This is a genomic window from Flavobacterium algoritolerans (assembly GCF_030010385.1).
In the GTDB taxonomy this organism is placed as follows: Bacteria; Bacteroidota; Bacteroidia; order Flavobacteriales; family Flavobacteriaceae; genus Flavobacterium; species Flavobacterium algoritolerans.
In genome coordinates, this window is record NZ_JASCRZ010000001.1 from 807,400 (window position 1) to 865,070 (window position 57,671).

Consider the following 57,671-nt stretch of genomic DNA (forward strand, 5'->3'; position numbering starts at 1 on the left):
CCTGTTAAATCTACTGAAAAAGAATTTGTTAAAACTGTATTAGTTTTTTCAGGTGTAGTAAAAGATGTTAATATCATTACTAAAGAGAATAATCCGATTGTTAAGATTGCTTTTTTCATAATTTGGGTTTTTATGTTGTTGTTTTATTTTGTCTTACTTTTGGAACCACATTTACATGGGATTCTTTTGTAAAATTACAGAGACAACTTCAAAAATTCCTACAAAAAAAGGCGTTTATGGTAGAATGTAGCCATTTGATAGTGAATGACCATCAAATTAAAGTGGATGACTGTTTTTTAAATTTCTAGATAATTTCCATTGGAAAAATCAGAAATAATTAGGTCGATATTTACTTTATATGATTTGGAGAAAGGAAGTTTTACAGCACTATTCTTAATATAACACACTGAATTCCCACTATGAATCCTAGAAATATAATTACGATTGACTATATAACTGTTATGAATTCTAATAAAAGGAAACGATAAGACGCCTTCAAAATGCTTCAATGTTTTGAAAGCAGTTATCATCTCACCATTATTTAGATATATATCCGTAGAATTATTATCGGCTTGAAAATAGCAAATATCTTTAGCATCAATATACTTGTAATCACCATAGGATTTGATACACAGAATTAGAGGCTGATCTTGATTTTGGATTTCTTGTCTAACTAAAACTGTCGGTTCTTTATCAGCAACTGATGACTGTTCTAAAAAAAATTCTTTAGGGGCAATTGATTTGTTTAATTTTAAAACCGATTTTACAACATCTATTCGTGCCAATGGTTTTATTAAATAATCAAAAACCTCATACTTTATAGCATCAAAAGCTAAATCTTTCCTAGCCGTAGTGATGATAATTTTAGGAATTACTTTCAAATATCTGTATAACTCATTAATTAGAGTCAACGACAAATTACTGGCCGGATTAACTGGGTCGATTTCCAAAAAAATTATTTGTGGAGTATGTTCTAATATTAGATTTAAACCCTCTTCATAATTATTAGCCGATGCTACAAAATCGAGTTCTGAAAAACTATCAGCTATGGCTTTAGTTTTCAAAACACTTTCTTGATCGTCGTCAATAATAATGTACAAATAATTCATCAATGGTTTTTCCTGAAATTGTTAGGCATTACATTAAGTCTTCAAAGTAAAACATACTTCAAATTATTAAGCGACTATGGTAGTTTTGGGAAACTAATTAAACAAAAAATGCTTATTTAACATTCTAAAAATAAGCATTTAACCTTTTTTTTATATGTGTTGTTAATATGTTCTTAACAAATGTTGACATGTTAAGATGAAGTACAAATAAATCCGATAAAGAGCGTTGTTTTTATTCTCAAACCAGTTAAAAATTAAAATCATCTAGTAAACCACACCAAAAACACCTCGTTACTATCATAAAAAAATCTCATAGAAAAGGGATTTCTTCTAGTATTAGTTATGTAAAGAGTAACAACATCAAATACTATTTATTGTAACCGAATTAACCAACAAAAAAATGATTACTAAAAATACTTTTTTTACAAATTTATCTTACTTTTATGCGAAAAATTAACCCTATGAAAAAACTATTTGTATTAATTTGCTTAACTTTTTCGTTATCTGGTTTTAGCCAAGAAAAAGAGACAATCGATTTCAAAAGAAATGAATTAAAAGGAAATGCTCTTTTCTTAGTATTAGGAGCTGGTGAAATTGCTTATGAACGACTAATAAATGAAGATGCTGGATTAGGAGTTTCTTTGTTTTTTGTTAAAGAGGAAGATTTTGACACCCAATTTAGTTTAACACCATATTACCGTGCCTATTTTGGAAAAAAAACAGCAGCAGGCTTTTTTGTTGAAGGGTTCGGAATGATTAACTCGGGGAACACGGGAAGTTATTCAGAATACGATTCAGTAAATCAAAACTATTATACTACTGAAGGAAAAAAATTCACAGATATTGCCTTGGGTTTTGGTTTAGGTGCAAAATGGATTCAAAAAAGAGGATTTATTTTTGAAATAAATGCGGGTATTGGCAGGAATTTATTTAATAGCAATAGCCCCGAGGTTGTTGGACGAGGCGGAATAACGTTCGGTTATAGATTTTAAACAAAAAAGCTTCTCAGTCGAGAAGCTTTTTTTTATATGGTCGAAACTAATTACATTTTCATCAACCAGTTTTTCATTGAAACTTCATTTTCGATAATTGATTTCAAATCTGCAATCGCCACACGATCTTGTTTCATGTTATCTCTATGACGAATAGTTACTGTTTGATCTTCTATTGTTTGATGATCGACTGTAATACAAAACGGAGTCCCTAAGGCATCTTGTCTTCTATAACGTCTTCCTACCGCATCTTTTTCATCATAGGACACATTAAAATCCCAACGTAAATCGTCAATAATTTGATGTGCAATTTCCGGTAATCCGTCTTTTTTTACTAATGGTAAAATAGCCGCTTTTGTTGGTGCTAAAACTGCCGGTAATTTCAGCACTGTTCTTGTCGATCCATCTTCTAAAGTCTCTTCTTTTAATGAAGTTGCAAAAACAGCCAAAAACATTCTATCTAATCCTACTGAAGTTTCTACTACGTAAGGAACGTAATTCTGATTCAATTCGGCATCAAAATACTGTAATTTTCTACCTGAAAATTGTTCATGTGCTTTCAAATCAAAATCAGTTCTTGAGTGAATTCCTTCCAATTCTTTGAACCCAAAAGGGAAATTAAACTCAATATCAGCAGCTGCATTCGCATAATGTGCTAATTTTTCGTGATCGTGAAAACGGTAATTTTCTTTTCCTAAACCAAGTGACAAGTGCCAATTAAGTCTAGCTGTTTTCCAATGCTCGTACCATCTCATTTCATCGCCTGGACGTACAAAAAATTGCATTTCCATTTGTTCAAACTCACGCATACGGAAAATAAATTGTCTCGCAACAATCTCATTTCTGAAGGCTTTTCCAGTTTGTGCAATTCCAAAAGGAACTTTCATTCTTCCTGATTTTTGAACATTCAAGAAGTTAACAAAAATACCTTGAGCTGTTTCCGGACGCAAATATAAATCCATTGCAGAATCCGCTGAAGCTCCAAGTTTTGTTCCAAACATCAAGTTGAATTGACGTACTTCGGTCCAGTTTCTTGAACCTGATTCCGGGCAAGCAATTTCTAATTCTTCAATTAATGCTTTTACATCTTCCAAATCTTCGTTACCAAGAGAACGAGCCATTCTTTCCAGAATTTCTCTTTCTTTGGCTTTGTACTCCATCACACGGGCATTTGTTGTTACAAATTCCTGTTCGTTGAATGCATCTCCAAAACGAGCACGCGCTTTTTCGATTTCTTTGATTGCTTTCTGATTTAGCTTTTCGGCATAATCTTCAATCAAAACATCGGCTCTATATCTTCTTTTTGAATCTTTGTTATCAATCAATGGATCATTGAAGGCATCTACGTGACCAGACGCTTTCCAAGTGGTTGGATGCATCAAAATTGCCGCGTCAAGGCCAACAATGTTATCGTTCATTTGAACCATTGCTTTCCACCAATATTCGCGTATGTTCTTTTTTAATTCTACTCCGTTTTGTGCATAATCATAGACTGCACTTAAACCATCGTATATTTCGCTTGACGGAAAAATAAATCCGTATTCTTTTGCGTGCGAAACTACATTCTTAAATAAATCTTCTTGTTTTGCCATAATGATGCAAAAATATAAAAAGTGAACTTAAAAAAAAGAAAATTGTTAAAGATTGAAGCATTGATTTGTCTATTTTTATAAATAAATCCCTGATTACATGTTTGAAAGCATTATTAATCTCTTTTTTCCAAAAGTCTGTTCCGGTTGCAGCTCGTTTTTATTGTCTAATGAAAATGTGATTTGTACGGTTTGCAGACACGAAATTCCATTGACGAACCATCACTTGAATCCAGAGAATGATGCTTTCAAAAAGTTTTATGGGCGAATTCCCGTACTTCATACATCGGCATTATTTTATTTTCATAAAAAAGGAATTGTACAGGAGCTCATTCATAATTTAAAATACAAAGGGCATGAAGAAATAGGTGCAATTCTTGGCGAATGGTACGCAGAAGATTTAAAAACCATCAAATTATTACAATCTGCAGATGAAATTATTCCGGTTCCATTGCATCGAAGAAAACTAAAAGAAAGAGGATACAATCAAGTTACTGCTTTTGGAACAGCACTTTCTTCGAGTTTAAATATCGATTATAATGATTCGCTTTTGATTCGGAATGTGTATTCAAAAACGCAATCCAAGAAAAACTTATTAGGAAGAACAGAAGGAATTGAAAGCACTTTTGATGTTTCCTTTACTGAAAAAGACCACAATAAACATTTCCTTTTAATTGACGACGTTATTACAACAGGATCAACATTGGAAGCTTGTTCGCGCGCCTTACTAAAAATTCCCGGTTCAAAAATTAGTATTGTTTGTATGGCAATGGCGCAATCATAATTTGGATATTTCGGCTACAAAACTGGTAATTTAAACAGAATGGTAATTTAAAGCACAGCCGTTTTTAGCCCTGATTAAAGTGGAAATCCTTTTTATGCGCTTTTTCGGCGGATAAAAAGATTATAACGGAAAGCAGGAAATAGCTCCTGAAAACAAGTCTGTTACAATCCCAAAGAGCACACTATCAATTAATTTAATGAAATTATAACGAAATAGAATTTCCGTTTCCAAAGTTTAATGTTTAAATTTGAATAAATATTTATAAATCATTAAACAATCATATTATGGCTTTTGAATTACCACAATTACCTTATGCGTACGACGCATTAGAACCTTATATTGATGCGCGCACGATGGAAATTCATCATACGAAACATCACAACGCTTACATTACCAACGTGAACGCTGCAATTGCAGGGACGGATATGGAAGGTAAGACGATTGAAAATATTTTGATTAATCTTGATATGAAAAACATGCCAGTTCGTAACAACGGTGGTGGTTTTTACAATCACAACTTGTATTGGACTGTAATGACACCGAACGGTGGCGGACTTCCAACTGGAGATGTATTGGCTGCTATTGAAGCTGCTTTTGGAACTTTTGAAGAGTTTAAGGCAAGTTTCAGCAAAGCTGGAGCAACACAATTTGGTTCTGGATGGGCTTGGCTTTGTGTGCATAAAGGAGGAAAAGTAGATGTTTGTGGAACTCCAAACCAAGACAATCCATTAATGCCAGGTGTAGGTTGTGGCGGAACTCCAATTTTAGGAATGGATGTTTGGGAACATGCTTATTATTTGCATTATCAAAACAGAAGGCCAGATTATATTGAAGCTTTTTTCAATGTAATTAACTGGACTGAAGTGTCTAGAAGATACGCTTTAGAGAAATAAAAAGAGAATCAGATGAAAGAATAAAGACTTCAAAATTACTGCTGTTTTTTTCTTATTTCTTTTATCTTAAAACAAAAAGCGCCGATTTCTACGTTTAGAAATCGGCGCTTTTTTATATCATTTTTTCACTTTATTCCAATAAAAAAGGTGGAATCTCTTCCACCCTTTTTGCCCCAAATCTACCATAAACTTAACCTACTAATGTTATGGTGATTCAAATTTATGCTAGTTCTTAGTTATCACCAAATAAATTAGATGAACAACTTAGAAAACCGATTAAAAACTCATAAACTCAATTATTAGTATGCCCTAGCATCTTTTCCTTCATAGAAATTCATAAATGCTCGGTTTACTACTCGGTTTCCTCCTGGCGTAGGATAATCTCCGGTAAAGTACCAATCGCCTAAATTTTTTGGACAAGCAATATGCAAATCTTCTACGGTTTGGAAAATAATTTTCACCTCGGCTTTTATCTCCGGAGAACTCAACATTTGTGCAATTTTATCTGAAATCTCTTGAGGTTGAAAAGGTGCATATATTGCCGTAACGTAATTTACGACTTCGATGTCCTTAAAGTTTTCCTGTGCTTTACATTTCAGATATACTTCGTCAACAATATGATATAAATTTCTTTCTTTAAGTAATTCTAATGCTGCTTTAAAAGCTACTAAACCTTCTAATTTAGCCATATCAATTCCGTAACAATCCGGGTAGCGTATTTGTGGTGCCGATGAAACGATAACTATTCGCTTTGGATTCAAACGATCCATCATTTTTATAATACTCATTTTCAAGGTAGTACCTCGAACAATACTATCATCTATAATTACCAAATTATCCGTTGGCTTTATAACACCATACGTCACATCGTATACGTGAGCCACTAAATCATCACGGCTACTATCTTCTGTAATAAAGGTTCTTAATTTAGCATCTTTGATGGCTACTTTTTCGGTACGTATTTTCACCGAAAGCAATTCTTGCAATGATTCCTTTGTTAAGGTATTTCTATTCTGAAGAATGTAATTATTCTTTCTTTGATTCAAGAAATCCTGTGCCGCTTCAACCAATCCGTAAAATGAAGTTTCAGCTGTATTTGGAATATAAGAGAAAACGGTATTGTCTGTATCTTCGTCTATTGACTCTAAAACGGCAGGTAAAATAAGTTTTCCTAAATTTTTTCTTTCTTGATATATTTCGGCATCACTTCCTCTGGAGAAATAAATTCGTTCAAAAGAACATGCTTTTTTAACCGTTGGCGGAAGAATTTCCTGCATAGAAACCGTTCCATTTTTTTTGATGATTAATGCATTTCCAGGTTCTATTTCTTGTACTTTTTCGAAAGGAACATTAAAAACAGTTTGGATTACCGGTCTTTCTGAAGCCACTACCACTATTTCATCATCTTGATAAAAATAAGCGGGACGAATTCCTGCCGGATCTCTAAATACAAATGAATCTCCGTGTCCTAAAAGTCCTGCCATAGCATAACCTCCATCTAAATTTTTAGACGCACGAGTCAAAATTTTAGCAACATCTAGCTTTTCAGCAATTACAGGTGATGCTTCTCTTTTTGTCAACCCATTAATTTTACATTCTTGGTACAAATCAGTTACTGCACCATCCAGAAAATGACCAATCTTTTCCATTACGGTAACTGTATCCGCCATTTCTTTTGGATGCTGACCTAGTTCAACCAAACTTTGAAAAAGCTCTTTAACATTCGTCATGTTAAAGTTTCCTGCCAAAATCAAGTTCCTATGCATCCAATTGTTCTGACGCAAAAAAGGATGAACACTTTCAATGCTGTTTTTACCAAAGGTTCCATAACGAACGTGTCCTAAAAATAATTCACCTAAATAAGGAATCTTCTGTTTTTGCAAAGCAACATTGTCAGCATATTCTGGATGAGAAGCCATTTCCTCATTTATTCTGTCGTTTATTTGGGCAAAAACATCTTGAATGGGTTGTGCATGATTCGAACGTACTCTACTGATGTAACGTTCTCCTGGCTCTACATCTAATTTTATGCTTGCAAAACCTGCTCCGTCCTGCCCGCGATTGTGCTGCTTTTCCATAAGAAGATACATTTTTTGTATTCCGTAGAAAGCAGTTCCGTATTTCTCTTTATAAAATTCAAGCGGTTTGAGTAGTCTAATTAAGGCTATACCACACTCGTGTTTTAAAGCATCGCTCATTGTAAGGTTGTTTGTGTTGTTGTGTTATTCTAAAAATAAATTGAACTGATTTAAAAAAAATCGATAAATCAGATGTAATTCCCTGCTAATTTTATTTAACAAAAAAACCTCGTTTCCGAGGTTTCAGTGCATTATAATTCTATGTCGAATTGTGTCAGTGATTTGAATTGTTGTAATCTGGACACAACTTCCTCTTTATCTAAATTGACCATCCTTTCTGTTCCAAATTTCTCCACGCTAAATGAAGCTAAGTTCGAACCGTATATAACGGCATTTTTCATGTTCTCAAAAGAGATGTTTTCGCTTTGCGTTATAAATCCGGCAAATCCGCCTGCAAAAGTATCTCCAGCTCCTGTTGGATCAAAAACTTCTTCTAATGGTAATGCTGGGGCAAAAAACACTTCTTTTTTATGAAACAAAAGTGCACCGTGCTCTCCTTTTTTTATCACCACATATTCTGGTCCCATTTCATGAATTTTAGCAGCTGCTTTTACTAAAGAATACTCTCCGGAAAGCTGTCTTGCTTCTTCATCATTAATAGTGATTACATCAATACGTTTCATTACATCAAGTAATTCCGGTAAAGCACAATCCATCCAAAAATTCATAGTATCTAAAACTACTAATTTTGGTTTGCTTTCCATTTGATCCAAAACACTGCTTTGTACCAATGGATGTAAGTTTCCTAACATTACTACATCAGCATTTTTAAAATTTTGAGGAACTCTTGGTTGAAAATCACCCAAAACATTAAGTTCCGTTGCCAGAGTATCTCTTGAATTCAAATCATTATGATAAAGACCACTCCAGAAAAACGTTTTTCCCCCTTTAACAACCTCAAGCCCCGAAATGTCAATGTTTCTTGCTGTTAATAAATCTAAATATTCTTGTGGAAAATCATCGCCAACTACAGAAACTATGGCAGATTGTAAATTAAAAAAAGAAGCCGAAAGTCCTATATAAGGCGCAGCTCCACCTAAAATTTTATCAGTTTTGCCAAAAGGCGTTTCTATGGCATCAAAAGCAACGCTTCCTACAATCAATAATTTATTCATTTTCTCTGTTTCGAATTAAGGCGCAAAGATAGTTTATAAGTTGTAAAGTTGCAATGGGTCTAAATTGTAAAATTTTACTAATTTAGACAGTAGCTATTTAACAATATATATCTTAAACAAAAAAATTATTGATTAAAATTTAAAGATTTAATCAAAATATCTTTATTTTAATAAAAAAATAATAGCTTCATTTTCTTGGTTCACGGCATAGTCCAAAGCTGTTTTTCCAAAAATATCAATTTGATGCGTATTAATGCTATATTTCAACAAAATTTCAACACATTTTACCTGACCAAAGGTGGCTGCAAAAAATAAGGCATTAGCATTATTATTATTCACTAAGTCAGCACTGGCTTTGTTTATCAACAATAATTCTGCTAAGGCAGAATACCCTTTAAAACATGCGCCCATTAGAGCTGAATTACCGGAAGAATCCTGAATATCTAAATTCGCTTTTTGCGAAATCAAATACGCTGCAACATCATAATTATTATTGTAAACAGAAAGAGTAAGCAAACTGTAACCTGAAGAATTTAATACGTTTATATCTTTTCCTTCCTTTACAAAGTTTTCAATCGTTTTTAAATCATTCGTTCTAGCGGCTTCAAAAACAGCTGTGTTTTGCGCATTCAAAAACCCCGAAATCAAAATCCATAGTGTCCAAATTATTTTTTTCATGTTTCCAAATTATAAGTAAAGGAGCGCTAAAAAACGCTCCTTATACTAAGTTTTGCTATTGCATCATTAAAGATTCTAGCTCTTTACGATCCATATTAAGCTCTTTTGCTAAACGCATTCCGTATTCTCTATCTGCTTGATAAAAATGAGCAATCATTTTAGCAACAATCACTTTGTTTTTCACTTGTTTTAAAGCACCTGATAAATTAAAGATTAACGCATCTTGGTCTTTTTTGGAAAAAGATCGATACAAATCTCCCGCTTGTCCAAAATCATTTGGTTTAGAAATTTTTGCCTGTGCTGTTGTTATATTTGCAAATTGCGATTTTGAATACTTAAATTTTGCATCATCCTTCACTTCTGGTTTATTTGTTGAAGGCTGATAGTTCACATCGCCTGTTTCAGGACGTATCGACAAATATCCGTTTTGATTGTAGGTAGTCACTTCATTTTTAGGCATATTTACTGGAATTTGTTGAAAATTCCCTCCTAAACGATGGCGTTGTGTATCAGAATACGAGAACAATCTCCCTTGTAATAATTTATCTTCTGAAGGCTCAATTCCTGGGACAAAAATTGCTGGTGAAAAAGCTGCTTGCTCTATTTGTTGAAAATAATTGGAAGGATTTTGATTCAATGTCATCGTCCCCACTTTAATTAGTTTAGCGATTTTTTCTGGCCAAATTTTAGTAGGATCAACAGCATTAAAATCTAAAGCCAAGAAATCTTCTTTTTTCAACATTTGAACATACAAATCCCATTTTGGGAAATTCCCTTTTTCAATTTCATTACGTAAATCTAAAGTTGCATGTTCAATTTGTGTGGATTGAATTGCATTGGCTTCTGCTTGTGATAAATTACGCACTTCTTGTTGTGGAACCCATTTGTATTTTACGTAGGTAACTTCGCCTTTAGCATTTACCCACTTGTAAGCATGTACTCCATTGCCTTCCATTTGACGAAAATTTGCTGGAATTCCATAATCAGAAAACACCCAAGTCAACATATGAGTTGATTCTGGTACATTTGAAAAGAAATCGAAGACTCTATTCGGATCTGATGCGCCATTTGTTATTGGAGAAGGCTTAAACGCATGAACCATATCTGGAAACTTCATCGCATCACGGATAAAGAAAACAGGCAAATTATTTCCTACTAAATCATAATTTCCCTGTTCTGTATAAAATTTAACAGCAAAACCACGTGGATCACGGTAAGTTTCAGGAGAACCGGCTTGATGCGTTACAGTTGAAAACCGAACCAATAGAGATGTTTTTTTACCCGCTTTGTTTAAGAAATCCGCCATCGTAACGTCAGAAAAATCAGAAGTAGCAACAAATTCTCCAAAAGCACCAGTACCACGGGCATGAACCACTCTTTCCGGGATACGTTCCCTATCAAAGGCTGCTAATTTTTCAATCAAATGAATATCTTCTAACAAGACTTGTCCGTCCTGACCTATCGTTTTTGAATTTTGGTTATCTCCTACCGGAGCTCCAGAATTTGTTGTCAAGGTTTGACCAAATGTTAGCTGGGTTATCACTATCGCTAATGATAATACGAGTGCTTTTTGTTTCATAAAACTATTTTTAATTTATTTATCGTTGCAAAAATATCGACAAAAAACATATTGACATAACTGAAAGTTTATATCTTTGTCATTGACAACATCTATATATATGAACATTCAACAATTAGAATATATAATTGCAGTAGATCGATTAAAAAATTTTACAAAAGCTGCCGAATATTGCAATGTTACACAAGCAACATTAAGCACGATGGTCAAAAAATTAGAGGAAGAGCTTGAAATAATTATTTTTGATCGAAAGAAAAACCCAACTGCCACTACCGAAATTGGGATGGAAACTATTGAAAATGCAAAAAAAGTTGTTCTCCACAGCCAGCTGTTAAAAGAAAATGCCAAGAAGATTAATGGGAAAATTGAAGGGAAAATTAAAATTGGAATCATACCCACAATCGCAAACTCTTTACTGCCAAAAATTATAAAACCTATTTTAGAAAACTATCCTAATTTAAAACTGGAAATATCAGAATTAACTACTAGCTCTATTACTAGCCAACTGAAAGAAGGGCAACTTGATATGGGAATTGTTGCAACACCTTTAAATGATACTGAAATTGAGGACATCGTTTTATTTTATGAAACTTTAATGGTTTATGGTGATATTGATCCTGTGCAAAACTACATTTTACCAGATGAAATTAGAAATCATAAAATCTGGCTTTTAGAAGAAGGTCATTGTCTTAGAGAGCAATTTATTAAACTATGCTCATTAAAGACTAAAGACAAAATGGTTGAAAATTTAAAATTTGAAGCCAGTTCTTTTGATACTTTATTGAATATGATCGACGAATTTGGCGGATTAACCTTGATTCCGGAGTTGTATTACAAAACCCTTTCCTCAGAAAGAAAGAAACAAGTCAGCTTTTTTAATGCTCCTATCCCAGTCCGCGAAATGAGCATTATTTATCATCGCCCCTATGCAAAAATCAGAACAATTGAAGCCTTAGCCAAAATCATCCACAGTACAATAAACAAAGATTTAATTTCGAATAAATATAAAAAAAACGAATTAGCAATCACTCAGATTTAATAATTACTCATCCATACTTTCGTAAAAAGCATCGACCGAAAGTTTCTTTTGCGTCGAAGCCATAACGGCCAAGGCATCACATCTTTCGTTTTGAACATGGTTATTGTGACCTTTTATCCATTTGAAACTGACTTTGTGTTTTCTATAAACAACTAGAAAACGTTTCCATAAATCGGAATTTTTCCTATCCACAAATCCTTTTTTCTCCCAACCCAAAACCCACTTTTTCTCAACGGAATCTACTACATATTTAGAATCAGAAACCACTAAAACTCGAGTATTGGGATTTTTCAATTTTTCAAGACCAACAATTACCGCAAGCAATTCCATTCTATTATTAGTGGTATGACGAAAACCCTCATAGAATTCTTTCTTATATGGTTTTCCTACCCATTCCATAACCACACCATAACCACCTGGGCCTGGATTCCCTTTAGCTGCGCCATCAGTATATATATGTACGTCGTGAATATTCAAAATTACAAGCTATTTGTTATGAGTTTTTCAATTACTTCAGGAAAATATTTTTGCTCCAATTCATGAATTTTTTCAGCAACTTCTTCTGGAGTTTCGTCTCCTGACAAAACTACATTTTTTTGAAAAAGAATATTTCCTTCATCATAATTTTCATTTACAAAATGAATAGTAATACCCGTTTCTCTTTCTTTATTCCCAACAATTGCTCTGTGTATGTGCATCCCATACATCCCTTTTCCGCCATACTTTGGCAACAATGCCGGATGAATATTTATGATCTTATGAGGGTAGACTGTAATGATATTTTCAGGAAATTTTAATAAAAATCCTGCCAAAACAATCATATCAGGTTGGATTTCATTTATTTTTTGTAATACAATCCCTTCAATTAATTCTTCTTTTGAGAAAATAACTGACGGAACTCCATAGTTTTTTGCTCTTTCAATCACTTGAGCACTTTGGTTATTTGTAAACACCGCTTCGACAGTTCCGATTTCTGTTTTTGCAAAATACTTTATGATATTTTCAGCATTAGTACCCGATCCAGAAGCAAAAACCACAATTTTTTTCATAACCTATCCTATTTTAATTGCACAAAAAAAGGCATAAAAATTGAAAATAAATAACATTGCGACAGCTTTGTTAAAATAAATTTCATAAATTAGATGTCACATTTATTAACTTATTCGTTGTTTTAAAATAAAGTTTTTTATTTTTGCCAACAAATTAAATTCTAAAATTAAAGATTATGTCAGACATTGCATCAAGAGTAAAAGCGATTATCGTAGACAAATTAGGTGTTGACGAAAACGAAGTTGTAACAGAAGCAAGCTTCACTAATGATTTAGGAGCTGACTCATTAGACACTGTTGAGCTTATTATGGAATTCGAAAAAGAATTTGACATTCAAATTCCAGACGATCAAGCAGAAAACATCGCTACTGTAGGTCAAGCAATCTCTTACATCGAGGAAGCTAAAAAATAATAAATTACACACCCGTTTGCAATCTTGCATACGGGTGTTATTATTTTTTTTAAAATTAAATTCGAGATTGGATTTCAATCAAAAATATATTTATTGTAATACCCATGGCTCTTTCCTAATAGCAATACAGTAAAGAAAGCATGGGTTTTATTTGTTTAAAGATAACAAAAATAAAGAATTTATGGTATTAAGACGAGTTGTTGTAACAGGTTTAGGCGCTCTTACACCCATTGGAAATAACATTGAAGAGTATTGGAACGGACTTATTAACGGCGTTAGTGGAGCTGCTCCAATCACTTATTTTGACGCTTCAAAATTTAAAACTCAATTTGCATGCGAATTGAAAAATTTTAATGCTGAAGATTTCTTAGACAGAAAAGAGGCCAGAAAAATGGACCGCTATGCACAATACGCAATGGTATCATCAGACGAAGCTGTAAATGATGCCGGTTTCAATTTTGAAAAACTAGATAAAGACAGAGTTGGTGTAATATGGGGATCAGGAATTGGAGGATTAGAAACTTTTCAAATAGAGGTTCTTAATTTTGCTGCTGGTGACGGTACCCCAAAATTTAATCCTTTTTTCATTCCTAAAATGATTGCCGATATAGCTGGTGGTCATATTTCAATAAAATATGGCTTTAGAGGTCCGAATTTTACAACTGTTTCTGCTTGTGCTTCTTCTACTAATGCCATTATTGATGCTTTCAATTATATTAGATTAGGTCATGCAGATGCTATGGTAACCGGAGGTTCAGAAGCCGCTGTAACTATCGCAGGTATGGGTGGATTCAATGCTATGCATGCTTTATCAACGAGAAATGACGATCCAAAAACAGCTTCCAGACCTATGGATAAAGACCGTGATGGATTTGTTTTAGGAGAAGGTGCTGGCGCTCTAGTTCTTGAAGAATACGAACATGCAATTGCTCGTGGCGCAAAAATATATTGTGAAATTGGCGGTGGTGGTATGTCAGCAGATGCTCATCATATAACCGCTCCCCATCCTGATGGATTGGGTGCAAAAAACGTAATGCTAAACTGCTTGAGAGACGCAGGCTTAAAACCAACCGATGTTGACGGAGTAAACATGCACGGAACGTCAACACCTCTTGGTGATATGGCTGAATCTAAAGCTATACTTCACGTTTTTGGCGAACATGCTTATACAATGAATCTAAATTCAACTAAATCAATGACTGGTCATTTACTTGGCGCAGCAGGTGCTGTTGAAACAATTTCTTCTATTCTTTCCATGAAACATGGAATTGTGCCACCTACAATAAATCATTTTACAAATGATGAAAGCATTGATGCTAAATTAAATTTTACTTTCAACAAAGCTCAAAAAAGAGAAATGAATGTTGTTATGAGTAATACTTTTGGTTTTGGCGGTCACAATGCTTGTGTATTAGTAAAAAAATTAGAAATCTAATACTTATATATGCGTATAATCAGAAAAATATTTTCAAAATCCCGTTCTCCAGAAGACGGGATTTTTTTTGATTCTATTCAGAAAATCTTGGGTTTTAACCCAATAAACTTAGATTATTACAAGAAAGCCTTTACACATCGCTCCTCAAATCGCTTGGATGTTTTAGGAAATCCAATTAATTATGAACGATTAGAGTTTTTAGGTGACGCCATGTTAAGCTCCGTAATTGCAGCACATTTATTTAGCAAAGCGCCCGCTGGAGATGAAGGCTACCTAACCAAAATGCGTTCAAAAATTGTAAGCAGAGAACATTTGAACGAATTAGGAAAAGACCTAAACTTAGTACAATATATTGAAAGCAAAGTACCGATACAGCATTTTGGAGAAAACATACATGGCAATATTTTTGAATCACTCGTAGGAGCAATTTACTTGGATAGAGGGTATATTTATTGTGAAAAATTCATTCAAAAAAGAGTTGTTGTTCCTTACGTAGACATCGCAAGACTCGAAGGAAAAGTAATTAGTTATAAAAGTTTGGTAATAGAATGGTGCCAAAAAGAAAAGAAAATATTTCATTATGATATTTTCGAAGATAACGCAATTGACGGGCAACGTTTGTTTGGCGTAAAACTAAGTATTGATGACAAAGTGATTGCAAGAGCAAGAGCAACCTCAAAGAAGAAGGCAGAAGAAAAAGCGTCCCAACGCGCTTATTTTGCATTTCAAGAAAAAATGGACCGAAAATAATATCAATTTTCATAAAACTATAACGTTTTCGTTCATAAATTAACAAAAACATCTTATTTTGAGAGGTCTAAGCTTCAATAGAAATACTATATTTACATCTTATTTTTTCATGAAATGGCAATTCATAAATTGGATCTTGGCGAATTTGACGAAATAGATTACTATCTCATCGCAATTCATACTTCATTAGAAGACTATAGATTGGCCTATTTTATTAATCAAAAGCTGCCTATAAATTTGAGTAAAAGCAAAAATGAAATTCAAATTAATATAAAAGAAGGAGAAACAAATTTTTCGAGATTCTATTATAATGACGCCGAAAAAGAGGTCTCTTGGAATTTGATTCAAAATAAAAGTGAAGTAATTCAATATAAAAAGGGAAGTACTCAAAATTTATTTTCAAATGTAACAATGGAAGTTTCAACAAAAGTTTTTTTGCTTCCAGAATTTAGAAAAGTAGATTACTTTTTAAAAATAGAAAATAATGAGGATACTATGAATGTATCAAAAATACAGATACTATTAAATACCATAGATAACGTATCAACAGTTTATACAGTAGATACAAATCAAATAAAATCAAAAAACAATTTAATTTTTTAATACAAATGCTTACAAACAAAAAAACAAAAATTGTAGCCACACTTGGGCCCGCATGTAGTACAAGAGAAATCATAAAAGACATGATTGATGCCGGTGTAAATGTATTTAGAGTGAATTTTTCACATGCTGACTACAATGATGTAAAAGAAAAAATTAATATCATACGAGGTCTTAATGAAGAATTTGGCTATACAACTGCAATCCTAGGTGATTTACAAGGACCTAAACTTCGCGTAGGAGTTATGGAAGAAGGTGTAGTAGTACATGATGGTGATTTAATTACATTTACTACCGCCGAAGACATTCTTGGGACAGCAAAGAAAGTATTCATGAAATACCAAAACTTTCCAAATGATGTAAATCCTGGAGAAAGAATTTTGCTTGATGATGGAAAACTTATCTTTGAAATCGTTGAAACTGATAAAAAATCAGAAGTGATAGCAAGAGTAATTCAAGGTGGTGAATTGAAATCTAAAAAAGGAGTAAATCTGCCTAACACAAAAATTTCTCTTCCTGCAATGACTGAGAAAGATATAGCAGATGCTATTTTTGCTATTGGACAAAACGTTGATTGGATTGCACTATCTTTTGTGAAAACACCAAGAGACTTACAAGATTTACAGGAATTAATTGCGCAACATTCTGAATATAAAATTCCAATTATCGCCAAAATAGAGATGCCGGAAGCATTAGAAAATATTGACAAAATTGTTGCGTATTGTGATGCATTAATGGTTGCTCGTGGAGATTTAGGAGTTGAACTTCCTGCACACGAAGTCCCTTTAGTTCAAAAAGAATTGATTCGCAGAGCTAAAACAGCTCGTATTCCTGTTATCGTTGCTACACAAATGATGGAAACAATGATCACAAGCTTGACGCCAACACGTGCAGAGGTAAATGATGTTGCAAACTCAGTTATGGATGGTGCAGATGCTGTAATGCTTTCTGGAGAAACTGCTACTGGAAATTATCCTGTTCAAGTTATCCAAAAAATGACTCAAATCATTGAAGCAGTAGAAGACTCTCCGCTAATTCAAGTACCACAAAACACACCGCAAATTAAAACAAAACGTTTTATCACTAAAACAATTTGTCATCATGCTGCAACTATGGCTAACGTTATCAAAGCAAAAGCTATCTGTACATTAACAAATAGTGGTTATACGGCTTTCCAAATTTCGGCTTGGAGACCGAATGCACATATTTTAGTTTTTACCTCTAATAAAAGAATCCTTACACAACTTAATTTATTATGGGGTGTAAAATCTTTCATGTACTCCAAAGATGTAAGCACGGATGATACCGTAACTGATATCAATGAGATTGTAAAACAAAAAGGTTTTGTTCAAAAAGGAGATTTCCTTATCAATCTAGCAGCAATGCCAATTAAAGATAAAGGAATGGTTAACACCTTGAGAGTATCCGAAATAGAATAGTTTAAAACCACCTAAAATTCTTATCCGTCTTATCTCGTTTTAAAACGAAATAAGGCGGATTTTTTTTATGCATCAATCAATGTAATAGGATTTTACTCTTAAAAAATTTTAAGACTATTTAAACAATCATCTGCAAAATAAAATTTATATTTGAACAACAAATAACCCTACAAATTATGAGTTTCAATTCTAAAAATCCATTTTTAAACAACAAAACTTTTTCAACTGCAGTTTCAAAAAATGGCGAAGTACATCAAGCTACTATCATTGACTATAACGATGAGATGACTTTATCAGGCACCATCAATAAAAGTTTAATCTTATTTTTACTGCTTACCGCTTCTGCAACTGTAATCTGGTGGTTAACTTTTAACGGAATGAATCCAATGGTTCCAGCAATTGGCGGTGCTATTGTTGGATTAGTTTTAGTGCTTATTTCTACTTTCAAACCACAGTACTCTCCATATTTAGCTCCAGGATATGCTTTGTTCGAAGGATTATTTATTGGTGGAATTTCAGCAATATTTGAAGCTATGTATCCTGGAATCGTAATTCAAGCAGTAGGCGCCACTTTTGTAACTTTTATGGTTTGCCTAGGATTGTATAAATACAAAATTGTAAAAGTAACAGAGCAATTCAAATCGGTTGTTATAGCTGCTACATTGGCTATTGCCACCTACTACCTTATATCTTGGGTGTTCTCTATGTTTACCAGTTTTGTTCCTGTGCATTATGGAAACTCAATGATGAGTATTGGAATCAGTATTTTTGTTATTGTAGTTGCCGCTTTAAATTTATTTTTAGATTTTGACCGAATAGAAAAAGGAACAGCACAGAAAATGCCAAAATACATGGAATGGTATGGCGCAATGGGATTAATGATTACACTTGTTTGGTTGTATATAGAATTTTTAAGATTACTGTCAAAACTGAACAGTAAAAATTAAAACCATCATGAGAATTTATTAAAAGAGAAAACCTTTCCAAATAGGAAAGGTTTTCTCTTTTATGCTGCTTTCTCAAAAGCTATGTAGTGGCTTAACTGCCCTTTAATATTGAAGACTGGAAATCCTTTTATCAAACAGGCATAGACATCCCCATTTTTTTTATAATTCATCACCGTTTTTTCAAAAGGTTGTTGAAGCGATATAGCTGTCCTGATTTCATTCGAAACTGTCAAATCAGTTGCTGAACCTTGAAAAATCTTAGGATTTTTACCCAACACTTCTGCTTCTGCGTAACCATTCATTTTTATCATATTATGAGAGGCAAAAACAATATTTAGTTTAGTATCTGTCAAAATTACTACCTCTTCTCTCAATCTTGTTTTCAAATCCCAATTATCATTAATCCATTTACTTTGAGAAGCCAAAGAGTTCAGTTTTTTTAAATCCACAAAAATATTTTTTATTAAACCTAAAAAATCATTATGGAAATTCCAAGAAGAGACAGGGACAGTTCTCACACTTAAACCACTGTGATATCTAGCAATAGCCTCTTCATATTCTTTAAAATTATTCATGTCATTTCTTGTTAAAGATTCAAATATAATTTTATTTACAAAAAGAAAGCAACATATTCCAGACTTTAACCATTGTTGAACGAGCTAATTAGTTCCTAAAAATCAAATTTTAGCTGCACGACAACAAACTTTTTCTCTTCAGTGTTTAAATTACTGAGTGAAATTCCGAGTAATCGAACAGAATCTTTCATCCGTTCTTGATACAACAACTCCTTCACAATTTCTAAAATTAATCCTTTATCTGAAATAAAATAAGGCAACGTTTTACTCCGAGTTTGTTGTGTAAAATCACTGTATTTTATTTTTAAAGTAATTGTTTTACCGGCTAAATTGTATCTTTTTAATCTTTTTTCCAATGCCGCGGCAATAACCTCTAATTTCTCAATCATGAAAATTTCTGAAGACAGATTAACGTCAAAAGTATGTTCAGCGGCAACTGATTTTGTAATTCGGTTAGATTTCACTTCGCTGTTATGAATTCCTCTTACAACATTGTAATAAAAATTTCCAGATTTCCCGAAATGCTTCTCCAGGAATTCTAATGTTTTGCTTTTCAATTCCACTCCCGTAAAAATCCCCAGTTGGTACATTTTTTCAGTGGTTACTTTTCCAACACCGTGAAATTTCCGAATAGGCAATTCTTCTAAGAACCTAATAACTTCATCCGGATTGACCGTTTTTTGACCATTTGGTTTGTTGTAATCACTGGCAATTTTAGCCACAAACTTATTCACTGATATTCCTGCTGAGGCCGTCAAGCCCACTTCGTCAAAAATACGCTGTCTTATTTCCTGTGCCAATAACGTAGCACTAGGATTCCCTTTTTTATTATTGGTTACGTCTAAATACGCTTCGTCAAGCGACAATGGCTCAACTAAGTCCGTATATTCATAAAAAATCTTTTGAATTTTACTCGAAATTTCCTTGTATCTGTCAAAACGTGGTCGTACAAAAATAAGTTCCGGACAATTTTTTTTGGCCATAACACCACTAATAGCGCTTCGAACTCCAAATTTTCTGGCTTCATAACTTGCCGCAGCAACAACACCTCGGTTTTCTGAGCCACCTACAGCAATAGGCTTCCCTCGCAATAATGGATTATCCATTTGCTCTACTGAAGCATAGAAAGCGTCCATGTCAACGTGTATGATTTTTCTATTTGGAATTAATTCCTGCATCTAAACTGGTTGAATATGCACTGTTTTTTCGAATGATTTAGTAACGCTAAAAATTATTTTTGATCTTCCACATGTAAATAGTTTTCTACAACTTCCGATTTATTTTTCTTTTCTGTTGGAAAAAAGAAACTAATGGGCCTCGACTTGAAATGATTCCAAATGGAAACTGTGACAAATCGCAATTCGAATAATGAGATGGCTCTAGAACGAAATGCAAGTCCTAGTGAAAGACTAAAACTTACTATAAAGTTAACCAATCCTATAATACCAATCCCAAAAACACCCCAGAATAACATGGAGTCACTTACCGCATAATTCGCACCGTATAAAGCCAGAGCGAGATTTCCGCTTCCAAAAGTGATGTGTCGAATATCAAGATTCAATCCTAAAAACAAACCTATAGAGGCTGTACTGCCCATAAATATTCCAAACCAGAAATTTGAAATAATCCCAGCCCATCTTTTTCTATATAATTTAGCTAATTTAACCGTTCTGTCTTTTCCCAAACTCCTTTTCAGCAAAGGGTGTTCAGTAATTCGGAAATACACTTGATTGTGTTTGTCCCTGTTTGCAATACTTCCGGAGATGATTCCTGATAAAAATAAAAACACTCCGGCAATAGCCGCATGAAATATGGCTAACGAGTGAATAGGACTCAAATCAATAAGTAACCCTTCCCATTTAGTTGCAGCAATATTATACTGAAACGCATAATCAATACCCCAGATTCCAAGTAGCGAAACCGGAAAAGCCATGATTACATTGCCCACAAAAGCGATAAACTGAGAACGAAATACACGTGCAAAAAGAATAGCAAAAGCTTTGTACTTTTCAGCATCTTTCCCTTTTTTTATAACACCTTCCTCCAGTGCTTTTATTAAAGCTGAAGCTGTCATCGCCGGTTGTTTTGTCGCTAGCGTAAAACCTAAAAGATAAATGGCAATAAATCCAAAAGCATAATTCATGCTATAAAGAAAAGCATGCCCAAAAAAACTGGTGTCAGCTTTAGAAAGCAAAACTTTAATAATGCATAAAATCCCTACTATAAATCCTCCTCCTAAAGCAGTTCTAAACATTTTGAAATACTCCTTACGGCTTTCAGTAATATAATGTTCACCGGTTTTAGCTGTATGTTGCGTTATTTCATAGGAAATGAGTTGGGTGCTTTCGCCAATAAACTTCCTGACATTATTCTTATAGCAATTGTACTTAATTAAGTGGAGAGCCAATGCAATTCCATTGTTTTTTTTATCATTCCCTTTTTCTATAATCAATAACGAAATTAAAAACCTAAGCCGAACTAATTGCTGTCTAATTTTTAATAAATTCTGATTTACACGAAGCGAAATGCCATATTTTGAACTGTTATGAAATGCTTTCGCCACAAAGTCTTCACATTGCTTATGCAAAACCAATACCTGAGCATAGGACAAATCATCAGACTTAATAAAATGATTTTCGGAATTTCTGATTCTGTCTTCAATTAGGAATAATTCCTTTTCAAAAGCTGTAAAAGGACTTTCATAATCATCAAATTCCGGCACCATTTTGATAACATCCGTTTCCAAGGCTCGACCACTAATGCGTTGCGTGATTAAATCCATTGCAACTAATACTTCCGACAAAACAGAATTAGGTTCAACACTTTCATAAATTGATTTAAATTTTAAAAGTCCATATAATTCTTCCAATTGACTTGATGGAATTTTGTTAATCCAAATGGTATCATTGGCTAAATGGAAAACCTGATTCAGTATGTATTCTAAAGTATCTTTTTGGGGCTGGTAGGGTAAAAATTTAGCGAATATTCTTTTTTTGACTTCAAAAATAAAGTCCACATCCTGCAGAATAGCTGCATCAGAAAGTATTTTATTGAATTTTTTGTCTTTTACTATTTCTTTCAGATAGATTGAAAATTGTTCTCTGCAAGAATCATTTTCATTGAAAAAGGAAATGATTTCCTGTAAATCAACCGTTTCCAGATTTTTAATTTTCAAAGGTCTAATCAGCCTGATTAATTCGATTAAAGGTTCTAAGTTATCCTCTGTTTCACGCCAGGATTGGCTTTCTCCGAAAAACTTAATCAGTAGTGTTGCAGGTGTTGGCTTAGATTTTACTTTGAAAATTGGCATATTAAAATTCATTCGGTTTTTGTAAAAATACAAATCGACGCAATAACTTCCATTAACTTATTCATAAAATAACTGTTAAACTAGATGCAAACTATCCTTTATACACAATTAAGGCACTAAAATATATTTGCTCGAAAACTAATTCATGGTATAATTAAGACTATTGTTTTTGATTATACAATCTTAACGGAAGATATTAAAGCCCGAAAAATAGAAATATTTGATACCTTTGAGTTTCTGGATTAGCCCAGATAGAAGTGGAAATCTTCGATTGAAAAAAACTATTTTTTCTTTTTAAAAAAGAGCGACCCAAGAAGCTCCTTTTTTAAAAATAGAAAAAAAGTTTTATGATTGAGAAATTGAAACGAATAGCTGGATAAAGCTCCAAAATATTTATAAAAAATGATTGAAATAGAAAGAAAATTTTTGGTTTTAAACGATTCATTCAAAGCTGAAGCTTTCGCACAAAATCATATTGCGCAAGGGTATTTGAGTTCTGCACCAGAACGCACGGTGCGTGTACGCATAAAAGGCGACAAGGGGTATTTGACCATAAAAGGGATTTCGAATGATTCCGGCATGTCCCGTTTTGAGTGGGAAAAAGAAATTCCTGTTGCTGAAGCAAAGGAATTACTATTGTTATGCGAGAAAGGTGTTATTGATAAAACCCGTTTTGAGATAAAGCGAGGCGAACATATTTTTGAGGTTGATGAATTTTATGGCGAAAATGAAGGCTTGATTGTCGCTGAAATTGAACTTGATTCTGAAATAGAAACTTTTGAAAAACCAAGTTGGCTGGGTGAAGAAGTAACTAATATCAATCGCTATTACAATGCTTATTTAAGTTCTAATCCATACAAAAAATGGTAATTTAATTACTTAATACTGCTATTGTAACTTGCATTCCTCCACTACTTTTATTGGAAGCTATATCCATAAATGCTCGTTTTGAAAGATCAATTTCTCTAGATTTTACAAATGGTCCTCTATCAGTAATTTCCACAATTACAGATTTTCCATTTTTTTCATTAGTCACTTTTACCTTAGTGCCAAAAGGAAGTTTTTTGTGTGCTGCAGTGTATTTGTTATTATCAAATTTCCTACCGCTTGTTGTGCGTTTTCCATTAAACTTGTCAGCATAATATGACGCATGTGCTTCTTTTTTATAGATTTTAAATTTTCCTAATGAAGTTATTAAAGAATCTATTTTATTTTCTTGCAATTCAATAATTGCTTTACCCTTCTTGAGCGTATCTTTTTGTGTTGCTGCTTTTTGTTTTTCTGAGATTGAACTTTGGCTGCTGACTAAGCTAATAATTGCAAGTAAAAAAAATAATGTTATTGCTTTTTTCATATATATCGTATTAGTTAAATCTATTTTACAAAAACCATACCTAGATAAAAAAAGCCCTATTTCTAGAGCTTTAATTGGTTTTTAAAACCAAATTTTCCATGGAATTCTACTTAAAATAAGTACTAATCCTAAACCATAAAAAATGGAGAAAGTTTTGAATTTTGATTCACTAGCTATTAATTTTTTGTGCTTAGACCAACCAATTGTAATTAGAACAATCGCAATAATATTTATTAAAGGATGCTCTAAAGCCAATAACCTGCTTTCAGTTGTCAATCCACCCATTCCAACTGCTTTTATCATATTTAATCCATTTGGAGACACGAAATATAAAATCAACCCAACTAATAATTGAGTATGTATTGCTATTAATGCAAACAATGCAATTTTCCTGTCTTTTGAAGTAAAATCTTTTTTAGAAGACATTCCAATAAAGGAATTAACAACTGCGATCAATAATACTAAAAGTGCTAAATAAGCCCAACCTGAATGGAATTTTTGAATAAAATCGTACATAAATAATGTTTTTGTTTTAACAAATATAAGAAAAAAAGGCATAAAAAAAACCCTCATTTCAATGAAATGAGGGTTCCAATATTTTAAACTAAACTAGTTGAACGTATAACGAACACCAGTTTGCATTTGCCATCTTGAAGAGTTAAGACCAACATCATCAACTTGGTTAATACTATTTCCTACAGTAGGATTGTAACTAAATGTAGGGGTGGTAGTACCTGTTAAGAAACCAACTTGTGTTAACAACTGTACTTGGTCATTGCTTGTAAAATATCTTTTACCCCAATTTTTATTTAAAAGGTTTGTAAAGTTAAAAATATCAGCAGTAAACTCTAGTGTATGTTTCTTTTTACCTATGTTAAAAGTAAATTCTTGAGCGAATTTTAAATCTACAACATGACTTGTTTTTAAACGGTCACCATTACGCTCAGCATAACCACCTTTTCTACCTCTTAAATACTCATTACCATCTATAAAAGCACTTAAAGCATCCCATTGCAATTGTGGTGATAATGGATTTGCAGTAGTAGAAACAAGTCTAATTTCACTTTGAGCAGCTGGAATATAAATCAATGCTGAATTAGAGAAAGTATCCTGCAATAAACGACCAGAATCATTATAAACATAACTGATTGGAGTTCCTTGAGCACCTTCGTAGAATACACCTAATCTAGATTTAGTGAATTTACTCCATTTGAATGTTGCATTACCGTTAGAAATAACTCTTCTTCCAGGATCGAAATCAGATCTTGAGAGCGCTAAATAGTTTGCACCATTAACTGTTTCAGTATTATTCCATTGTGAACTGTTTTGAGAAGAAGTTGCATCAAGTAGAACAGTAGATTTACCGTAAGAATAAGTTCCAGAAATGTTAGCATCAATGAAATCAGATCTGAAATTTTTAGTCAATGTAAAAGCTATATTATATGCTTTCCCTTCGTCTGTATTTGAAGCAAGATACACTCCTAAATAAGAAGGATCTACTCTGCTGTTTCCATTATAACGAGGTCTTGTATCAGCTCCCGTTAAAGTGCTTGAAGCAGCTCTAATATTTAAATTCTCATAAGTGATTGCACTAATATTATCATTATAAGTAATTTCAGATGTCAAAACGAAACCTAATGGTAGTTTTTGATCAACAGCAAAACTCGCTTTGAATACCTGTGGTAATTTGAAATCTTTTGCAAATAAATCAACATTACCTCCAGTACGTCCTGAACCTGGACGTGGGAATGATGCCGGAAGCGGTGCAATTTGACTAGCAACACTTGGATTTGGATTGAATGTAGGCATTCCTGTAGGACTTGTTATAGAAATAGCTCCCTGAGAAACACCATTGTTATTGTAAGTACCACCTGGCCACACTAGAGGTAATCTAGAAGTAAATATTCCAAATCCACCTCTAAACTGAGTAGATTTTTTCCCATTGAGATCATAATTAAATCCAAAACGAGGTGCAAAGTGAGCAGAATTTCTGATACCTTGTCCAACAGTCGCTCCTTGTAAATTTTTACCAGCAGCCTGTAACAAAGGTATTGTTCTGTTATTAAAATCAACATTTCCTACTCCGTCTTCCCATACCGGAATATCTACCCTAACACCATAAGAAACTCTAAGACTACTGTTAAGTTTCATATCATTTTGAATGTAGAATCCGAATTGTTTTGTTCCAAATTCAGCTGCTCCTTGAGAATCATCACCTTCACCACCAATTAAAGAATAGTTTAATTGAAATCTATTCGGTTTTGCATCATTTAAAAAATCATTTAAATTCGCATATCTGTATGATCCAAAATTATTACCGAAGAAAACATTTCGAGAAGATGAAAATTCATTATGAGTACCAATAGTTATTTTACTCATTCCAGCATTAATTTCAAAATTATCTGAAATAGTCAATGTTTTTTGACTTAAGAAATTTGCTGTTGAAAAACCTTCAGCTCCAAAGAAAATACTTTGATTAGCACCATCAAAAATCTGTACAGAAGGAAATGGATCTCCAGCTGCATCTCTATCGTCGATTACATTGGTGTAAGCAACAACTAAATTATTTGAAAATTTATTCCCAAATCTTGAATTTAATTCTAAAGCTGTAGAATTAGTTGTAGAATTAAACAACTGACTACCATTTATAAAACTTATTGAAGTTGCAGAAGATCTACTTGGTGAAAAATTCTCCGCCTTTACATAACTGTGTTTTAAAGACAATTTGTGATTGTCATTAATATTCCAGTCTAATTTACCAATGATTTTATCACTTACAAGTGTTCTTACATTATTCTCAAAAGAACCCGGATCATAGCCATAAGAAGCTAGTTTAGTTCTTAATTCTCCAAGTCTATTTAATGATAATCCTGTATAAGTGGAAGGATCAAAAGGCTGTGGAGTTTCATTGTCTTGTTTTTCATAATTGATAAAATAAAACAGTTTATCTTTTATTATTGATCCACCAGCACGAACTCCATAAGTCTGAGCTGAGAAATCAGCTAATTTTTGTCTTCCGTTAACTCCTGCTAAAGACGGAGGTGTTTTTGCTGCTAAATTTTCGTCTCTGTTAAAAAAGTAAGCAGATCCTTCAAAATTATTCGTTCCAGAACGAGTGATGGCACTAATTGCTCCACCAGCAAAACCAGATAGTTTTACATCATAAGGAGCAACACTTACTTGAAATTGCTCAATTGCATCAATAGAGATAGGACTTACTCCTGTTTGACCTCCATTAGTTCCATTTGCAGCTAATCCAAAAACGTCATTACTTACAGCCCCATCAATGTAAATAGCATTGAATCTATTATTTTGACCTCCAATAGATAAAACATCATCACCTCTTAATTGAGCCTGTGGTGTTAGTCTTGCAAAATCTGAAATATTTCTAGATAAAGAAGGCAATGCTTTAATCTTATCTGAATTAATTACTGTTTGAGCTCCTGTTCTTTGTGAATTAAAAGTATTATCTCTTGAAGTTCTAACTACAACCTCTTGTAATTCATTTGATTCTTCTTGCAATACAACTTTAAAATCTTTAGTATCACCTAATTGAAGATAAACATCACTATCCTCAAAAGTTTTAAATCCAACAAAAGTAATTACAATTTTGTACGGACCTCCAACTCTCATGTTTGATATTCTGAAGTTACCTGTACCATCTGTAGATGCAGTGTATCGAGTACCTGATGGAGTGTGGGTTGCAAGAATTGATGCTCCTGGTAAGGTTTGAGAGTCCTTATCATAAACATTACCACTAATAGAAGAGGTAGTGTTACCCTGAGCATAAGCTCCAGAGTTAGCAAACATTAGTACAACTAGAATTAAAAATAATTTTAATAATTTTTTCATATTGTTTAGTTTATTAATATTTGGCAAAAATATAACATTTTTGGTTTAAAAAGTTAACACAACGTTAAGAAAAACATCTTTTCGATTAGGATTTTTATCTTAAATTTATTTTGGGTATTTTTTTATTAAAAAATATAATTATTATTTATTATACTGGTTTTTTGTTAATATTTTAACTAAAAAAGTAAAAATAAATTTAAGCAAAATACGAGGCTATTTTTTTAAAAATCACTAAAACAGAGTGCCTTATAAACAAAAAACCCTGATTTAGATAAAATCAGGGTTTTTGACTTCTTTTAAAAAGTAAAAAAAATTTAAATTATAAAATATCTTATGAAATTGTAGAGACAAACAACATAAATCACTCTATTTATTCATCAGAAAATGATTCAATAAAAAAGCTGTAGAACTGTCATGATTTTTGACTGTTTTTGTATTAATTTCATCCAAAATTGAATTAGCTAATTGTTTTCCTAATTCCACTCCCCATTGATCAAAACTAAAAATATTCCAGATAATTCCTTGCACAAAAATCTTGTGTTCATACAAAGCAATCAAAGAACCCAACGTTTTTGGTGATAATTTCTGGATTAAAATAGTATTGGTAGGCTTATTACCGGCGAAAACTTTAAACGGTAAAAGAAATTTAGCTTTCTCCTCTGAAATACCTTGTTTATCAAATTCAGCTTGAACTTGTTCTCCAGATTTTCCATGCATCAACGCTTCCGTTTGTGCAAAAAAGTTAGACATTAGTTTATCGTGATGATCATAATCACCATATAAAGGAGTTATAAACCCAATAAAATCTGCAGGAATTAATTTTGTTCCTTGGTGAATTAACTGAAAAAAGGCATGTTGCGCATTCGTTCCAGGCTCACCCCAAATGATAGTTCCTGTTTGATAGTTTACCGGCTTCCCATCACGACCCACACTTTTACCATTGCTTTCCATAGTCCCTTGCTGTAAATAAGGAGCTAATTTCTGCAAATATTGTGTGTAAGGAATTACAGCTTCACTTTCGGCACCAAAAAAATTATTGTACCAAACGCTCAATAAAGCCAATGTTACCGGCATATTTTTGTCGAAATCAGCTGTTTTAAAATGTTCGTCCATTTCATTGGCTCCTTGCAATAATTCATCAAAATTATCGTATCCAACAGCTAAGCTTATTGTAAGTCCAACAGCACTCCACAAAGAGAACCTTCCTCCAACCCAATCCCACATAGGAAATACATTGCTTGGATTTATCCCAAACTCTGTTACTTTTTCGATATTGGTTGAAACCGCAACAAAATGCTTGGCCACATCTTCTTGAGTAGCTGATTCTAAAAACCATTTTCTGATAGTTTCAGAATTAGTTAATGTTTCTTGTGTGGTAAATGTTTTAGAAACAATTACAAAGAGAGTCGTTTCTGGGTTTAATTTTTTTATAATCTCATTTACATGATCACCATCCACATTTGAAACAAAATGAACGTTAAGATGATTTTTATAAAATTGCAAAGCCTCAACAGCCATAACAGGGCCCAAATCTGAACCTCCTATACCTATATTAACTACATCCGTGAACGGTTTTCCTGTATAGCCAGTTCTTTCACCCGAAGTAACTTCATTAGTAAATACTTTTATTTTACTTTTTACTTCATAAACTTCAGAAACCACATTATCTCCATCAACATTAATAACTGCTGATTCTTTGGCTCGCAATGCAGTATGAAGCACCGCTCTATTTTCGGTTTGATTGATTATTGCACCATCAAAATAATCAGCAATAGCACTTTTAAGTCCCACCTCATCCGCTAATTCTAATAATAACTGAAGCGTTTCTTGAGTGATAATATTTTTTGAATAGTCAATTAAAAAATCATTCCATTTCAAATTGAATTTTTCAGTTCTGGTTGCATCCAATTGAAATAATTCTTGCATTGAAGCTTTTTGCATTTCGTTGTAATGCATTTCAAGTTTCTTCCAAGCGCTTGTTTCTGTTGGGTTTATTGTATTTAAAGCCATTTATTAGGTAGTTTGTAGTATTATTTAAATTTGGCAAAAATACTGAAATTAGTTTAAATGCTAAATGAGTTTACGATTATATAACAATTTAGCAGGAAAAACACTAAATAGTGACCATCCCACAATCACCTATGTGTTTCTATTTTACTGTCAAATAAGTCTTTTCAACTTATTTATAGTTGCAGAATTATAAATTAGCAACGCTATCTAATTGGAATTTTAACGGAGTTATTTGTTTAATAAAACGACTTTTATTATTTCCAGTCATAGGCTCGCCAGTTGGCAATTTTAATCGCAATGCATCAACCTGCACACCATTTTTCCAAAATCGATAACATACATGCGGGCCAGTTGCCAAACCTGTGCTTCCCACCAAACCGATAACCTGTCCTTGACTTACACGTTGCCCTCGTCTCACTAATATTTTTGACATGTGCAAGTATTGTGTCGAATAGGTTCCGTTGTGTTTCACCTTTACAAAATTCCCGTTTCCGGCAGTAAAACCACTTTGCTCTACAACTCCGCCAGCCGTTGCAGTAATTGGCGTACCGCGTGGCGCTGCATAATCCGTTCCTTTATGCGCTTTCCATCTATGCTGAACAGGATGAAATCTACTGGTTGAAAATCGAGAGGATATTCTACTGAATTTTATTGGAGACTTAAGAAAGAAATTTTTCAACGTTTTCCCATCTTCATCGTAATACTCTATTTTATCTGAGTCTGGATTTTGGGCAAAAGGAAATGCATAAATAATTTTTCCCTTGTATTCAAAAAAGGAAGCTTCCAGTTCTTCCACACCGTCATAAACAGTATCATTTATGAATCGTTCCGTAAAAGTTATCGCAAAACGATCTCCTTTTTTGAGTTTCATAAAATCGATGGAGTAGGCGTAAATTTTAGAGATTTTACTCGCCAATGCTCCTTCAATCTTGGCATTACCTAAGGTTTCTGACAATGACTCTTTCAAAACTCCGCCAATGGTGCGTCGTTTAATCGTAATGGGTTTCGTTTTTTTATAAACAACAACAGCCGTATCACGTAAATCAACTACATAATAGTTTAATGCATCCGGCTGATAGATAAAAACCTGTAAATCATTCTTCTTATTTTTTGACCGAAGTATTGTAAAAGGCCTATTTATCCTGATGGTTCTCACATCAAAAGTATCTCTTCCTTTAGCGATAATATCATATACTTCTCGCTCTCCAATATTTTGTTCTTCCAGTAAAGTACCAAAAGTATCTCCCTTTTGTATCGTATCCTGAATGACATTAAAATCAGAATATTCAAACCCAAACTCTATCTTTTTAACTGCTGGTTTAATAATTTCTTTTTCTAGAATCTCATCAGATTTATTACAAGAAATCAAAGAAAATAATACTATAATTGCTAATAATACTTGTTTCAAACTATGTTTTTTTATTCAAATTATTTTTCTTCTCCCCAATGCGCCAGTTCTTCTGCCGACCATAATTCCGGAAAAAATATCCTGCGTTGGTATTTTGGGTGCATGTACTTTTTCCAGTCACTTCCTCCTGTCGCTTCTCCATCACCTTTACCGCTCTGATCTATATATTTCTTTGCGGTATTCAAATGTTGCATTACCCAAGTAATATTCACTGTATGGTCATAATGACGCATCGCTAAAATTAACTCTGGATTTTTTTGATCTAAATCTGGAAGTTGTTTGAATTTTTGCCAAATGTTTATGGTGTTATATTCTTCCATATGATTCAGGAACATTTTCTTATATTCTCTTTCGAATTCCTCCAGTAGAAAAGATTTTTTACCCGTGTGATAATCTTTTCCGGCTGCTTGCCAATACAAATGCTCTAAGGCAAATTCATAAGGCGTATTCCTGTCTATTGAATCTCTATAACGGTGATCGATAAGATTTATTAGGTCTGTAGAGGAAAATTCTATTAAACGGTATTGTGCGCTTTGAAAACCACTGGCAGGAGTTAGCGTGTTTCTAAATTTCATATATTGATTTACTTCCATTCCGTCTCCCATAATACTGAAAGAAGTCGTTAGCATATCAAAATATCGGCTGATTCTCATTAATCTTTCAGTAAAAAAATCAGTTTGAATATTTTCACAATAGGAAATTTGGCGCATTTCCCAAAGTATCATCTTAAATATCAATTCATTCACCTGATGATACATAATAAAAACCATTTCATCAGGAAGCGTTGTTCTTTGAACTTGAAGACTTAACAATGCATCTGTTTGTATATAATCCCAATACGTAATTGGTTTTGACCATAATAATCCTTCCAGTTGCGTCTCTGTTTTTTGATTTATTGCTTGGTATTTTATTTCAATTTCCTTTAAAATCGCTTCTGAACTATCAATATTATTCATTATTTATTTGTTTTAAAAGGATACTTCAATCCTCTATATGCATCTATATCTGCTTTTATAGAACCTACTGCCAAGCTGGCTTTTATTCTGATTGGTAATTTATTATCGTCATCTGAAATCCAAACCGTAAGACTTTCTTGTTCTTTAAAAACACGTCCCGATTGTACCAAAGGTCTAAAAACCATCGTTGACACTACCCCAAATTTAGTGGTAATATTTTCACGGCCCATAAATTTTAGCTTGAATTTAGTAGTTTCATCATCAAAAAACATATCAATCGCAACTGACTCTCCTATTTTCAACTTATCAATTCCAGGATAATTCCTTAGATAATAGAAAGTAGACAAAATGTCTTGTGTGTTTTTAGGAACGTAAAGTGTTTTCTCTGTTTTATGCTTGTAATCTTTGACAAGGACTTTATTTGTAGACTGATTAAAAAAGCCTTCTTGGTTTTTAGTATACCCGCCTTCATTAATTTTTCGGACAAACTGGTATGGATTTCTGGTATCCTTATCAATATAGCTTTCGTATAAGTCATCTACTTTAAAGAAAAATCGAGACATTCCGGTAGTATATCCTCTACCCACAACATGAAACGTCTTTCTGTTATTTACTGTAGCGTCTTTTACTTCCAATGTGGCGTAGCCGGCATTTACTATTCCATAATGAATTCGAAATTTAAACCACTCCCCCACATCATAAGCATCCTCTTTTGGAGAATCAAAACTTACGGTCAATATCACTACAAAGAATAGTATTATTTTTTTCATCATTACTTTATTCGTCAATTTATTGACTCTAATAGCAAATTTTGTTCCAAATATATTAAAACAAAAAAACTCAGTCAAATAATGACTGAGTTTTTATGCTATTAACTAACCAAAAAACTATAAACTATGAAATTTATATGAAATCAGGAAGGAAACCACCCCTTCCCTTTTTGCGAGTGCAAAGGTAGCTAACAAATTCAGTTATTTTAGTGAAAAACAAAGTTTAACACAACATTTGTAAAAAAACACGTTGTTCATCGGTTATTTTTTCACAATATGTAAAAATAATGCTTTTTTATAACGTTCCTCGTAATTGCTGTTCTCTCTCGATTGATTCAAATAGCGCTTTAAAGTTACCTGCACCAAATCCTTTGGCTCCCATTCTTTGTATAATTTCAAAAAACAAAGTTGGTCTGTCTTGTACCGGTTTTGTAAATATTTGCAGTAAATATCCTTCTTCATCGGCATCAACCATAATGGCCAGTTTTTCGATTTCGTTCAAATCTTCTTTCATCATTTTCATGTGGTCTCCCAATCGTTCCGGAATTGCTTCGTAATAGGTATGCGGAGGAGCAGATAAGAATTCGATTCCTCTTGCTTTCAATTGCGATACGGTTTTGATAATATCATCCGTTGCAATAGCGATATGCTGAATTCCAGGTCCGCCATAAAAGTCCAAATATTCCTCTATTTGTGATTTTTTCTTTCCTTCGGCAGGTTCATTGATTGGAAATTTGATTCTTCCGTTTCCATTAGACATCACTTTACTCATCAACGCCGAATATTCGGTATTGATTTGTTTGTCATCAAAAGAAAGGAAATTTACAAATCCCATGACGTCTTCATAGAACTTAACCCAAGTATTCATTTCGTTCCAACCCACATTTCCTACCATGTGGTCTATGTATTTTAAACCTGTTGGTTCTGGATTGTAATCAGATTTCCACTCCTTATAACCAGGCAAGAAAACACCAGTATAGTTTTTGCGCTCTACAAAAATGTGAACTGTTTCTCCGTATGTATAAATCCCTGAACGTATTACTTCTCCAAATTCATCTTTCTCCACTGTAGGTTCCATGAAAGAACGGGCGCCACGTTTCATTGTTTCTTCGTACGCACTTGTGGCATCTTCTACCCAAAGTGCCGCTACTTTTACTCCATCACCATGTTTTCTCAAATGATCGTGTATAGGAGAATCTTGTGTTAATGGCGTAGTTAATACGATGCGAATCTTATCTTGTTTTAGCACATAAGATGTTCTGTCTTTTACTCCTGTTTCTAATCCGGCATAAGCCAATGACTGGTAACCAAAAGCAGTTTTATAATAATGTGCCGATTGTTTTGCGTTTCCTACGTAGAATTCTACATAATCGGTTCCTAATAACGGAAGGAAATCTTGTGCTCCTTCAAATATTTTTTCTAGTCCGTATTCTACTGATTTTACTTCTTTTGACATGGTATTTATTTTTTGATTCGGTAACTCTAATTCTGTAACGCAGTTGATGGTACTACATTAGATTTACGCGGATTTATTAATTTTAAAAAATATTGTTATTTACTCTAAAGTCCTAGCCCTGATAGAAGCGGCATCCTTTTTCTGGTCTCGTTTTTTTAACCAGACCAGAAAAAGATAAAGCGTACAGCAGGAAATAGCTCCTTATTACTCTACCCAAGATTTGTAATACTGACCATCGTCTAATCCCATAGCTTCTTCGGTTACCATTAATGGGCGAAAAGTATCGACCATTACGGCTAATTCGTGAGTTTCTGTATGACCAATGCTACGCTCCATTGCTCCAGGTGCGGGTCCGTGCGGAATCCCTTTTGGATGCAATGTAATGTGTCCTTGCTCGATATTGTTGCGGCTCATAAAATCGCCATCTACGTAATACAAAACCTCATCACTATCAATATTACTGTGATTATAAGGTGCCGGAATTGCTTTTGGGTGGTAATCATATAATCGTGGACAGAACGAACAAACTACAAATGTTGACGTTTCAAATGTTTGATGAACCGGCGGCGGCTGGTGCACGCGGCCTGTTATAGGCTCAAAATTGTGAATGCTGAATCCGTAAGGAAAATTATATCCGTCCCAACCTACTACATCAAAGGGATGCGTGGCGTAAACGAATTCATGAATCATTCCTTCTTTTTTGATTTTGATTAGAAAATCTCCTTTTTCATCGTGCGTTTCTAATTCTGTTGGCAAAATAAAGTCGCGCTCGCAAAATGGTGAATGCTCTAAATGTTGACCTGATTCATTCTTATAACGTTTTGGCGTATAAAATGGCGCAAATGATTCGACATAGAAAAGTCTATTTTCGGTTGTTTCAAAATCAATTTGATAAATCATTCCGCGAGGAATAATCAAGTAATCACCATATTCGAAAGGGATATTTCCCATCATGGTGCGCAATTTTCCTTTTCCTTTGTGAATGAAAATCATTTCATCAGCATCGGCATTTTTATAGAAATAGTTGCGCAACGATTGCCTTGGCGCAGCCAATCCTATTGTACAATCTTTATTGACTAACATCGGTTTGCGACTGTCCAGAAAATCATCTTCGGGTTTTAACTCAAATCCTTTTAATAACAATGATTTTATGTTTTTTCCAATGGCAATTTTCGGCTCAACCGAATAGGATTTTAGAATTTCCTTTACCTGTGTTGGTCTGTGAACATGATATAATAATGAAGAATGGCCGTGAAAACCTTCTGTTCCAAAAAGCTGTTCGTAGTATAAACCGCCATTTGGTTTTTCAAATTGTGTGTGTCTTTTTTGGGGGAAATTCCCCAATTTATGGTATAAAGGCATGATTTTTTTGCTTAAAAGTTAAAGTTTAAAAGTTTAAAGTTGTATTGAACTAAACTTATTTAATTAAATCAAAAAAATGCAATTTATTCAGGATTCCTCTTGATGAGAAATTGCAGATATCCTAATAAACCGCTCCAAGTTGTTTTCATGATAACAAATATCGGAATTATTATTGAATTAAATTACAATTAAAACATAAACCCGATACTAAACCAAGTATATCCTTTTGCATTTTCCGGAGACCAGGAATGTTTTACTTCTATAGGTCCAATTACCGTTTCCAGACCATAACCTACTGCATAACCTGAATATTTTGGGATTGAAATCCAATCTACCGTTTCGAAAATCCTGTCTCCAACATTAGCAAAGTTTGCCGAAAAATTGAAATGATTGTTCTTATAAAATTCATAATCAATAGTTCCTGTTGATTTTATATAACTGTTCGCCGCAATGCTCAAATAATCATACCCATAAAAATATTTGAAATTATTTATAGGATTGTATCCGTAACCTCCTAAAATAAAATTGAAAAAAGAAACGCTTTCATTCCCAAAGGAGAAACCAGCATCTGTATTCAATTTAACGGTAGCATTTTTAAAAAGTGTCGCAGCTACTCCAAAATCAGCTTTTGCAATGGAAAAAGGCTGAAAATCTCCTGTATAATTTGATGAAACCAAATACGATTGTATATCTCCTGAAAAATACCATCCTTTTTTGGGGAAATATTTATTATCAAAAGAGTCAAATTTCATATAACCAAAAAGACTTAAGTAATTACTGTTGTCAATTACCGGATCCGTATTGGCCAATGTCTCCGACTTTATTTTCAGATATTTCAATTCAATTCCTCCTCCAACTAAAAATTTCTGAACAAACAGCGATTGAAAGTAAGCCTGATTTGTCAAGTCGTGAAAATCTACATTAATCGCATTTATACCCAAAGCGCCTAAATCTAAACTGCTAATTTCTTTGGCAACATTTCTATTAAATTGATTGAACTGTGATTTGAAACCAAAACTCAAATTAAATCCATTCTCTATATAATAATCTAAATTATACCTGATATTATCTCCCAAAACGATATCCAGCGAAGTTCTGTCATTCTTAAAAAACGTTTTTTTATGGGTTAGATTAATCAAAACGGCACTCTTGAATAAATTGTCATAATGCAATCCAAATTTCAAATATGTCTTTGAAGGATTTTCTTTTAACGTTAAATTTAAATCATCCCCATTTTTATTTTCATCTAATGAGTAAGATATCGCACTGAAGTTTTGAGTTGCGTTTATATTATTTATTCCCTTCAGCAAATCATCGTAACAGGTTTTTACTCCTGGCTTAAACCTTAATTTACCAATCACATATTCTTTGGTATAATTATCTAATTCATTGCTATTGATATCTACAATTTGCAAGCTATCTGATGCTAATTTTAGATTCGGTTTCCTATACGGATTGGAATCATCAACCAGTAATTTAATTTTTTCATAAACAGAGAACGTAGCTTCTTCTCCTTTCCTGATGATTTCCTTTCCTTTATCAAAAGATACTACGCCATAATTTTTAATATCCGGTTTTATATATACATCGGTTTGTTTTACATTTTTCTTCATTCTTTCAATGGATTGAAGATTTGTAATTTGAACCAAAATTCTCGTTGCATCTTTAAGCTGGTTTCTGTCTAATAAATCATCCTGAACATCAACTCCTATGATAATTTCCGCTCCTAATTTACGAACCTCCTCAATTGGATAATTATTAATAACACCACCATCTACTAGCAGTTTTCCGTCAATTTCTACAGGAGAAAACAAAGATGGAAATGCAGAACTCGCAATCATAGCCTGCGCCAGATTTCCTTTATTCAATAAAACCTGCTCTCCAGTTTCTATATTAGTTCCAATGCACAAAAACGGAATTGGAAGTTTATTAAAATCCCTTATGTGCCTGACGTTTCTGGTAATTCTACTCAATAAATTATAATTATACATCCCTTTTGACAATGCCTCCGGAATACCTATTTTGAGTTTGTTAAACGGCAAAACGAGCGCGTATAATTCGTCATTTCTTTTTTCGTAAAAATTTTTAGAAGATCTAGGAATGAAATCGTTTAGTAATTCATTGAAATTTGTGGCTTGAAAAATGGAATCAATTTGGCTGGCATTGTAACCTGATGCGTAAAGACCGCCGATAACGGCTCCCATACTTGTTCCGCCAATGTAATCGATCTTGACACCCGCTTCTTCCAATACTTTCAAAACGCCAATATGCGCAAATCCTTTTGCTCCGCCGCCACTTAAAACTAAACCAATTTTTGGTTTCTTTTGCTCTTGCGAAAACACAGTCAAACTAGCAAAAACAATCAGTAACAGCATGATTTTCTTCATAAATAGCAATTTGGTGGTAATAGAATTTAGCAAGATCAAATATCATTTGCCCAAATATCAATAATCTAAATTAATCATTCATTTGTAGCCTTGTAAAATTCGGTAATTTTTTTGGCTTTAGACATACCTATAACGTCCGAAATTTCTTTTTCTGACGCTAATTTCAATCTTTTAACACTTTTAAAATGCTGAATTAAAGTCAGCATCGTTTTTTCTCCAATGCCAGGAATGCTTTCTATCGAAGAATTCAGTGCTGCTTTACTCCTTTTATCTCTGTGATGTGTAATCCCAAAACGGTGTGCTTCGTTTCGCAATTGCTGGATTACTTTCAAGGTTTCTGATTTTTTGTCTAAATACAACGGAATAGAATCTCCGGGATAAAACAGCTCCTCCAGTCTTTTGGCAATCCCAATTATAGCAATCTTTCCTCGTAATCCCAATTCATCAATACTTTTCAACGCTGATGACAATTGCCCTTTCCCACCGTCAATAATTATCAAATTGGGCAATGGTTCGTTTTCATCCAGCAATCTTTTGTATCTTCGGTAAACGACTTCGGTCATTGACGCAAAATCATCCGGTCCTTCGACCGTTTTTATATTAAAATGGCGGTAATCTTTTTTGCTTGGTTTTCCATCTTTAAAAACCACGCAGGCCGCAACAGGATTTGTTCCTTGAATATTTGAGTTATCAAAACATTCTATGTGTCTTGGCTCCACCGGCAATCGCAAATCTTTTTGCATTTGCGCCATAATCCTTTTCGTATGTCTATCCGGATCTACAATTTGCAGTTGTTTCAACTGTTCGATTCGGTAAAATTTAGCATTCCGAATGGACAAATCCAAAATTTGCTTTTTGTCTCCCAATTGAGGAACGGTAATTTTTATATTTTCACCCAAATCAACGTGAAACGGAACAATCACTTCTCGTGACAACAATTGAAAACGTTCTCTCAACTCGACAATCGCCAATTCTAATAATTCTTCGTCGGTTTCGTCGAGTTTCTTTTTGATTTCCATCGTGTGCGAACGAATAATCGAACCGTGAGAAATTTGCAGGAAATTCACATACGCCGCACTTTCATCCGAAACTATCGAAAAGACATCAATATTGGTGATTTTTGGATTTACTATTGTAGAACGCGATTGGTAGTTTTCAAGAACTTCTATTTTCTCTTTTATTTTTTGGGCTTCTTCAAAATGCATATCGGCGGCCAGATTGGTCATGACGCGCTTGAAATCCTTCATGCTTTCTTTGAAATTTCCTTTCAAAATTTCGCGAATCGCATCAACTTGCTTTTGGTAATTTTCTAAGGTTTCGTGACCTTCACAAGGCCCCATGCAATTCCCAATATGATATTCGAGACAAACCTTGAATTTCCCACTTTCGATATTGCTTTTACTCAAATCATAGTTACAAGTTCGCAGCGGATACAATTCTTTTATCAGCTCCAAAATAGTGCTCACGGTTTTGAAACTGGTATACGGTCCAAAATATTCTGACCCATCTTTGACCATTCTTCGAGTAGCAAAAATACGCGAAAAAGGTTCTTTCTTGATACACAACCACGGGTAGCTTTTATCATCTCGCAACAAAACGTTATAACGCGGTTGCAAGGTTTTTATCAAGTTGTTTTCCAATAAAAGGGCATCGGTCTCCGTGGGAACCACAATGTGTTTTATAGTGACAATTTTCTTTACGAGCACATTGGTTTTGGCCGTGTCGTGAATTTTATTAAAATACGAAGCAACTCTTTTTTTTATGTTTTTGGCTTTGCCCACATACAAAATCTTCCCTTCCTTATCGTAATATTGATATACGCCGGGACCGTCCGGCAAGGTTTGGATTTGTAAGGCTAAAGTTGTTGGATTCATGTAACAAAGTTAATCTCTAAAATCACGAAATACAAATCAATACTCTTGAAATCTTTCTGGCAAAATTTTTATCAGAATTTTAGTTTCTAATTCGTTATTATCGTTATTTTTATCTTTTCAAGAATCTATGATAAAAACCAATACCACACCAATCGTAATTTTCGGCGAAAGCATTATTCCTGGAGAGAGCAAAACTATCAATGTCGAAATTGCCAGACTACACACCACAACAAAACTGAACATCCCCGTTATTGTTAGACGGTCTAAAATTGATGGTCCCGTGGTACTTTTCTCAGCAGGAATTCATGGAGATGAAATTAACGGCGTCGAGATCGTAAGACAACTCATTCACAAAAAAATAAACAGACCAAAAAAAGGTACAATCATTTGTATTCCAATAATCAACGTATACGGATTTGTCAACAAATCAAGAGAATTTCCAGACGGAAGGGATTTAAACCGAGTTTTTCCAGGAAGTAAAACCGGTTCATTGGCCAGTCGATTTGCGTTCCATATTTTAGCCGAAATCATGCCAATTGTGGAATATGCCGTTGACTTTCACGCCGGTGGCGCAAGCCGTTTCAACGCACCACAAATTAGAATAGCTCATAGCAATGCCGAATTAAAAATACTAGCAGATGTATTTAATGCTCCATTTACCTTATATTCCAGAAATATAATCGGGTCATTTAGAAGTTCAAGCGAAAGAATGGATGTCAAAATGTTACTTTTTGAAGGCGGAAAATCACTTGACATTAATAATTCCGTTGCCGATGAAGGAGTTAATGGCGCAAAACGCCTATTGTCTCACCTTGGCATGTTAGATCCAAAACATACTGTAATCAAACCAAAATCGCCTTCCATCTATATTGAAAAATCAGGCTGGATCAGAGCCAAATGTTCCGGATTGTTGCACGATTATAACACAATTGGTAATTTTATAAAAAAGGGAACAATTCTAGCCACCATAACTGATCCATACGGAAAGTTTGAACGAAAAGTCAAAGCGCCAAATGATGGTTACGTAATCAACGCCAATCATTCCCCTATTGTTTACGAAGGCGATGCTATTTACCACATGTCAAACACTAATGAAGAGGATGAAGAATAAAAAAGAATTGCGACTCAAATCCAAAACCTTACGAAATGCACTTTCCGAAAATGAAATTGAGGAAATGAGTTTGGCTGTAGCCAATAAAATACTGACACTGCCTATTTGGGAGAAAACCTATTTTCATATTTTCTTACCTATTACAGAACAAAAAGAAGTCAATACCGAATTCATTCTTCACTTATTATCCGGAAAAGACAAAGAGATTATTGTTTCCAAAGCTGATTTTGAAACCCGAAACATGACTCATTTTCTATTGACTGACAACACCCGAATCAAGAAAAATGCATACAATATCCCAGAACCAACGGACGGCATTGAAGTTCCTTCGCATAAAATTGATGTGGTTTTTGTACCACTTTTGGCTTTCGACAAAAAAGGACATCGCGTGGGTTACGGCAAAGGGTTTTACGATAAATTTTTATCAGAATGTAAACCGGATGTAATCAAAATTGGTCTTTCCTTTTTTGACCCCGAAGAATTGATTACCGATGTTTTTGAAGGTGATGTAAAACTGGATTATTGTGTGACCCCGAATGAAGTTCACTCATTTTAATTTTTAATCCGTACTTTAGCAACAGATAAAATCTAATCAAGTTATGAGAACATTTAAAAATTCAAGATTTGCCGTAAGCGTTATGGTTATTCTATTTGCAGTTTCATTTTCAAACTGTAGCATTCACACCGGAACCAGCAGATCAACCTATAAAGCTAAAAAACTTCCTCCGGGTCAAGCTAAAAAAATATACGGCGGAAAAAGCGCTAAACGTTATGCTCCTGGGCAAAACAAATAAATCCAATAAAAGAAAAAGACCTGTTCAAATTATGAATAGGTCTTTTTTTATATTGTGAATAATTTTGAATCTAATTGTGATGAAATGCTTTTTTGTTGAAAAAAATCAAGATTCCAACTCCTGTTGAAATTGCCATATCGGCAACATTGAAGATAGCATTAAAGAAAGTAAATTCTTTTCCGCCCCAAATTGGCAACCAACTTGGTAAAGTTCCGTGCCAAAAAGGGAAATAAAGCATATCAACTACTTTTCCGTGAAACCAAGTTCCGTAAGGTTGATCCGAAAACAAAGTAGCTAATTGTTGTTGACTGTCATCAAAAATAACTCCGTAAAAAACAGAATCGATGATGTTCCCGAAAGCTCCAACAAGAATTAAAGAAATAGCAACAATTAAATAATCTGAACTCTTCTTTTTCACTGAATCCCACAACCAATATCCAATTCCACCAACAGCGGCGATTCTAAAAAGAGTTAAAAACAACTTTCCATAAGCTCCCGGGATTTGAACACCCCAAGCCATTCCCTCATTTTCAATGAACAGAATTTTGAACCATTTGAATACTTCAACTTCTTCTCCTAAAATAAAGTTAGTTTTAATATAAATTTTAGAAACTTGATCAACAAGCAATAAGATAAAAATAAGGAGATACGCTTTTCGTAATGACATTTTATAAATTTTAATGGCGCAAAAATAACAATTTAATCAAAAAAAACGCTCCCAATGGAGCGTTAAATCTTGTTTAACAAGAGGCTTATCGTTGCAAGTTCTTTGCTTCGATACTCATTGTTGCATGAGGAACGATTTTTAATCTTTCTTTCCCAATTAATTTGCCTGTAACTTTACAAACTCCGTAAGTTTTATTTTCTACACGGAAGAGTGCATTTTTCAAATCACGGATAAACTTCTCCTGACGAATCGCCAGTTGTGAGTTTGCTTCTTTAGACATTGTTTCGCTTCCTTCTTCAAAAGCTTTGAATGTTGGCGAAGTATCGTCAGTTCCGTTATTTAAATCATTCATATACGCACTTTTTATCAAATCTAAATCTAATTGTGCTTTTTGAATTTTGTTAAGGATTATCTCTTTGAACTCTGCTAAATCAGCTTCAGAGTATTTTGTAGCTTCATCTACCATCTTTGTATTATTTTGAAATTAATATCATTGTTTTTATTTCGTCAAACTCAATTTCTGTACCGTTTTCTATTTCATCTACAAAAACCAAATCGCTGGTTAATGTTTCTGATTTTATATACGCTTCATTTTTAAGAATCGCCTCTTCTAGAATTCCATTTCTTTTCAATTGAACTTTAATTTTATCAGTAACTTCAAATCCGGAATCTTTACGGATATTCTGAATTCTGTTTACTAATTCTCTGGAAATTCCTTCTTGTTTTAATTCTTCAGAAATTGTAATGTCAAGCGCAACCGTTATTCCGTTTGAATTGGCTACTAACCAACCTTCAATATCCTGTGATGTTATTTCTACATCTTCTAAAGTTAAAATTACGTTATTTCCTGCAATAACAATATTCAGGCTTCCTTCCTTATCCAACTGACTAATTTGCTCTTTCGAAAACCCTTGTATTTCCTTAGAAATCAAGCCCATATCCTTTCCAAAACGGGGCCCTAGTGTCTTAAAATTAGGCTTAATCTGTTTCACCAAAACACCGGAAGCATCGTCTAAAAGTACGATTTCTTTCACATTTACCTCTGCTTTTACAAGGTCAGAAATAGCCTCAATTTCAGCTCTTTGATTGTCGTCAAGTACTGGAATCATTACCTTTTGCAACGGTTGGCGTACCTTTATCATTTCCTTTTTTCGGAGTGATAAAACCAATGATGAAATGGTTTGTGCTTTCTGCATTTTGCTCTCTAACATTTTATTAACATAGTTTTCAACCGAAATTGGAAACTCCGCCAAATGTACACTGTCATATTTTTCCGACTGTGTTGCTAAAGTTAAGTCTCTGTAAAGTTTGTCCATAAAGAACGGAGCGATTGGCGCACCTAGTTTACTTATGGTTAACAAACAGGTGTATAAAGTTTGATACGCCGCAATTTTGTCTTGTGCATATTCCCCTTTCCAGAAGCGTCTCCTGCACAAACGAACGTACCAGTTACTCAAGTTTTCCTGTACAAATTCAGAGATTGCACGAGCTGCTTTCGTTGGTTCATAATCCGCATAATAGCTATCAACATCTTTTATCAAGGTGTTCAATTCTGACATGATCCATTGATCTATTTCCGGTCTTTCGTTTAACGGAATTTCCGCTTCTTCAAATTTGAAACCATCAATATTCGCATACAAACTAAAGAACGAATACGTGTTGTACAAGGTTCCGAAGAATTTTCTGCGCACCTCAGCAATTCCTTCTAAATCAAATTTCAAATTGTCCCAAGGATTCGCATTGGAAATCATATACCAGCGCGTCGCATCTGGACCGTATTCTTTTAATGTTTCGAATGGATCTGCGGCATTCCCTAAACGTTTGGACATTTTTTGTCCGTTTTTGTCCAAGACCAATCCGTTAGAAACTACATTTTTATAAGCGACTTTGTCAAAAACTAATGTTCCAATAGCGTGCAAGGTATAAAACCAACCACGTGTTTGATCGACTCCTTCTGCGATGAAATCCGCAGGAAAATCTTTGTTTTGATCTATTTTATCTTTGTTCTCAAAAGGATAATGCCATTGTGCATACGGCATGGAACCTGAATCAAACCAAACATCAATCAAGTCCGCTTCACGCGTCATTGGCTTTCCAGAAGCCGAAACCAAGGTGATTTCATCAACTACATTTTTATGTAAATCAACTAAATCATAATTGGATTCTGCCATATTTCCAATTTCAAAACCTTTGAAAGGATTTTCTTTTTGGAAACCTGCAGCGATTGATTTTTCAATTTCGTTGTATAATTCTTCTACTGAACCAATCAGAATCTCTTCGGTTCCTTCTTCAGTTCTCCAAATTGGCAATGGAATTCCCCAATATCTTGAACGCGATAAATTCCAGTCATTCGCATTTTTCAACCAATTCCCAAAACGTCCTTCTCCAGTCGCTTTTGGCTTCCAGTTGATGGTTTCGTTCAAGTCGAACATTCTGTCTTTAACTTCTGAGATTTTTATAAACCAAGAATCTAAAGGATAGTATAAAATAGGTTTGTCTGTTCTCCAACAATGCGGATAACTGTGGACATATTTCTCTACTTTAAATGCTCTGTTTTCTTCTTTTAATCGAATGGCGATCTCAACATCTACGGAACGTTCCGGAGCTTCACCTTCGTTATAATATTCATTTTTCACATATTTACCGGCATATTCCCCTACATGCGAAGTGAATTTTCCTTGTAAATCTACTAACGGAACCGGAGTTCCATTTTCATCAAGAACTAACATTGGCGGGACTTCTGGTGTAGCTTCTTTAGCCACTTTTGCATCATCAGCACCAAAAGTAGGTGAAGTATGCACGATTCCCGTTCCATCTTCCGTAGTTACAAAATCTCCTGAAATTACTCTAAAAGCATTTTCAGCATTTTGATAGGGAAGCACTAAAGGCATTAATTGTTCGTAACGAATGTCAACCAAATCAGACCCTTTACATTCAGCCAAAACCTGAAACGGTATTTTTTTATCGCCTTCTTTGAAATTTTCAAAATCAGCAGGTTCTGTACTTTCGAAGAAACCCTTTCCGAATTGTTTTCCAACTAAATTCTTAGCTAAAATCAATGTTGCCGGACGAAATGTATATTGATTGAATGTTCTTACTAAAGCATATTCGATTTTTGGACCTACAGTCAAAGCAGTATTACTTGGCAATGTCCAAGGTGTTGTTGTCCAAGCCAAGATAAAAACTTCGTCTAAATCCAAAGCTTCTAACTTATAATGCATTAAATTATTCGAACTGATGTAATCATAAAACTTAGAGAACAACAATTCTTTGTGTGCATCAATCACTTTAAATTGTGCCACAACCGTCGTGTCCGTTACATCTCTATAACTTCCCGGTTGGTTTACTTCATGAGAAGACAATCCTGTTCCTGCTTTTGGAGAATACGGCTGAATGGTGTAGCCTTTGTACATCAAATCCTTGTTGTAGATTTGTTTCAAAATCCACCAAACCGTTTCCATATATTTGGATTTATAGGTCACATACGGATCTTCCATATCTACCCAATACCCCATTTTTTCGGTCAAATCATTCCATACGTCCGTATAACGCATCACGGTTTTTTTACACGCTTCGTTATATTCTTCGATGGAAATGGTCTTTCCAATATCTTCTTTGGTAATTCCTAATTCTTTCTCGGTACCTAATTCCACAGGCAAACCATGAGTGTCCCAGCCCGCTTTACGCTTTACTTGAAACCCCTTTTGAGTTTTATATCTGCAAAAAATATCTTTAATCGCACGCGCCATTACGTGGTGAATTCCAGGCAATCCATTTGCCGAAGGCGGACCTTCAAAAAATACGAATGGTTGGTTTCCTTCGCGAGTGGTTACGCTTTTCTCAAATATATTTTCTTTCTTCCAAAAATCAAGTACTTCTGACGCTACAGTTGGTAAGTCAAGTCCTTTGTATTCAGTAAATTTTGTGCTCATTTTATCCTTTTCTAAATCGAGGTGCGAAAGTAAGGAATTTTGAATAAAAGAAAGAAAAGAAGAGAAAAAATAGACGAAATTGGACAGATAATTCGATAAAATGGAATCAAAATATCCTTTTATTGCTTTCTAAGAGAAAACTTCTTTCAAAACGTCTAATGATTTTGGTTTTTTAAAGCCGTCCAAGTGAAAACTATAGTAATCAATAAGTATTCTTAAAACAATTTGTCTTTCAATGACATGGAATATTTTTTGATTGTTATCGAATTTCAAATCGATCAGTTTTTTGAACAAATTGCTTTCATGTTCCGTGAGTGAACTGATGGCATGAAAGGGTGTAAAAATACCTTCAGTCATTTCAAAAAAAGGCATATCCATATCAGAAATATCAGGATAAAAACCCAAATATTTTGTGGTTTCCAATAATAAAATCAGATGAAAATTAGCAATTTCATCATGATTATCGAGCCAGTGCAATGCTGTTTCCAGAAACGTAAACAAATGCTCATTCGTTTCTTCTTCGTGAATAGAATGGTGCAACATTTCCGAAATGAACATCACAATTGTACTTTTATAAATATCCGAATGTATCGAATGAAAAGCTGAGGCAATTTTTATTTCCTTGAAATTTTCTAAAGTTCCTTTATTTTTGTGAACCGCTTCAATTTCGAGAATGGTCAACGGCTGAAAATAGGCGATTTTCTGATTGGCTTTTCGGCTCGAAAAAGCATCCCGAACGAAATACGATTTTAAACCATGAGACAGCGTAAAGCATTTCACAATCAAGCTTTTTTCTTGAAATTTTAAGGATGAAAGGACAATGGCTTTTGTTTTTACGAGCATTTTTTTTGTTTAAAGTTTAAAGTTTAAAGTTTTGGGTTGTAACGACAAACCAAACTCAAAACCATAAACAAATTACCTTATTATCATTACTTTTTTAACTTTGGTTTCCACTCCGTCTTGTGCCGAAATAAAAATCATATACACACCCGAAGCGACTTTATATTTCCCAAAAGCGGTGGTATCCCATTCTATTGTTCCGCCTTCGGAAATGGTTTCATATACCAGATTTCCTTCGATATCGGTAATTTTAACATTGGCTTTATCCAGTAATCCGGCAATTTTAACCGTTCCTTGGTATTCCGGCCGCACTGGATTTGGATATACATACGCGTTACTTAAATCATCATTTGGCGCAGTCGCAGTTCCTTTGAAAGAAACCAAACCTTTGGCAGTAGCTATAAAAACTTCGCCCGTAGCGCTATTAATACCAATATCATTTATAACATTGCTGGGCAACGGCGAATTATTTATCGTAAAATGATATTTGGTTTCCTGACCGTTTGGCGAGACCAAAAACAAACCTGAATCGGCAGTACCAATCCATTTATTGTTTGCTCCATCAACAGCAATATCAGTAATAAATTGTTCGTACAAGAGCTCTTGCGCCAGATTATCCTCTAAAATAATGATGGGATTCGTTGTCATTTGGTCTTCTGTTTGAAAACTGCCTACATTCGGCAAAACACGCAATCCTTTTGTGGTTCCTATCCAAAGCTGGTTTCTATTATCCACCGCAACTACTTTTACATTTGAAACAGGCAAATTCCCGGCATCAGAACCAGTTGTTATTTTCTTGAATACATTGGTACTTTCATTAAAACCAATAACCCCATCTTCACTTGTAGAAAGCCATTTCGTTCCATTTTTATCAATGGCAATTGTACCAAAATTATTATCAATAGCCGAATCCAGGATATTTTCCATAGCATAACTTTGCCATTGACCATTGGATTTAAACACTTTCAGTCCATTTTTTATTCGGCTGGTGGTAACCCAAAGATTTCCTGATTTATCAAATGCCGTTCCATTAACCCTTATGTCTATATAAGTAGGGCCCACAAAGGTCAAAGACTCTAAGCCACTATTGGTCTGATTGTATAAAATTGTAGGGATGTCATTTTCAATTTTTAGTAAACCCGAAAAAAAAGAACTCGCATATACTTCGTTTTCATTGCTTGGATTTACCGTAATTCTGGTCATCGATTGTGCTCCTAAAACTTCTTCATACGGAATATTCAGCCATCCCGTTTCACTAAATTTACTAATACCGTAACTGTCTAACGGATACGGATTATAATCTGCTGTATAATCCCCATAAACTGTCCAAAGCACACTTGTTGTGGCTTGAAGTGCAAATATATTGTTGCGCGAAGGACCAATAGGCGTTATGTTTTCGAAAGTTACTGTCGAAGAAAGCGAAGCAGCAATCAATCCATTTTCTTTTGTTCCAATAAAAATTGCATCCCCTATTATTGTGGCACACGTAAAACTTGGGTTACTGTCCGGGATTTGATTTGTATTTATTTGGCGTACCAATGCCATTTGATTGTTGTAAATATAAATGCTGCTTGAAGTCGTTACAATTAAATAATCTACTGTTGCTCTCATATCCAATGAAGGCTGAGAAAGCTGGATAAATCCTGTAAAGGAATTAGACCCAGAATTAAATTTATGAATGTATCCCGCAGCATTAATGGCATACAAATCTGTACCAAAAGTCACTACACTTGACCAGTTTCCCGCAGCAATTGTTCCCCATTGATTGTAATCGATTAGGTTTTTATTAGAAATATCGGCTCTTCTTATCCCGTTATTTGTAGCAGCATAAATAAATCCGTTAAAAAGTGCCGTTTGGTTCACCCTGATTTCAGCTCCATTGTCGCCAATAAAATAAGTGTCTCCAAATTGCATGGTAGCCAAATTAAATTGAACAATCCCAAAATCACAGGAGACATAGGCAATACCCTCAAACTCCATAAAATGATTGACTTTTTTTATATTAGGAGGAAGTTGTTTATTGATAATGTCGACAACATTCAGGATGCTTCCATCAGCTTCGTTAATCACGATTATCAGTCCGTTTTCGTATCCTACAATTGTTTTATTGAATGTTGTACTATAGTATAGCGCCGAAATTGTTTGTCCGGAAAGCCCGTCAATAGTATTCGTTGTTTTAATTACGTTTGTCGCTAAATTTTTTGAAAACAATGCATTTTCGGAAGCAGCAAAAACAGCCGTTCCAGATTCTGATACATCTTTAATTTCATTGTAAGAGAAATAACCTTGCCACGACAAGTTGCTTTGGGCAAAACCCATTTGGATAAAAAGTAAAAGCAAAAAATATAAAACGCTCTTTTTCATTATTTGCATTAATATTGGTTTACAAATATAGAACAAACGAAAGTCTTAGCATTTTGTTACGCAAAAAAAAGCCTTTCATCCAATCCCGAGCTTCGGGATGGTGAAAGGCTTTTAAGTAAGAGATTTTTGAGTGATGATTAACGATTTTTGATTTCCGATTTATTTTAAAATTAACGACCCATTTTATTATAAAAATTAAATTTTTAAATAATTTCATCTTTTTGCAAATCTGAAATCAAAAATCGTTAATCAAAAATCTTAAATATAAAGTATCAAAATTCCTTAATCAAAACAATATTACACCACTCCTTGAGCAAGCATAGCATCAGCTACTTTTACAAATCCGGCAATGTTTGCACCTTTTACATAGTTCACATAACCTTCTTCGTCAGTACCGTATCTTTTACATTGATTGTGTATTCCAACCATGATTTCTTTTAATCTGGAATCCACTTCTTCACTGGTCCAGTTTAAACGAATAGAGTTTTGTGTCATTTCTAATCCTGAAGCTGCAACACCACCTGCATTTGCTGCTTTACCAGGAGCAAAAAGTACTTTCGCTTTCAAGAACAATTTGATCGCTTCTAAAGTACATGGCATATTTGCCGCCTCAGTTACACAAATAACTCCATTAGCAATTAAATGTTTAGCATCTTCCTCGTTTAACTCATTTTGAGTAGCACAAGGTATTGCAACATCAACTTTTACTTCCCATACGCTTTTTCCTTTGTGGAAAACTGCGTTTGGATATTTTTCTAAATAAGCTTCGGCTCTGTTATCTCCTCTTGCTCTCAATTCAAGCATAAAGTCAATTTTATCTCCTGAGATTCCTTCTTCATCATAAATATAACCATCAGGACCAGAAATAGTAACTACTTTCCCTCCAAGATCATTTACTTTCAAGGCTACTCCCCAAGCAACGTTTCCAAAACCAGAAATAGATACTCTTTTCCCTTTGATGTTTTGACCAATAGTATTCAGCATTTGTTCTGCAAAATAAACTACTCCGTAACCTGTTGCTTCCGGTCTGATTAAAGAACCACCATAAGCCAATCCTTTTCCAGTTAAAACTCCGGTAAATTCATTTCTTATTCTCTTGTATTGACCAAATAAATATCCAATTTCTCTGGCTCCAACTCCAATATCTCCAGCAGGAACGTCTAATTGTGGCCCAATGTGTCTGCACAATTCAGTCATGAAAGACTGGCAAAAACGCATCACTTCCCCATCAGATTTTCCTTGTGGATCAAAATCAGACCCTCCTTTTCCTCCACCCATTGGCAAAGTAGTCAAACTGTTTTTGAATACTTGTTCAAAAGCTAAAAATTTAAGTACTGATAAATTTACAGTATGGTGAAAACGAATCCCACCTTTGTAAGGTCCAATTGCTGAATTCATTTGAATTCTGAAACCTCTATTTACCTGAATTTCTCCTTTATCGTCTACCCAAGGAACACGAAAAATAATAGAACGTTCCGGCTCCGCTATTCTAAGAAGCAAATTTTTTCCGTCGTATTTTTTTTGCTCTGCAATAAATGGAATTACAGTCTCTGCAAATTCCCTAACAGCTTGAATAAATTCAGGTTCATTTGGATTCTTGGCCTCAACTTGAGCCATAAAATCATTTATTTTTAGTAACATAGATTATAAATAATTAATTAAGAAAACGATTTCGTTATAATGTACAAAGATACATTTTATAAAAATATTCGGACTCTGTTTTTTCTATTTTATAAATAGAATTATCTTTTTATTACCCATTTTTAGACAATAGTGTTTATCATATCCTCATTTAAACCAAATGACTACCACTTTCGTAAGTAAATAAGAATTTGTCTGATTATTTTTAATTTTATTTTTATTTTTATATGTGTATGATGTTTTTATATATTTGTCAAGATTAGAAAAACAAGCCTAATGGTCAAACAAACAATCCTTTTATTATTAATCTGTTTTGGATTTTCACCTGAATCAAATGCGCAATTCGGTGGTTTTTCGCATGAAATAGGGATAATAGCGGGACCAGTTGCTTTTCAATCTGATTATGGGGAACGTCATGATCTTACTACAAACTCCGGAAATACAGGAATCGGAATTGGAATTATTCATTATCTCAACTTTTCGTACAAAGCAGACTGTAACTGCTACACACCTGAAACTTATTTTAATGATCATTTTAAATTAAGATCTGAACTCTCTTATAATAAAACCGAATTACAACATTTTGGGGAATGGACTGAAGGCAAACCTTCGCTAGGAAAAGAGCAATTGAAAGCAATGACTGGGAGTACGGCCGTAACTAATATCGGGATGCAACTTGAATTTTTCCCTTGGAGTATTCGTGATTTCACTGCAAGAACAGGAAGTCTTGGGCCCTTTGTCAGTCTTGGAGGACAGTTCAGTTATTACAATGCTCAAGCTTCATCAACACTAGGTCCATTAGGAACTCCATTGACTACCTTCCCAAAATATTTAACTCCAACGGACGGACGTCCTTATGGTTTTTCTACCGAAAGTGGAACCGTTTGGTCTGTAATAACCAGTGTGGGAACTCGCTATAAATTAAGTCCATTACGCGATTTAATGGTTGATTTAAGATTTCAATACTTTTTCTCCAATTGGGTAGATGGTTTAAATCCTAACCCGGAACTTTACAAAGAAAATAAAGCAAACGATTGGTTGGTTTGGTTCAATGTAGGTTACATTTATTACTTGCAATAGCATTTAAACAACCGTTATAAAAATAAAAAACCCCCAATTCTAATCCCGACACTTCGGGATAAAATTGGGGGTTTTATTTTTATATTAATTTATGCTAATGCTTGTCTCAAATCTTCAATCAAATCATCAGCATCTTCTATACCTACGCTTAATCGAACCAAATCATCAGTGATTCCAACTTCTTTTCGTTTGTCTTCCGGAATAGATGCATGTGTCATCAAAGCCGGATGATTCGCTAATGACTCCACTCCGCCTAAAGATTCAGCCAAAGTGAAAACTTTTAATTTTTCCAGAAAATCAATTGCATCTTCTTTTTTCCCCGAAACAAAAGTAAAGGAAACCATTCCTCCAAAACCGCTCATTTGCTTTTTGGCAATTTCATGATACGGATGGCTTGGTAATCCCGGATAATATACTGTTTTAACTTTTGGGTGGTTATTCAAAAACTCCACCACTTTTCCTCCATTTTCACAATGTCTTTCCACGCGAAGATGCAAGGTTTTAATCCCTCTTAACACCAAGAAACTGTCCATTGGTCCCAATGTTGCTCCTGTCGCAAATTGTTGAAAATGCAATTGTTCTCCCAGCGCTTCGTCTTTTACAATCAAAGCACCGGCAATAACATCAGAATGGCCTCCCAAATATTTCGTCGCCGAATGCATCACGATATCAGCTCCTAAGTCTAATGGTTTTTGTAAATAAGGCGTTGCAAAAGTATTATCAACTGCAAAAAGGATTTTATTTTCCTTTGTAATTTTGGCAATTTCTTGAATATCTGCCAATTTCATCAAAGGATTCGTTGGTGTTTCTACCCAAACCAGTTTCGTATTTTCATTAATTAATGACTTGAATTTCTCGATGTCATTCATATCCACAAAATGGAATTTTATACCTGAATTTTTATAAATACGGGTAAACATTCGATACGTTCCACCATACAAATCATCCATAGCAATAATTTCATCACCCGCTTTAAAAGAACGCAAAACACAATCTGTAGCTGCTAATCCTGATGAAAAAGCCAATCCTCGCGTTCCATTTTCAATACTTGCTAATGCATTTTCAAGCGCGCTTCTGGTAGGATTTGCAGCTCTACTGTACTCATAATCTGGATTTATAGGTTGTCCCGGGCTAGTTTGTACAAATGTTGACGTTTGATATACTGGTGGCATAACTGCTCCAGTACTTGGATCATGATGCTGACCTCCGTGAATAACTTTCGTATTGAATTTCATATCTTTTTAATTTTAAATGCTAAATAACTTCACAAATTTACCCTTTAATTTATTTTAACCAAGCCACAAGTTGATACCTTTGTATATAATTAACAATTTTGAGATGAAACACTTTATAATTTTTGCTGTAATCCTTTTTTTAATAACGGGTTGTTCAAACGAATTGGCTTTTAAAGACCAATCTTTTCAGAAAAAAACAACGTTACCCTGCAAAGAAAATTGTCCTGAGATAACCGTAAAAATTCCTGTTGCAAAAAACGACCCTATTGTAGCGGACAGCATCAATAAAAAAGTGTTTTCAGTATTGAAAGAGATTATTTATTTTGGCGAAAAACCATATACATCAACAGATTATAATGGATTATTAACCTCTTTTATTGATTCCTACGAGAAACTCCAAAAAGAATTTCCTAATGATACCTTTGGCTGGGAAGCTAAAATTAAAGGAAGCATAAAATACCAATCCGAAAGTGTTTTGAATATAGAAATCAACCATTACACCTACACCGGTGGCGCTCACGGATACCAAGGATTGCGTTCACTACTTTTTGACCCAACTACCGGAAAATCTATTCCGAATGCCGAATTATTCAATGATAAAGAAGCTTTCAAGGCTTTCGCCGAAAAAAAATTCAGAGCCAAATATAAAATCCCTGCAAACAAATCGATCAATGCAACCGGATTGATGTTTGAAGACGAAAAATTCAATCTTCCCCAAAATATTTTCTATACCGATAAAGGATTACTGCTTTATTACAATTCCTATGAAGCCGCATCGTATGCTGACGGACCTAAAGAATTGTTATTGCCTTATACTGAAGTGAACGAATATTTGGCGGTTAAATAATAGATGGTCTTTAAAAAATGAAACGTTATTTAAAGACCAAATAATTTTTTAACGAATCGATAGCCCCGATGGAAGCGGATATCCTTTTACTTTTTTCTTTAAAAAGGAAAAGACATGAGCAAATAGCGGGATTAAGCTCCTAAATATTTATAGGCATTAACCTAAATAAATTTTCGGATATTCATCATAATCCCAATGTGAAGCCCTTCATGAAAATTACTGAAAGCCATTGCATCCTCGGCGGTTCTTAAAACGTGATTGCCAGTTGAAGTGGTATATTCCATATAATTTTTGAAAATTTTATTGTCATAATCTACTTTGGTCTGGCTGATTGTTTCAAACAACAACGATTTTATTTCGTCCACTTCGGCTTGTGTGGCAATGTGTTCCGGCTTGGTTCCCTTTTTGTATTTCTCTACCAATTCATCAGAAACCATCATGGGCAAACCAGAAAGCTTGTACACTAACATTTGTTGTGACACGATAATATGCCCGATGTTCCAAATCAAATTATTGCTAAATCCTTCCGGAATCGTGTTGAGTTGGTCAAGATTGTATCCCGATAGAAATTTTGAAACCATATTTCTGCTTGTAGTGCTAACGTCGAATAATTGATTCATTTTTTTATTTTTTTTGATAAAAATAATCATTTTCCGTGTCAAATGAATTTTCTTTGCACAAAGAAATTGCTATTTACATGGACAAAATATACTATCTCGCTTCTTGCGATACCTGCAGAAAAATCATAAAATCATTACCGAAAGATCACAACTTGAAGTTTCACGACATCAAACAAGATCCGATTACTGTATCAGAATTAGAGCAAATGCGCGAACTTTCCGGAAGTTACGAAGCGCTTTTCAGCAAAAAAGCGCAATTGTATAAATCGATGGATTTGAAAAATAAATCGTTAACCGAAGACGATTACAAAAAATACATTTTAGAACATTACACGTTCTTAAGTCGTCCCGTTTTTATCATTAAAGGCAAAATTTACATTGGCAACACACAACAAAACATGCATCAGGTAATGCTTGCTTTTGCAAATGTCTAGAAGGAATCTTGCACTTATTGCCGCCACAATTGTCTCCATAATTTACGGAGTTACGTTTACCATTGCCAAAGATGTCATGCCATTGTACATTGACGCCTATGGTTTTATCTTGTTGCGCGCCGGCGGTTCGATGATTTTATTTTGGCTGGTTTGGTTGTTTACACCGAAAGAAAAAATTGCGCTGAATGATTTTCCTCGAATTATTGCAGCTGCTTTCTTTGGCGTGGCATTTAATATGCTTACATTTTTCAAAGGATTAAGCCTCACTTCTCCCATTAGTGCCGCGGTAATCATGGTTTCAACACCCATGATTGTTTTGACGCTTTCGGCATTAATCATGAAGGAACGCATGCAAAAACGAATGGTTTTTGGGATTATCCTTGGATTAATCGGGACTGCTTTTCTCATTCTGTATGGAAAATCCATTGGCAGCGCCACAAACGCCGGATTAGGAAATTTTCTGGTTTTGGTCAACGCCATTTCCTATGGATTTTACCTGATTATCGTCAAGAAATTAATGGACAAATACAATGCGTTTACGTTTGTAAAATGGATTTATTTGTTTGGATTTATTATGGTTTTGCCTTTTGGCTGGAGCCAATTTCAAGCTGTTGAATGGGCTTTGGTCCCCGTTGATATTTGCTGGAAAATAGTATTTGTGGTCGTTTTTTCGACTTTCCTGACGTATTTGCTGAATTTGCTTTCGATGAAAGAATTAAAACCAACTACGGTTGCTGTTTTTATTTATTTACAACCGCTATTCGCCACTATTTTTGCGATAAGCTTGGGCAAAGACGAATTGAGTTTGGTGAAAATTGGTTCCGCAGTTTTGATATTTATCGGCGTTTATTTGGTGACACAGAAGAAGAGTGTTCGGTAATCAGCTAGTAGTGTTCAGCGCACAAATCGTAGATTATAGTATTCATAAAACTTATTATAGGAATGCAAAAATTAAAATCTGATTACTAAACATTTACTTATACCGAGTCACTGAATACTAAAAACGGACCACTGACCACTTTTTTATTATCTTTGACCTCTTTTAGAAAATTATATGATACAATCAATGACGGGTTTTGGTAAAGCGACTTTGCAATTACCAACCAAAAAAATCACGGTAGAAGTAAAATCTTTAAACAGTAAAGGTTTAGATTTAAATGTGAGAATGCCTTCGCTGTACCGCGAAATGGAATTGGGTTTACGCAACCAAATTGCACTAAAACTGGAAAGAGGAAAAGTAGATTTTTCTATTTTTATCGAAAGTACCGCCGAACAAACTTCTACGAAAGTGAACGTGCCGATTGTAAAAGCATACATCAGCCAGTTAAGAGAAGTCTATGCTGATGCCGATGAAACTGAACTTATGAAAATGGCTGTTCGCATGCCGGATACCATGAAAATAGAACGTGATGAAATCGATGAAAACGACTGGGTACAAATCCAAACCGTTATCGAAGAAGCGTTGCAAAACATCCTGAACTTTAGAAGAGATGAAGGCGCTTCACTTGAAAAAGAATTTCAATTGCGAATTGGTAACATTCGCCAATACATGACCGAAGCTTTGGCTCTTGATCCAGAACGCGTTCAAGCGATAAAAGACCGTTTGCAAACTGCAATTTCAGAACTTAAAGTGAATGTAGACGAAAATCGTTTTGAGCAGGAATTGATTTATTATTTAGAAAAATTAGACATCACCGAAGAAAAAGTTCGTCTAACCAATCACTTGGATTATTTCCTGGAAACCATCAACGGAACCGAAGCTAACGGTAGAAAATTAGGTTTTATTACCCAAGAAATGGGACGCGAAATCAACACGATGGGTTCTAAATCCAATCACGCACAAATGCAAAAATTAGTCGTTCAAATGAAAGACGAATTGGAGAAAATCAAGGAACAAGTATTAAACGTATTGTAATTATCAACCTGCACTGTTTTTAACTTTGCAGGTTTATTAATTTCACAACATACCTACAAGATTTTTGAAACCTTGCAGGAAAACATAAACAGATACTGAAATAAATTCAGCATAAAATGAGCACAGGAGGAAAATTAATCGTTTTTTCGGCACCATCAGGATCAGGGAAAACTACTATCGTTAGACATTTATTAAACAAAGAAGATTTAAATCTTGAATTCTCAATTTCAGCAGCTTCCCGCGCACCAAGAGGCGAGGAAGTAAGCGGAAAAGACTATTATTTCATGTCTACCGAAGAATTTAAAAAACACATCAAGAACGAAGACTT

General features: G+C 34.2%; 51 protein-coding genes (2 of these 51 only partly in view). 20 read left to right on the plus strand and 31 right to left on the minus strand.

Translation table 11 applies throughout. The features are described from left to right. On the minus strand, positions 1-119 hold the beginning of the coding sequence (locus QLS65_RS03470) for a 3-oxoacyl-ACP reductase (RefSeq protein ID WP_282715232.1). The gene continues 163 nt to the left of window position 1, outside the view; 119 of the gene's 282 nt are visible here — the first part of the coding sequence; the start codon lies at positions 117-119; its stop codon lies beyond the left edge, outside the window. A 177-nt stretch (positions 120-296) separates the two neighbouring features. After that, positions 297-1,109: a LytR/AlgR family response regulator transcription factor gene (locus tag QLS65_RS03475; RefSeq protein WP_282715234.1), complete on the minus strand. Its 813-nt coding sequence runs from the start codon at positions 1,107-1,109 to the stop codon at positions 297-299. Positions 1,110-1,570: 461 nt separating this feature from the next. Between QLS65_RS03475 and QLS65_RS03480 the strand changes: the two genes are divergently transcribed. Then, the gene (locus QLS65_RS03480) at positions 1,571-2,101 is read left to right on the plus strand and encodes a DUF3575 domain-containing protein (protein ID WP_282711022.1); all 531 of its coding nucleotides are present in this window, start codon (positions 1,571-1,573) and stop codon (positions 2,099-2,101) included. Positions 2,102-2,151: 50 nt separating this feature from the next. Here QLS65_RS03480 and QLS65_RS03485 read toward each other — a convergent pair whose 3' ends face one another. Next, a complete protein-coding gene (locus QLS65_RS03485) occupies positions 2,152-3,693 on the minus strand; it encodes a glycine--tRNA ligase (RefSeq protein WP_282711023.1) in 1,542 nt (513 codons plus the stop codon). Between the two features lie 97 nt (positions 3,694-3,790). Here QLS65_RS03485 and QLS65_RS03490 point away from each other — a divergent pair, with 97 nt between their 5' ends. Both QLS65_RS03490 and QLS65_RS03495 read left to right on the plus strand, forming a co-directional pair. Beyond that, a complete protein-coding gene (locus QLS65_RS03490; RefSeq protein ID WP_282711024.1) occupies positions 3,791-4,474 on the plus strand; it encodes a ComF family protein in 684 nt (227 codons plus the stop codon). Between the two features lie 284 nt (positions 4,475-4,758). Then, positions 4,759-5,367 carry a superoxide dismutase gene (locus QLS65_RS03495; protein ID WP_282715237.1) on the plus strand — a complete coding sequence of 203 codons (609 nt, stop codon included), beginning with the start codon at positions 4,759-4,761 and terminating at the stop codon, positions 5,365-5,367. A 299-nt stretch (positions 5,368-5,666) separates the two neighbouring features. On the opposite strand, the gene QLS65_RS03500 is transcribed toward QLS65_RS03495, so the two are convergent. From QLS65_RS03500 to QLS65_RS03515, 4 genes are all read right to left on the minus strand, one after another. Then, positions 5,667-7,565, minus strand: a complete 1,899-nt coding sequence (locus tag QLS65_RS03500) for an amidophosphoribosyltransferase (protein ID WP_099714135.1) — start codon at positions 7,563-7,565, stop codon at positions 5,667-5,669. A gap of 131 nt (positions 7,566-7,696) precedes the next feature. Then, positions 7,697-8,620: a PfkB family carbohydrate kinase gene (locus QLS65_RS03505; protein ID WP_282711026.1), complete on the minus strand. Its 924-nt coding sequence runs from the start codon at positions 8,618-8,620 to the stop codon at positions 7,697-7,699. Between the two features lie 162 nt (positions 8,621-8,782). Further along, a complete protein-coding gene (locus QLS65_RS03510) occupies positions 8,783-9,298 on the minus strand; it encodes an ankyrin repeat domain-containing protein (RefSeq protein WP_282711028.1) in 516 nt (171 codons plus the stop codon). 55 nt (positions 9,299-9,353) lie between these two features. Then, positions 9,354-10,877, minus strand: coding sequence for a catalase (locus QLS65_RS03515; protein WP_282715239.1), 1,524 nt, complete (start codon positions 10,875-10,877; stop codon positions 9,354-9,356). 100 nt (positions 10,878-10,977) lie between these two features. Here QLS65_RS03515 and QLS65_RS03520 point away from each other — a divergent pair, with 100 nt between their 5' ends. After that, positions 10,978-11,916, plus strand: coding sequence for a hydrogen peroxide-inducible genes activator (locus QLS65_RS03520; protein ID WP_282711030.1), 939 nt, complete (start codon positions 10,978-10,980; stop codon positions 11,914-11,916). A 3-nt stretch (positions 11,917-11,919) separates the two neighbouring features. Here the strand turns inward: QLS65_RS03520 and rnhA are convergent, their stop codons facing one another. Both rnhA and purN read right to left on the minus strand, forming a co-directional pair. Further along, positions 11,920-12,393 carry a ribonuclease HI gene (gene rnhA / locus QLS65_RS03525; RefSeq protein WP_282711031.1) on the minus strand — a complete coding sequence of 158 codons (474 nt, stop codon included), beginning with the start codon at positions 12,391-12,393 and terminating at the stop codon, positions 11,920-11,922. A gap of 2 nt (positions 12,394-12,395) precedes the next feature. Continuing rightward, on the minus strand, positions 12,396-12,965 hold the full coding sequence (gene purN / locus QLS65_RS03530; RefSeq protein ID WP_282711032.1) for a phosphoribosylglycinamide formyltransferase: 570 nt from the start codon (positions 12,963-12,965) through the stop codon (positions 12,396-12,398). Between the two features lie 176 nt (positions 12,966-13,141). Between purN and QLS65_RS03535 the strand changes: the two genes are divergently transcribed. The 6 genes from QLS65_RS03535 to QLS65_RS03560 all read left to right on the plus strand — a co-directional run bounded on the left by QLS65_RS03535 (position 13,142) and on the right by QLS65_RS03560 (position 18,549). Next, the gene (locus QLS65_RS03535; RefSeq protein ID WP_007137004.1) at positions 13,142-13,378 is read left to right on the plus strand and encodes an acyl carrier protein; all 237 of its coding nucleotides are present in this window, start codon (positions 13,142-13,144) and stop codon (positions 13,376-13,378) included. Positions 13,379-13,559: 181 nt separating this feature from the next. Further along, on the plus strand, positions 13,560-14,813 hold the full coding sequence (gene fabF / locus QLS65_RS03540) for a beta-ketoacyl-ACP synthase II (protein ID WP_099714131.1): 1,254 nt from the start codon (positions 13,560-13,562) through the stop codon (positions 14,811-14,813). Between the two features lie 9 nt (positions 14,814-14,822). Further along, complete coding sequence (locus tag QLS65_RS03545; RefSeq protein ID WP_282715242.1) at positions 14,823-15,563, plus strand: ribonuclease III family protein; 741 nt, start codon at positions 14,823-14,825, stop codon at positions 15,561-15,563. Positions 15,564-15,677: 114 nt separating this feature from the next. Beyond that, positions 15,678-16,166 (plus strand): IPExxxVDY family protein, encoded by a 489-nt coding sequence (locus QLS65_RS03550; RefSeq protein WP_282711047.1) that lies wholly within the window; start codon positions 15,678-15,680, stop codon positions 16,164-16,166. 5 nt (positions 16,167-16,171) lie between these two features. Then, positions 16,172-17,602, plus strand: a complete 1,431-nt coding sequence (gene pyk, locus QLS65_RS03555) for a pyruvate kinase (protein ID WP_282711048.1) — start codon at positions 16,172-16,174, stop codon at positions 17,600-17,602. A gap of 176 nt (positions 17,603-17,778) precedes the next feature. Beyond that, the gene (locus QLS65_RS03560) at positions 17,779-18,549 is read left to right on the plus strand and encodes a Bax inhibitor-1/YccA family protein (protein ID WP_282715245.1); all 771 of its coding nucleotides are present in this window, start codon (positions 17,779-17,781) and stop codon (positions 18,547-18,549) included. A 59-nt stretch (positions 18,550-18,608) separates the two neighbouring features. Here QLS65_RS03560 and QLS65_RS03565 read toward each other — a convergent pair whose 3' ends face one another. The 3 genes from QLS65_RS03565 to QLS65_RS03575 form a co-directional block, all read right to left on the minus strand. Next, positions 18,609-19,124 carry a PAS domain-containing protein gene (locus QLS65_RS03565; RefSeq protein WP_282711050.1) on the minus strand — a complete coding sequence of 172 codons (516 nt, stop codon included), beginning with the start codon at positions 19,122-19,124 and terminating at the stop codon, positions 18,609-18,611. 95 nt (positions 19,125-19,219) lie between these two features. Next, positions 19,220-20,302, minus strand: coding sequence for a DNA polymerase IV (gene dinB / locus QLS65_RS03570; protein WP_282715247.1), 1,083 nt, complete (start codon positions 20,300-20,302; stop codon positions 19,220-19,222). Positions 20,303-20,355: 53 nt separating this feature from the next. Then, on the minus strand, positions 20,356-22,446 hold the full coding sequence (locus tag QLS65_RS03575) for a recombinase (RefSeq protein WP_282715249.1): 2,091 nt from the start codon (positions 22,444-22,446) through the stop codon (positions 20,356-20,358). A gap of 390 nt (positions 22,447-22,836) precedes the next feature. Here QLS65_RS03575 and QLS65_RS03580 point away from each other — a divergent pair, with 390 nt between their 5' ends. Then, positions 22,837-23,304: a CYTH domain-containing protein gene (locus QLS65_RS03580; RefSeq protein ID WP_282715251.1), complete on the plus strand. Its 468-nt coding sequence runs from the start codon at positions 22,837-22,839 to the stop codon at positions 23,302-23,304. Position 23,305: 1 nt separating this feature from the next. Here QLS65_RS03580 and QLS65_RS03585 read toward each other — a convergent pair whose 3' ends face one another. The 11 genes from QLS65_RS03585 to uvrC all read right to left on the minus strand — a co-directional run bounded on the left by QLS65_RS03585 (position 23,306) and on the right by uvrC (position 39,863). Continuing rightward, on the minus strand, positions 23,306-23,788 hold the full coding sequence (locus QLS65_RS03585; RefSeq protein WP_282711054.1) for a septal ring lytic transglycosylase RlpA family protein: 483 nt from the start codon (positions 23,786-23,788) through the stop codon (positions 23,306-23,308). An 81-nt stretch (positions 23,789-23,869) separates the two neighbouring features. Then, positions 23,870-24,304: a hypothetical protein gene (locus QLS65_RS03590; protein WP_282711055.1), complete on the minus strand. Its 435-nt coding sequence runs from the start codon at positions 24,302-24,304 to the stop codon at positions 23,870-23,872. Between the two features lie 93 nt (positions 24,305-24,397). Then, positions 24,398-27,640, minus strand: coding sequence for a TonB-dependent receptor (locus tag QLS65_RS03595; protein WP_282715254.1), 3,243 nt, complete (start codon positions 27,638-27,640; stop codon positions 24,398-24,400). Positions 27,641-28,006: 366 nt separating this feature from the next. Beyond that, the gene (pgi, locus tag QLS65_RS03600; RefSeq protein ID WP_282711058.1) at positions 28,007-29,650 is read right to left on the minus strand and encodes a glucose-6-phosphate isomerase; all 1,644 of its coding nucleotides are present in this window, start codon (positions 29,648-29,650) and stop codon (positions 28,007-28,009) included. A 187-nt stretch (positions 29,651-29,837) separates the two neighbouring features. After that, positions 29,838-31,058 (minus strand): M23 family metallopeptidase, encoded by a 1,221-nt coding sequence (locus QLS65_RS03605; RefSeq protein ID WP_282715256.1) that lies wholly within the window; start codon positions 31,056-31,058, stop codon positions 29,838-29,840. Between the two features lie 20 nt (positions 31,059-31,078). Next, on the minus strand, positions 31,079-32,014 hold the full coding sequence (locus QLS65_RS03610; protein ID WP_282711060.1) for a tryptophan 2,3-dioxygenase family protein: 936 nt from the start codon (positions 32,012-32,014) through the stop codon (positions 31,079-31,081). Further along, a complete protein-coding gene (locus QLS65_RS03615) occupies positions 32,014-32,784 on the minus strand; it encodes a DUF3108 domain-containing protein (RefSeq protein ID WP_099716243.1) in 771 nt (256 codons plus the stop codon). Before QLS65_RS03615 ends, QLS65_RS03610 begins: the two co-directional genes overlap by 1 nt. 295 nt (positions 32,785-33,079) lie before the next feature. Further along, complete coding sequence (gene hppD / locus QLS65_RS03620; RefSeq protein WP_099714116.1) at positions 33,080-34,240, minus strand: 4-hydroxyphenylpyruvate dioxygenase; 1,161 nt, start codon at positions 34,238-34,240, stop codon at positions 33,080-33,082. Between the two features lie 204 nt (positions 34,241-34,444). Beyond that, entirely contained in the window at positions 34,445-35,602 is a 1,158-nt protein-coding gene (locus tag QLS65_RS03625) for a homogentisate 1,2-dioxygenase (RefSeq protein WP_282711061.1), read from the minus strand. 188 nt (positions 35,603-35,790) lie between these two features. Next, the gene (locus QLS65_RS03630) at positions 35,791-37,989 is read right to left on the minus strand and encodes a patatin-like phospholipase family protein (protein ID WP_282715258.1); all 2,199 of its coding nucleotides are present in this window, start codon (positions 37,987-37,989) and stop codon (positions 35,791-35,793) included. A gap of 74 nt (positions 37,990-38,063) precedes the next feature. Next, positions 38,064-39,863: an excinuclease ABC subunit UvrC gene (gene uvrC, locus QLS65_RS03635; RefSeq protein WP_099714113.1), complete on the minus strand. Its 1,800-nt coding sequence runs from the start codon at positions 39,861-39,863 to the stop codon at positions 38,064-38,066. 127 nt (positions 39,864-39,990) lie between these two features. Between uvrC and QLS65_RS03640 the strand changes: the two genes are divergently transcribed. From QLS65_RS03640 to QLS65_RS03650, 3 genes are read left to right on the plus strand one after another with little or no spacing between them, the layout of a single operon-like run. Then, positions 39,991-40,974 carry a succinylglutamate desuccinylase/aspartoacylase family protein gene (locus tag QLS65_RS03640; protein WP_282715261.1) on the plus strand — a complete coding sequence of 328 codons (984 nt, stop codon included), beginning with the start codon at positions 39,991-39,993 and terminating at the stop codon, positions 40,972-40,974. Next, positions 40,964-41,530: a 5-formyltetrahydrofolate cyclo-ligase gene (locus tag QLS65_RS03645; protein ID WP_282715263.1), complete on the plus strand. Its 567-nt coding sequence runs from the start codon at positions 40,964-40,966 to the stop codon at positions 41,528-41,530. The genes QLS65_RS03640 and QLS65_RS03645 overlap by 11 nt, the downstream gene beginning before the upstream one ends. 43 nt (positions 41,531-41,573) lie before the next feature. Continuing rightward, positions 41,574-41,768, plus strand: a complete 195-nt coding sequence (locus QLS65_RS03650) for a hypothetical protein (RefSeq protein WP_099714110.1) — start codon at positions 41,574-41,576, stop codon at positions 41,766-41,768. Between the two features lie 70 nt (positions 41,769-41,838). Here the strand turns inward: QLS65_RS03650 and QLS65_RS03655 are convergent, their stop codons facing one another. The 6 genes from QLS65_RS03655 to gdhA form a co-directional block, all read right to left on the minus strand. Continuing rightward, positions 41,839-42,435 (minus strand): lipoprotein signal peptidase, encoded by a 597-nt coding sequence (locus tag QLS65_RS03655; RefSeq protein WP_099714109.1) that lies wholly within the window; start codon positions 42,433-42,435, stop codon positions 41,839-41,841. A gap of 85 nt (positions 42,436-42,520) precedes the next feature. Continuing rightward, a complete protein-coding gene (locus QLS65_RS03660; RefSeq protein WP_099714108.1) occupies positions 42,521-42,901 on the minus strand; it encodes a TraR/DksA family transcriptional regulator in 381 nt (126 codons plus the stop codon). A 7-nt stretch (positions 42,902-42,908) separates the two neighbouring features. Further along, a complete protein-coding gene (ileS, locus tag QLS65_RS03665) occupies positions 42,909-46,367 on the minus strand; it encodes an isoleucine--tRNA ligase (protein ID WP_282715265.1) in 3,459 nt (1,152 codons plus the stop codon). A gap of 129 nt (positions 46,368-46,496) precedes the next feature. After that, complete coding sequence (gene recO, locus QLS65_RS03670) at positions 46,497-47,210, minus strand: DNA repair protein RecO (protein WP_282711068.1); 714 nt, start codon at positions 47,208-47,210, stop codon at positions 46,497-46,499. Between the two features lie 72 nt (positions 47,211-47,282). After that, entirely contained in the window at positions 47,283-49,571 is a 2,289-nt protein-coding gene (gene porZ / locus QLS65_RS03675) for a type IX secretion system anionic LPS delivery protein PorZ (protein WP_282715267.1), read from the minus strand. Between the two features lie 297 nt (positions 49,572-49,868). Beyond that, complete coding sequence (gene gdhA / locus QLS65_RS03680) at positions 49,869-51,212, minus strand: NADP-specific glutamate dehydrogenase (RefSeq protein ID WP_099714104.1); 1,344 nt, start codon at positions 51,210-51,212, stop codon at positions 49,869-49,871. A 276-nt stretch (positions 51,213-51,488) separates the two neighbouring features. On the opposite strand from gdhA, the gene QLS65_RS03685 reads away from it, so the two are divergent. Then, complete coding sequence (locus QLS65_RS03685; RefSeq protein WP_282715273.1) at positions 51,489-52,292, plus strand: THC0290_0291 family protein; 804 nt, start codon at positions 51,489-51,491, stop codon at positions 52,290-52,292. 89 nt (positions 52,293-52,381) lie between these two features. Here the strand turns inward: QLS65_RS03685 and QLS65_RS03690 are convergent, their stop codons facing one another. Continuing rightward, the gene (locus QLS65_RS03690; protein WP_282715275.1) at positions 52,382-53,527 is read right to left on the minus strand and encodes a cystathionine gamma-synthase; all 1,146 of its coding nucleotides are present in this window, start codon (positions 53,525-53,527) and stop codon (positions 52,382-52,384) included. Between the two features lie 103 nt (positions 53,528-53,630). Between QLS65_RS03690 and QLS65_RS03695 the strand changes: the two genes are divergently transcribed. Then, positions 53,631-54,374 carry a DUF3298 and DUF4163 domain-containing protein gene (locus QLS65_RS03695; RefSeq protein ID WP_282715277.1) on the plus strand — a complete coding sequence of 248 codons (744 nt, stop codon included), beginning with the start codon at positions 53,631-53,633 and terminating at the stop codon, positions 54,372-54,374. Between the two features lie 161 nt (positions 54,375-54,535). Here QLS65_RS03695 and QLS65_RS03700 read toward each other — a convergent pair whose 3' ends face one another. After that, on the minus strand, positions 54,536-54,994 hold the full coding sequence (locus QLS65_RS03700) for a DinB family protein (RefSeq protein ID WP_282711074.1): 459 nt from the start codon (positions 54,992-54,994) through the stop codon (positions 54,536-54,538). Between the two features lie 77 nt (positions 54,995-55,071). Here QLS65_RS03700 and QLS65_RS03705 point away from each other — a divergent pair, with 77 nt between their 5' ends. The 4 genes from QLS65_RS03705 to gmk form a co-directional block, all read left to right on the plus strand. Further along, on the plus strand, positions 55,072-55,428 hold the full coding sequence (locus tag QLS65_RS03705) for an arsenate reductase family protein (RefSeq protein ID WP_282711075.1): 357 nt from the start codon (positions 55,072-55,074) through the stop codon (positions 55,426-55,428). After that, positions 55,421-56,308 carry a DMT family transporter gene (locus QLS65_RS03710; RefSeq protein ID WP_282715280.1) on the plus strand — a complete coding sequence of 296 codons (888 nt, stop codon included), beginning with the start codon at positions 55,421-55,423 and terminating at the stop codon, positions 56,306-56,308. The genes QLS65_RS03705 and QLS65_RS03710 overlap by 8 nt, the downstream gene beginning before the upstream one ends. A gap of 174 nt (positions 56,309-56,482) precedes the next feature. Beyond that, on the plus strand, positions 56,483-57,343 hold the full coding sequence (locus QLS65_RS03715; protein ID WP_121343029.1) for a YicC/YloC family endoribonuclease: 861 nt from the start codon (positions 56,483-56,485) through the stop codon (positions 57,341-57,343). 116 nt (positions 57,344-57,459) lie between these two features. Next, on the plus strand, positions 57,460-57,671 hold the beginning of the coding sequence (gene gmk, locus QLS65_RS03720; RefSeq protein ID WP_282715282.1) for a guanylate kinase. The gene runs 364 nt beyond the window's last position; only the first 212 of its 576 coding nucleotides appear in the window; the start codon lies at positions 57,460-57,462; its stop codon lies beyond the right edge, outside the window.

Coding starts and splice junctions, on each gene's coding strand:
- ileS (WP_282715265.1), bottom strand. CDS start 46,367: ATGAGCACAAAATTTACTGAATACAAAGGACTTGACTTACCAACTGTA.
- QLS65_RS03715 (WP_121343029.1), top strand. CDS start 56,483: ATGATACAATCAATGACGGGTTTTGGTAAAGCGACTTTGCAATTACCA.
- QLS65_RS03690 (WP_282715275.1), bottom strand. CDS start 53,527: ATGAAATTCAATACGAAAGTTATTCACGGAGGTCAGCATCATGATCCA.
- pgi (WP_282711058.1), bottom strand. CDS start 29,650: ATGGCTTTAAATACAATAAACCCAACAGAAACAAGCGCTTGGAAGAAA.
- pyk (WP_282711048.1), top strand. CDS start 16,172: ATGCTTACAAACAAAAAAACAAAAATTGTAGCCACACTTGGGCCCGCA.
- QLS65_RS03655 (WP_099714109.1), bottom strand. CDS start 42,435: ATGTCATTACGAAAAGCGTATCTCCTTATTTTTATCTTATTGCTTGTT.
- QLS65_RS03705 (WP_282711075.1), top strand. CDS start 55,072: ATGGACAAAATATACTATCTCGCTTCTTGCGATACCTGCAGAAAAATC.
- QLS65_RS03700 (WP_282711074.1), bottom strand. CDS start 54,994: ATGAATCAATTATTCGACGTTAGCACTACAAGCAGAAATATGGTTTCA.
- QLS65_RS03640 (WP_282715261.1), top strand. CDS start 39,991: ATGATAAAAACCAATACCACACCAATCGTAATTTTCGGCGAAAGCATT.
- uvrC (WP_099714113.1), bottom strand. CDS start 39,863: ATGAATCCAACAACTTTAGCCTTACAAATCCAAACCTTGCCGGACGGT.
- QLS65_RS03610 (WP_282711060.1), bottom strand. CDS start 32,014: ATGAATAATATTGATAGTTCAGAAGCGATTTTAAAGGAAATTGAAATA.
- gdhA (WP_099714104.1), bottom strand. CDS start 51,212: ATGTTACTAAAAATAAATGATTTTATGGCTCAAGTTGAGGCCAAGAAT.
- QLS65_RS03560 (WP_282715245.1), top strand. CDS start 17,779: ATGAGTTTCAATTCTAAAAATCCATTTTTAAACAACAAAACTTTTTCA.
- QLS65_RS03650 (WP_099714110.1), top strand. CDS start 41,574: ATGAGAACATTTAAAAATTCAAGATTTGCCGTAAGCGTTATGGTTATT.
- hppD (WP_099714116.1), bottom strand. CDS start 34,240: ATGTCAAAAGAAGTAAAATCAGTAGAATACGGACTAGAAAAAATATTT.
- dinB (WP_282715247.1), bottom strand. CDS start 20,302: ATGCAGGAATTAATTCCAAATAGAAAAATCATACACGTTGACATGGAC.
- QLS65_RS03625 (WP_282711061.1), bottom strand. CDS start 35,602: ATGCCTTTATACCATAAATTGGGGAATTTCCCCCAAAAAAGACACACA.
- QLS65_RS03590 (WP_282711055.1), bottom strand. CDS start 24,304: ATGTACGATTTTATTCAAAAATTCCATTCAGGTTGGGCTTATTTAGCA.
- QLS65_RS03595 (WP_282715254.1), bottom strand. CDS start 27,640: ATGAAAAAATTATTAAAATTATTTTTAATTCTAGTTGTACTAATGTTT.
- QLS65_RS03695 (WP_282715277.1), top strand. CDS start 53,631: ATGAAACACTTTATAATTTTTGCTGTAATCCTTTTTTTAATAACGGGT.
- fabF (WP_099714131.1), top strand. CDS start 13,560: ATGGTATTAAGACGAGTTGTTGTAACAGGTTTAGGCGCTCTTACACCC.
- QLS65_RS03710 (WP_282715280.1), top strand. CDS start 55,421: ATGTCTAGAAGGAATCTTGCACTTATTGCCGCCACAATTGTCTCCATA.
- QLS65_RS03685 (WP_282715273.1), top strand. CDS start 51,489: ATGGTCAAACAAACAATCCTTTTATTATTAATCTGTTTTGGATTTTCA.
- QLS65_RS03535 (WP_007137004.1), top strand. CDS start 13,142: ATGTCAGACATTGCATCAAGAGTAAAAGCGATTATCGTAGACAAATTA.
- QLS65_RS03485 (WP_282711023.1), bottom strand. CDS start 3,693: ATGGCAAAACAAGAAGATTTATTTAAGAATGTAGTTTCGCACGCAAAA.
- QLS65_RS03575 (WP_282715249.1), bottom strand. CDS start 22,446: ATGAATTTTAATATGCCAATTTTCAAAGTAAAATCTAAGCCAACACCT.
- QLS65_RS03565 (WP_282711050.1), bottom strand. CDS start 19,124: ATGAATAATTTTAAAGAATATGAAGAGGCTATTGCTAGATATCACAGT.
- QLS65_RS03500 (WP_099714135.1), bottom strand. CDS start 7,565: ATGAGCGATGCTTTAAAACACGAGTGTGGTATAGCCTTAATTAGACTA.
- QLS65_RS03520 (WP_282711030.1), top strand. CDS start 10,978: ATGAACATTCAACAATTAGAATATATAATTGCAGTAGATCGATTAAAA.
- porZ (WP_282715267.1), bottom strand. CDS start 49,571: ATGAAAAAGAGCGTTTTATATTTTTTGCTTTTACTTTTTATCCAAATG.
- QLS65_RS03660 (WP_099714108.1), bottom strand. CDS start 42,901: ATGGTAGATGAAGCTACAAAATACTCTGAAGCTGATTTAGCAGAGTTC.
- QLS65_RS03480 (WP_282711022.1), top strand. CDS start 1,571: ATGAAAAAACTATTTGTATTAATTTGCTTAACTTTTTCGTTATCTGGT.
- purN (WP_282711032.1), bottom strand. CDS start 12,965: ATGAAAAAAATTGTGGTTTTTGCTTCTGGATCGGGTACTAATGCTGAA.
- recO (WP_282711068.1), bottom strand. CDS start 47,210: ATGCTCGTAAAAACAAAAGCCATTGTCCTTTCATCCTTAAAATTTCAA.
- QLS65_RS03545 (WP_282715242.1), top strand. CDS start 14,823: ATGCGTATAATCAGAAAAATATTTTCAAAATCCCGTTCTCCAGAAGAC.
- QLS65_RS03580 (WP_282715251.1), top strand. CDS start 22,837: ATGATTGAAATAGAAAGAAAATTTTTGGTTTTAAACGATTCATTCAAA.
- QLS65_RS03550 (WP_282711047.1), top strand. CDS start 15,678: ATGGCAATTCATAAATTGGATCTTGGCGAATTTGACGAAATAGATTAC.
- QLS65_RS03585 (WP_282711054.1), bottom strand. CDS start 23,788: ATGAAAAAAGCAATAACATTATTTTTTTTACTTGCAATTATTAGCTTA.
- QLS65_RS03505 (WP_282711026.1), bottom strand. CDS start 8,620: ATGAATAAATTATTGATTGTAGGAAGCGTTGCTTTTGATGCCATAGAA.
- QLS65_RS03630 (WP_282715258.1), bottom strand. CDS start 37,989: ATGAAGAAAATCATGCTGTTACTGATTGTTTTTGCTAGTTTGACTGTG.
- QLS65_RS03645 (WP_282715263.1), top strand. CDS start 40,964: ATGAAGAATAAAAAAGAATTGCGACTCAAATCCAAAACCTTACGAAAT.
- QLS65_RS03615 (WP_099716243.1), bottom strand. CDS start 32,784: ATGAAAAAAATAATACTATTCTTTGTAGTGATATTGACCGTAAGTTTT.
- QLS65_RS03510 (WP_282711028.1), bottom strand. CDS start 9,298: ATGAAAAAAATAATTTGGACACTATGGATTTTGATTTCGGGGTTTTTG.
- QLS65_RS03495 (WP_282715237.1), top strand. CDS start 4,759: ATGGCTTTTGAATTACCACAATTACCTTATGCGTACGACGCATTAGAA.
- QLS65_RS03490 (WP_282711024.1), top strand. CDS start 3,791: ATGTTTGAAAGCATTATTAATCTCTTTTTTCCAAAAGTCTGTTCCGGT.
- QLS65_RS03515 (WP_282715239.1), bottom strand. CDS start 10,877: ATGAAACAAAAAGCACTCGTATTATCATTAGCGATAGTGATAACCCAG.
- QLS65_RS03475 (WP_282715234.1), bottom strand. CDS start 1,109: ATGAATTATTTGTACATTATTATTGACGACGATCAAGAAAGTGTTTTG.